At 63.0% G+C, this 46,542-nt stretch carries 37 protein-coding genes and 1 tRNA gene (1 of these 38 cut by a window edge); 10 read left to right on the top strand and 28 right to left on the bottom strand.

Annotation, left to right across the window (positions count from 1 at the left end; genetic code table 11):
• Window positions 1-13: 13 nt before the first annotated feature.
• From M3P27_11715 to M3P27_11690, 6 genes are all read right to left on the bottom strand, one after another.
• Entirely contained in the window at window positions 14-556 is a 543-nt protein-coding gene (locus tag M3P27_11715) for a porin family protein (protein MDP9268974.1), read from the bottom strand.
• 192 nt (window positions 557-748) lie between these two features.
• The gene (locus tag M3P27_11710) at window positions 749-3,889 is read right to left on the bottom strand and encodes an efflux RND transporter permease subunit (GenBank protein ID MDP9268973.1); all 3,141 of its coding nucleotides are present in this window, start codon (window positions 3,887-3,889) and stop codon (window positions 749-751) included.
• Entirely contained in the window at window positions 3,886-5,016 is a 1,131-nt protein-coding gene (locus M3P27_11705; protein MDP9268972.1) for an efflux RND transporter periplasmic adaptor subunit, read from the bottom strand. The genes M3P27_11710 and M3P27_11705 overlap by 4 nt, the downstream gene beginning before the upstream one ends.
• Before the next feature lies 1 nt (window position 5,017).
• Window positions 5,018-5,695, bottom strand: coding sequence for a TetR/AcrR family transcriptional regulator (locus M3P27_11700; GenBank protein MDP9268971.1), 678 nt, complete (start codon window positions 5,693-5,695; stop codon window positions 5,018-5,020).
• Between the two features lie 96 nt (window positions 5,696-5,791).
• Window positions 5,792-8,668, bottom strand: coding sequence for an aconitate hydratase (locus M3P27_11695; protein ID MDP9268970.1), 2,877 nt, complete (start codon window positions 8,666-8,668; stop codon window positions 5,792-5,794).
• 105 nt (window positions 8,669-8,773) lie between these two features.
• Window positions 8,774-9,439, bottom strand: coding sequence for a phosphoribosyltransferase (locus M3P27_11690; protein ID MDP9268969.1), 666 nt, complete (start codon window positions 9,437-9,439; stop codon window positions 8,774-8,776).
• Between the two features lie 152 nt (window positions 9,440-9,591).
• On the opposite strand from M3P27_11690, the gene M3P27_11685 reads away from it, so the two are divergent.
• Window positions 9,592-9,921: a carboxymuconolactone decarboxylase family protein gene (locus M3P27_11685; protein ID MDP9268968.1), complete on the top strand. Its 330-nt coding sequence runs from the start codon at window positions 9,592-9,594 to the stop codon at window positions 9,919-9,921.
• Between the two features lie 381 nt (window positions 9,922-10,302).
• On the opposite strand, the gene M3P27_11680 is transcribed toward M3P27_11685, so the two are convergent.
• From M3P27_11680 to M3P27_11630, 11 genes are all read right to left on the bottom strand, one after another.
• Complete coding sequence (locus M3P27_11680; protein ID MDP9268967.1) at window positions 10,303-12,489, bottom strand: VWA domain-containing protein; 2,187 nt, start codon at window positions 12,487-12,489, stop codon at window positions 10,303-10,305.
• The gene (locus M3P27_11675) at window positions 12,489-15,830 is read right to left on the bottom strand and encodes a TonB-dependent receptor (GenBank protein ID MDP9268966.1); all 3,342 of its coding nucleotides are present in this window, start codon (window positions 15,828-15,830) and stop codon (window positions 12,489-12,491) included. Before M3P27_11675 ends, M3P27_11680 begins: the two co-directional genes overlap by 1 nt.
• Window positions 15,831-16,418 carry a DUF5666 domain-containing protein gene (locus tag M3P27_11670; GenBank protein MDP9268965.1) on the bottom strand — a complete coding sequence of 196 codons (588 nt, stop codon included), beginning with the start codon at window positions 16,416-16,418 and terminating at the stop codon, window positions 15,831-15,833.
• 254 nt (window positions 16,419-16,672) lie between these two features.
• Window positions 16,673-16,825, bottom strand: coding sequence for a hypothetical protein (locus M3P27_11665; protein ID MDP9268964.1), 153 nt, complete (start codon window positions 16,823-16,825; stop codon window positions 16,673-16,675).
• 51 nt (window positions 16,826-16,876) lie between these two features.
• Window positions 16,877-18,340: a cytochrome b N-terminal domain-containing protein gene (locus M3P27_11660; GenBank protein MDP9268963.1), complete on the bottom strand. Its 1,464-nt coding sequence runs from the start codon at window positions 18,338-18,340 to the stop codon at window positions 16,877-16,879.
• A 17-nt stretch (window positions 18,341-18,357) separates the two neighbouring features.
• Window positions 18,358-18,915, bottom strand: coding sequence for a Rieske 2Fe-2S domain-containing protein (locus M3P27_11655; GenBank protein ID MDP9268962.1), 558 nt, complete (start codon window positions 18,913-18,915; stop codon window positions 18,358-18,360).
• Between the two features lie 75 nt (window positions 18,916-18,990).
• A complete protein-coding gene (locus M3P27_11650) occupies window positions 18,991-19,317 on the bottom strand; it encodes a cytochrome c (protein ID MDP9268961.1) in 327 nt (108 codons plus the stop codon).
• Window positions 19,318-19,327: 10 nt separating this feature from the next.
• Window positions 19,328-21,718 carry a hypothetical protein gene (locus M3P27_11645; protein ID MDP9268960.1) on the bottom strand — a complete coding sequence of 797 codons (2,391 nt, stop codon included), beginning with the start codon at window positions 21,716-21,718 and terminating at the stop codon, window positions 19,328-19,330.
• 45 nt (window positions 21,719-21,763) lie between these two features.
• A complete protein-coding gene (locus M3P27_11640) occupies window positions 21,764-22,720 on the bottom strand; it encodes a DmsE family decaheme c-type cytochrome (GenBank protein ID MDP9268959.1) in 957 nt (318 codons plus the stop codon).
• Between the two features lie 357 nt (window positions 22,721-23,077).
• Window positions 23,078-24,148, bottom strand: a complete 1,071-nt coding sequence (locus M3P27_11635) for a TIGR04053 family radical SAM/SPASM domain-containing protein (protein MDP9268958.1) — start codon at window positions 24,146-24,148, stop codon at window positions 23,078-23,080.
• Between the two features lie 140 nt (window positions 24,149-24,288).
• Window positions 24,289-25,005 (bottom strand): Crp/Fnr family transcriptional regulator, encoded by a 717-nt coding sequence (locus M3P27_11630; protein ID MDP9268957.1) that lies wholly within the window; start codon window positions 25,003-25,005, stop codon window positions 24,289-24,291.
• Between the two features lie 122 nt (window positions 25,006-25,127).
• Here M3P27_11630 and M3P27_11625 point away from each other — a divergent pair, with 122 nt between their 5' ends.
• Together M3P27_11625 and M3P27_11620 are read left to right on the top strand one after the other, a co-directional pair.
• The gene (locus M3P27_11625; protein ID MDP9268956.1) at window positions 25,128-25,571 is read left to right on the top strand and encodes a hypothetical protein; all 444 of its coding nucleotides are present in this window, start codon (window positions 25,128-25,130) and stop codon (window positions 25,569-25,571) included.
• Between the two features lie 35 nt (window positions 25,572-25,606).
• Window positions 25,607-25,981, top strand: coding sequence for a hypothetical protein (locus M3P27_11620; GenBank protein MDP9268955.1), 375 nt, complete (start codon window positions 25,607-25,609; stop codon window positions 25,979-25,981).
• 65 nt (window positions 25,982-26,046) lie between these two features.
• Here M3P27_11620 and M3P27_11615 read toward each other — a convergent pair whose 3' ends face one another.
• A complete protein-coding gene (locus tag M3P27_11615) occupies window positions 26,047-26,643 on the bottom strand; it encodes a methyltransferase domain-containing protein (protein MDP9268954.1) in 597 nt (198 codons plus the stop codon).
• Window positions 26,644-26,858: 215 nt separating this feature from the next.
• On the opposite strand from M3P27_11615, the gene M3P27_11610 reads away from it, so the two are divergent.
• Window positions 26,859-29,285, top strand: coding sequence for a sulfatase-like hydrolase/transferase (locus tag M3P27_11610; GenBank protein MDP9268953.1), 2,427 nt, complete (start codon window positions 26,859-26,861; stop codon window positions 29,283-29,285).
• 107 nt (window positions 29,286-29,392) lie between these two features.
• Here M3P27_11610 and M3P27_11605 read toward each other — a convergent pair.
• Both M3P27_11605 and ruvC read right to left on the bottom strand, forming a co-directional pair.
• A tRNA-Phe gene (locus M3P27_11605) sits at window positions 29,393-29,468 on the bottom strand.
• A gap of 194 nt (window positions 29,469-29,662) precedes the next feature.
• A complete protein-coding gene (ruvC, locus tag M3P27_11600; protein ID MDP9268952.1) occupies window positions 29,663-30,169 on the bottom strand; it encodes a crossover junction endodeoxyribonuclease RuvC in 507 nt (168 codons plus the stop codon).
• Window positions 30,170-30,368: 199 nt separating this feature from the next.
• On the opposite strand from ruvC, the gene M3P27_11595 reads away from it, so the two are divergent.
• Window positions 30,369-30,719: a hypothetical protein gene (locus M3P27_11595; GenBank protein ID MDP9268951.1), complete on the top strand. Its 351-nt coding sequence runs from the start codon at window positions 30,369-30,371 to the stop codon at window positions 30,717-30,719.
• A 101-nt stretch (window positions 30,720-30,820) separates the two neighbouring features.
• Here M3P27_11595 and M3P27_11590 read toward each other — a convergent pair whose 3' ends face one another.
• The 3 genes from M3P27_11590 to M3P27_11580 all read right to left on the bottom strand — a co-directional run bounded on the left by M3P27_11590 (window position 30,821) and on the right by M3P27_11580 (window position 33,348).
• Window positions 30,821-30,991 carry a DUF5989 family protein gene (locus M3P27_11590; protein MDP9268950.1) on the bottom strand — a complete coding sequence of 57 codons (171 nt, stop codon included), beginning with the start codon at window positions 30,989-30,991 and terminating at the stop codon, window positions 30,821-30,823.
• Window positions 30,992-31,064: 73 nt separating this feature from the next.
• The gene (locus M3P27_11585; protein ID MDP9268949.1) at window positions 31,065-32,840 is read right to left on the bottom strand and encodes a hypothetical protein; all 1,776 of its coding nucleotides are present in this window, start codon (window positions 32,838-32,840) and stop codon (window positions 31,065-31,067) included.
• A 226-nt stretch (window positions 32,841-33,066) separates the two neighbouring features.
• Complete coding sequence (locus tag M3P27_11580) at window positions 33,067-33,348, bottom strand: hypothetical protein (GenBank protein ID MDP9268948.1); 282 nt, start codon at window positions 33,346-33,348, stop codon at window positions 33,067-33,069.
• A gap of 351 nt (window positions 33,349-33,699) precedes the next feature.
• Here M3P27_11580 and M3P27_11575 point away from each other — a divergent pair, with 351 nt between their 5' ends.
• Both M3P27_11575 and M3P27_11570 read left to right on the top strand, forming a co-directional pair.
• The gene (locus M3P27_11575) at window positions 33,700-34,893 is read left to right on the top strand and encodes a hypothetical protein (GenBank protein MDP9268947.1); all 1,194 of its coding nucleotides are present in this window, start codon (window positions 33,700-33,702) and stop codon (window positions 34,891-34,893) included.
• 103 nt (window positions 34,894-34,996) lie between these two features.
• Window positions 34,997-36,178, top strand: coding sequence for an SGNH/GDSL hydrolase family protein (locus M3P27_11570; protein MDP9268946.1), 1,182 nt, complete (start codon window positions 34,997-34,999; stop codon window positions 36,176-36,178).
• Between the two features lie 46 nt (window positions 36,179-36,224).
• On the opposite strand, the gene M3P27_11565 is transcribed toward M3P27_11570, so the two are convergent.
• Window positions 36,225-37,010, bottom strand: a complete 786-nt coding sequence (locus tag M3P27_11565; protein ID MDP9268945.1) for a polysaccharide deacetylase family protein — start codon at window positions 37,008-37,010, stop codon at window positions 36,225-36,227.
• A 57-nt stretch (window positions 37,011-37,067) separates the two neighbouring features.
• Between M3P27_11565 and M3P27_11560 the strand changes: the two genes are divergently transcribed.
• Complete coding sequence (locus M3P27_11560) at window positions 37,068-39,188, top strand: Gfo/Idh/MocA family oxidoreductase (protein MDP9268944.1); 2,121 nt, start codon at window positions 37,068-37,070, stop codon at window positions 39,186-39,188.
• A 10-nt stretch (window positions 39,189-39,198) separates the two neighbouring features.
• Here the strand turns inward: M3P27_11560 and M3P27_11555 are convergent, their stop codons facing one another.
• From M3P27_11555 to M3P27_11545, 3 genes are all read right to left on the bottom strand, one after another.
• The gene (locus tag M3P27_11555; GenBank protein MDP9268943.1) at window positions 39,199-40,098 is read right to left on the bottom strand and encodes a class I SAM-dependent methyltransferase; all 900 of its coding nucleotides are present in this window, start codon (window positions 40,096-40,098) and stop codon (window positions 39,199-39,201) included.
• A gap of 46 nt (window positions 40,099-40,144) precedes the next feature.
• Window positions 40,145-40,696, bottom strand: coding sequence for a sugar transferase (locus tag M3P27_11550; GenBank protein MDP9268942.1), 552 nt, complete (start codon window positions 40,694-40,696; stop codon window positions 40,145-40,147).
• Between the two features lie 130 nt (window positions 40,697-40,826).
• Entirely contained in the window at window positions 40,827-42,353 is a 1,527-nt protein-coding gene (locus M3P27_11545; GenBank protein MDP9268941.1) for a hypothetical protein, read from the bottom strand.
• Window positions 42,354-42,418: 65 nt separating this feature from the next.
• On the opposite strand from M3P27_11545, the gene M3P27_11540 reads away from it, so the two are divergent.
• Window positions 42,419-43,411, top strand: a complete 993-nt coding sequence (locus M3P27_11540) for a glycosyltransferase family 2 protein (protein MDP9268940.1) — start codon at window positions 42,419-42,421, stop codon at window positions 43,409-43,411.
• A gap of 96 nt (window positions 43,412-43,507) precedes the next feature.
• Here M3P27_11540 and M3P27_11535 read toward each other — a convergent pair whose 3' ends face one another.
• Entirely contained in the window at window positions 43,508-44,575 is a 1,068-nt protein-coding gene (locus M3P27_11535) for a glycosyltransferase family 2 protein (protein ID MDP9268939.1), read from the bottom strand.
• A gap of 130 nt (window positions 44,576-44,705) precedes the next feature.
• Here M3P27_11535 and asnB point away from each other — a divergent pair, with 130 nt between their 5' ends.
• Window positions 44,706-46,542, top strand: partial view of an asparagine synthase (glutamine-hydrolyzing) gene (gene asnB / locus M3P27_11530; protein ID MDP9268938.1) — the 5' portion only. 149 nt of this gene lie beyond the right edge of the window; only the first 1,837 of its 1,986 coding nucleotides appear in the window; its start codon is at window positions 44,706-44,708; the stop codon falls past the right edge of the window.

Here is a 46,542-nt window from a genome sequence, read left to right as displayed (position 1 = left end):
GGGTGCTGCGCGCTTATTTGCTGCCGAAGCGGAACACGACGCCGGTCGAGAGCGCGAAGTGGTGTTGCCAGTCGTCGCCGGTGCCGAAGTCGAAGTGGGTGGGCAGGTAATCGAACTGCACCACGCGCCACGCCAGCTTGTCGTTGATGTTGTAATCGCCGCCACCGCCGATGCGCATCGCGAAAGCGTTATCCGATACGCCCCCACCACTGAGGTGCGCGCCACCGAACAGGGCATGCGCAAACAACCTGCCTTTCGCCATGCGATGACTCAACTCGGGACCGAAAGTGTAGGTATGCATGCTGCCGCTGACGCCCGAGCCCAGCAGGTCGCCTTGGTACGCGCCGCTGAAATCGGCCTTCAGCCCGAACCAGCGGTTGACGTTGCCGCTGAGCGCGGCTTCCCAACCGTTGGCGTTGATGCCGTCGATGCCGCCGCCTGGGTTGAAGCGCAGGTACTGGTATCCGCCGAAGACCTCGAACTTGGGTGTGTCTTGTGCCATCGCAAGGAATGAAAGTGCGAAGACGGCAATGATAGCGAGAAGAGCCTTACGCATTTATTAGTCTCCAATGAAATATGTATGAATGTTGGTTTGGAAATATGAATGCTGGTTGTGCCGGACACCGCGGACTATCTTCGTTCCGCGTATGCCAGCGGTAGTACGTCCTACAATCCAATATGAATGAGTGTTCAACAGGATTAGACGCACGAGCAGATGCTTCGTTGCGTCTTTGTGCGGCGCCGGAGTCTAATCGCCGGCCAGCCGGCGGGGACCGCTGCCGACCGTCTCTTCTTCCCGGATCAATCCTTCTTCTTCCGGTTTACGACGCGACCTGCGCAGCCATTGCTGGAACGATTCCATGTAGGTGTAGACCACCGGCGTCATGTAGAGCGTGAGCACCTGGGAGACGACCAGGCCGCCCACGACGGCCAGGCCCAGCGGGCGCCGCGACTCCGCGCCCGCGCCCCAGCCCAAGGCGATGGGCAATGTTCCCATCAACGCCGCCATGGTGGTCATCATGATGGGCCGGAAGCGCACCAGCGAGCCATCGTAGATCGCCGTGGCCGCGTCCTTCCCTTCCGTGCGCTGCTGTTCGAGCGCGAAGTCGATCATCATGATCGCGTTCTTCTTCACGATGCCAACGAGCATGATGATGCCGACGAAGGCATAGAGGTTCAATTCGCTGTGGAAGATCAGCAGCGTGAGCAGCGCACCAAAGCCCGCGGAAGGCAGTCCGGAAAGGATGGTGATGGGATGGATGAAGCTCTCATAAAGGATGCCGAGCACGATGTAGATGACCAGCACAGCCATCACCAGCAGCAGGCCCAGTCCCTTCAATGACGATTCGAACGCCTGGGCCGTTCCCTGGAAACTGGTGCTGATGGTCGAAGGCAGCGCCTGGCCTGCCTCCTTATAGACAGCTGCGACCGCGTCGCCGAGCGACACACCTTCCTTCACGTTGAACGAGATGGTGACCGCGGGCAACTGGCCAAGGTGATTCACGGAGAGCGGGCCGAGCGTGCGCGTCACGGTGACGAGCGAGTCGAGCGGCACCAACTGTCCGCTGCCCGAGCGCACATACAGCATCGACAACGACTTGGGATCCCCGTAGAACTCCGGCTCCAGCTCCACGATCACGCGATACTGGTTGTTGGGCGCGTAGATGGTGGAGACCTGCTGCGAGGCATAGCTCATCTGCAGGGCCGTCTCGATCTGGTCTGCTGTCACTCCCAACGTCGACGCGCGATCGCGATTGATGGTGATGTTGAGCTGCGGGCTCTTCATTTGCAGGTCGCTGTTCACGTCGGTGAGCATGCCCAGCTTGCGCATCTTCGCTTCCAGCTTGGGCGCGTACTCGTAGAGTTCCTGGGTGTCGGAATCCTGGAGCGTGAACTGATACGGGCTCTTGGTCAGCGTCCCGCCGATACGGATGGGTGGCAGCATCTGCGGATACGCCAGCACGCCGGGCACCGCGGCCAGCTTCGGCCGCAGCTCCGCGATCACCTCTTCCGCCGACGGACGCTGGCCGCGCGGCTTCATGCGGGCGAAGAAACGGCCCACGTTCGTCGCTCCGCCAAAGCGATTGTCCACGCTCGACATGAACGAGTCGATGTATGGGTCTGCCAGCATGACCTTCGCCAATTCCCGCTGGTGCTTGACCATGCTCTGGAACGACGTCCCTTGCGCGGACTCGGTGAAGATCAGGATCTGGCCGATGTCTTCGTTCGGCAAAAAGCCCTTGGGGATATACCAGAACAATCCCACCGTCGCCAGGGCCAACACGCCAGAGACGACCATGGTGGCCAACCGATGCCGCATCACGAAGCCGAGCGAGTGCGCGTAGTAACCCAACCCGGTCTCGAATACCTGCTCCGAACGCAGATAGAACTTGCCATGGTGCTGCTCCGCGTGAGGACGCAGGAAGCGCGAGCACAACATCGGCGTAAGCGTTAGGGACACCAGACCCGACACCAGGATGGCCGCGCTGATGGTCACCGCGAACTCGTGCAGCAGCCGCCCAAGGATGCCGCCCATGAACAGCACGGGGATGAACACGGCTGCCAAGGAAAGCGTCATCGAGATGATGGTGAACCCGATCTCGCGTGCGCCGCGCAGCGTAGCCTGGAACGGCTTCTCGCCCGCTTCCATGTGGCGCACGATGTTCTCGAGCATCACGATGGCGTCATCGACCACGAAGCCCACCGAAAGCGTGAGCGCCATGAGCGAGAGATTATCGATGGTGTAGCCGAGCAGGTACATCACCGCGAACGTTCCGATGATCGACATGGGCAGCGCCATGCTGGGGATGATGGTCGCCGACACGTTCCGCAGGAACAGGAAGATCACCAGGATGACCAGGAAGATGGTGAGCAGCAGCGTGAACTTCACGTCGTTCACCGACTCGCGGATGGACTGCGAGCGGTCGTAGACGATGCCCAGCGAGACCGACGCGGGAATCTGTTTCCGGATCGTCGGCAACAACTGCATGATCGAATCGACCACCGCGATGGTGTTCGTGCCTGGTTGTTTCTGGATGGCCAGCGTGATGGCGCGATCGGCGTTGAACCAACTCGCGATCTTGTCGTTCTCCACGCTGTCGATCACATGTCCTAATTCTTCCAGGCGCACCGGCGAACCGTTGCGGTAGGCGACGATCAAGGGGCGATAGGCGGCAGCATTGGTCAACTGGCCGGTCGCCTGCACCGTCACCGCTTCCTGCTTACCGTAGATGGTGCCGGTAGGCAGGTTGACGTTACCGGTTTGGATGGCGCTCACCACTTCGTTCACGCCCAGACCGCGCACCGCCAACTGGCGCGGATCGAGCTGCGCGCGCACCGCGTACTTCTGCGCGCCGAACACCTGCACCTGCGCCACGCCCGAGACCATCGAGATGCGCTGCGCCAGCAGGGTCTCCGCGTATTCATCCACCTGCGAGAGCGGGAGCACGGGGGAGGAGAGCGCCATGTAGAGCACGGGCTGGTCGGCCGGATTGACCTTCTGATAAGAAGGTGGCGCCGGCATATCCTGCGGCAGATCGCGCTGTGCTTTGGCGATCATCGCTTGCACGTCTTGCGCGGCCGCGTCGATGTTGCGGTCGAGCGCGAACTGCAGCGTGATCGAGCTGGAACCCAGCGAATTCGCCGAGGTCATCGAATCGAGGCCGGCGATGGTCGAGAACTGTTTCTCCAGCGGCGTGGCGACTGCGGACGCCATGGTCTCCGGGCTGGCGCCCGGCAGGTTCGCCGAGACCTGGATGGTCGGGAAGTCCACGTTCGGCAAGTCGCTCACCGGCAGCGCCCGGTAGGCCACGAGTCCGAAAATCAGGATCGCCGCCATCACCAGCGTAGTCATGACCGGACGGCGAACGAATAGTTCGGCTACGTTCATTGCCCGCTCCCGGTCGTACCGACTGCCGCCTTGATCTCTACGCGCGAGCCCGGCAGCAGTCGCAATTGTCCGTCTGTGACCACGCGCTCACCCGGCTGCACGCCCTGCTCGATGATGGTGTTGTCTTCCACCACGCCCCCGATCTTCACCGTCCGCGTCTCCGCCGTCATGTCGCTCTTGATCACATAAACGAATTGCCCCTGCTGTCCGGTTTGGATCGCCGGAGTCGGCACCAGGATCGCGTTCGGCTTTTCCGCCAACGTCATGATCACGTCCACGAACTGCCCAGGCCAGAGCCTGCGGTCTTCGTTCACGAACTCGCCCTTCAGTGCGATCGCTCCGGTCTCGCGATTGATGGCATTGTCCACAAAACTCACATAGCCGACAGAGAGTGGCGTGCTCGTCTTCGGGACCGTCGCCTCCACCTTGAGCTTGCCCTTCGCCATCGCCGCTTTCACCTGCGGCAGGAATGCCTCCGGCAAGGTGAAGCGCGCATAGATGGGGCGCACCTGGTTGATCACGATCAGGGACGCTTCGTCTGCCTTCACCATGTTGCCAGCGTGCACCTGCAGGCCGCCGGTGCGGCCATCGATGGGTGAGTAGATGGTGGCGTAGCTCAGCTGCACTTTGGCAGTCTCAACCGCCGCGCGGCTGGCCTGGACCGTGGCGCGGAGCGACTCCATGCTGGATTGCTCCTGCTCGTAACGCTCACGCGCCACCACGCCCTCCTGCATGAGCTTGGCGTAGCGCGCCGTGTTGGTCTGCGCCTGCGCTAGTTCGGCTTGAGCCTTGGCCAGGTTCCCCTGCGCTTGCGCCACCATCGCTTCGGTGGGGCGGCGGTCGAAGGTGAACAAGAGTTGCCCTTTGTGGACGTCTTGCCCTTCGCCGAAGTGGACACTCACCAGTTGGCCGGCCAGATGCGATTTAACCTCGACCGTGGAATACGCTTGCACCTCGCCGATAGCTCGTACGGTGAGCGGCACAGTCTTCTGTTCGACCGTCGCGACCGTCACCGGCACCGCGGCCGGCGCCGCGCTCTGTGCTTTTTCGGTGGAGCAGCCCGCCAGGCCGGCGAGGGCCAGGCCGAGCAGGAACGATGCAGGCGTTAGTGCGCGTAAACGAGCCAAGTTATCTCTTTCTCCCATCTCTCCCATTGCTATCCTTGCCACCGTTCTTAGACGTATACCCGTCGTTATTCGTTTTGGGCGGGACCAACACACCACGCAGCCAGATATCGGCGAGCTCCGCGCTGACCGTCTCCGGCTCGAAATCCTGGTACATCCCGCCGCCGAAGATCTCCTGCACCAGGTTGTGGTAGAAGATCATCCCCATGAAACCGCGCGCCGCCAGCAAGGGGTCAACCCGACGGAATGCTCCCTCGTCGATTCGGCGCTCGATATGCCGCGCGAGTATCCGGTAATACGAGGCCACATAGGTCTTGAAGAAGCGGCGTGCCAGCCGGTGATTTTCCAGGCCGCTGAACAGGAGCAGTCTGGTTCGATCCTTGTCTTCCCGATTCCGTCGCAGAATGTCTTCCGCGATCACGCGGAAGATCTCGTAGTCCGAAGCTTGCAAGTCGAGCGTGGCTTCGAGGCTCTGCAGCCGGCGCGCCCGCGTGCAGCGGTCTTCGATCACCGCCCAGTACAGGCCGTCCTTCGAAGGGAAATGGCGAAACAGGATGGCTTCGTTCACGCGCGCGCGGTCCGCGATCTCGCGCGTCGTGGTTCCCTGGAAGCCCTTGCGGGCGAAGAGAGCGGATGCGACGTCGATGATCTGCTGCTTGCGATCCTGGGCGGCAACGCGCATGTAAGTGGGTACTTACTATGATAACGGTCGTAACACCTCTGTCAAGACTCTCTCTCTGTTAAAAGAGTGTTACTGCCGGTACCAAGACAGTTCCGCTTACTTCGCCGCCACGATGATCTGCCGCAGCACGAACGGCAGGATGCCGCCGTGCTTATAGATATCGACTTCGACCGGGGTGTCGATGCGTACGCGCACCGGAACGTCTTGCGTGGTGCCGTCGTCGCGATGCACGACCAACGTTGCCAGCGCGCGCGGCTTGAGCTCGTCCACGCCAGTGACGTCGAAGGTCTCGTTCCCCTTCAGCCCGAGTGAGTGGGCGCTTGCCCCGTGCTCGAACTGCAGCGGCAGCACGCCCATGCCCACCAGGTTCGAGCGATGGATGCGCTCAAAGCTAGCCGCGATCACCGCCTTCACACCCAGCAGCGCCGTGCCCTTCGCCGCCCAGTCGCGTGAGCTTCCCATGCCATAGTCGTGTCCGGCAAGGATGACGAGCGGGATGTGCGCGCCCTGGTACTTCATCGCGGCGTCGTAGATGCTCATCTTCTCGCCGCTGGGATAGTGGATGGTGATGCCGCCTTCCGTGCCCGGCAACATCAGGTTTTTGATGCGGACGTTGGCAAACGTCCCGCGCACCATCACCTTGTCGTTTCCCCGTCGCGAACCGTAGCTGTTGAACTCCTCGATCGGCACACCGCGATCCTGCAGGTAGAGGCCCGCCGGCGAGGTCGGCTTGATCGAGCCTGCGGGCGAGATGTGGTCAGTGGTCACCGAGTCACCAAAGATGGCCAGCGGGCGCGCGCCCTTGATCGGACGCACCTCATGCGGCGTCATCCCGAACTTCTCGAAGTAGGGCGGATCCTGGATGTAGGTCGAATCGTGGTTCCACTTGTAGGTCTCCCCCGCCATAGTCTCCACCTTCTGCCACAGGTCGCTCACGCTATCGAGACTCGCATACATGGTGCGATAGGTGTCGGCATCGCGCGCGCTGCCCATCAGGGCCTCGATCTCCTCGGGCGTGGGCCAGATATCCTTCAGGAAAACGTCTTCGCCGTTCTTGCCTTGCCCGAGCGGCTCTCTCGTCAGGTCGATGTTCACGCACCCGGCGAGCGCAAAGGCCACCACCAGTGGCGGCGACATCAGGAAGTTCGCCTTCACCGCCTGATGCACACGCGCTTCGAAATTCCGGTTGCCGCTCAGCACGCTGGCCGCGATCACATCATTCTTCGCGATCATGTTTTCCAGCACCGGATCGAGCGGCCCGGAGTTCCCGATGCACGTGGTGCAGCCGTACCCGACGAGGCGGAAGCCGAGTTCGTTGAGATAACGGTCGAGCCCGGTCTTGCGGTAGTACTCCGTCACCACGCGCGAACCGGGAGCAAGCGACGCCTTCACCGTCTGCTTGATCTTCAACCCGCGCTCCACCGCCTTTTTCGCCAGCAGCCCGGCGGCCAGCATCACGCTCGGGTTCGACGTGTTGGTGCACGAGGTGATGGCCGCGATCACGACCTCGCCATGCCCGATCTCAACGCGCTGCTTGGGGAATTCCTCGGGCAGCATTTCCGGCGAGTGCACGGTGTCGGGCGTGGGACGGTTGTTCATCATCTCTTCTTCGGTCGCGACCGCCGTGTTGCGGATGCTCACCAACCCGGAGCCGTGCGGCAGCGTATCCGGCGCCTGCTCGCCGCCGCCCGCCACCGGACGCTGGGGATAGCGGACGCCGATCTCGGTGAAGAAACGCCGCGAGGCCTCCTGCGGCTCCTTGCCGTAGCCGTTCTCCTTCAACGGTGCTTGCAGCAGGTGCGCCCAGTTCTCTTTCAGCGCGTCGATCGTGATGCGGTCCTGCGGCCGTTTGGGGCCGGCCACGCTCGACTGCACCGTAGCCAGATCGAGGTCGAGGACCTTCGAGTAGTCGATCTGACCCTGGGTCGGCATGCCGAACAATCCTTGCGCCTGGTAGTAGGCGCGGACGAGCTCGCAATGCTCCGCACTGCGTCCCGTGAACTTGTAATAGGTGATGGTCTGCTCGTCGACCGGGAAGAAGCCCATGGTCGCGCCATACTCCGGGGCCATGTTCGCGATGGCCGCGCGATCGGTCACCGCCAATGACGCCGCGCCCTCGCCAAAATACTCCACGAATTTCCCCACGACTTTCTCTTTGCGCAGCAGCTCGGTCAGCGTCAATACAACGTCCGTCGCCGTGGTGCCCGGCTTCAGTTTGCCGGTAAGGTTCACGCCCACGACGTCGGGCGTGAGGAAGTGCAACGGCAACCCGAGCATCGCCGCCTCCGCCTCGATGCCACCCACGCCCCACGCGACCACGCCCATCGCATTGATCATCGTGGTGTGGGAGTCAGTGCCCACCAGGGTGTCCGGGTAGCAGACGCCGTCCTTCTCGATGACGCCCTTCGCCAGGTACTCCATGTTGACCTGATGGCAGATACCCACGCCCGGTGGCACGACCTTGAACGTCTTGAACGCCTGCATGCCCCATTTCAGGAATTCGTAGCGCGAGTTGTTGCGCCGGAATTCCATCTCCATGTTGAGGCGCAGCGCGTCTTGTACGTTGGCGTAGTCCACCTGGATGGAGTGGTCGACCACCAGGTCCACCGGCACCAGCGGCTCGATGATGCCCGGATCCTTGTCCATGCGGACAGCGGCCGCGCGCATGGCTGCCAGGTCCACCAGCAGCGGCACGCCGGTAAAATCCTGCAACAGCACGCGCGCCACGGTGAACGGGATCTCTTCGGTGCGCTCCTCGACCGGCTTCCAGTTCGCCAGCGCCTTCACGTCCTTCTCGTGGACGCTCTTCTCATCACAATTCCGCAGCACCGACTCCAACACGATGCGAAGACTTACCGGCAGCCGGGAAACCTTGCCTACGCCGGCCTTCTCCAGGTGCGGCAGTGAGTAGTACTTCGCCTTCTTGCCCTTGCCAGCTTCGAATTCCTTGAGCGAATCGAAACGTGAGTGCATCGCGAGCGTCTCCCGGGGCCGCGCTGCGCACGGCCAGAATCCTGAAGCAGCGTGAAACCTAACAATCTACACCGAGAAACAATCGGAAGCGAGTGGCAGGAACCGCTAGCCGGTGGGGGCATTCGGCATTCCATCGACGCGCAACAGCTCGCAGACCTCGTCGTCGCTCGTTTGCCCAAACTCTTTGTACCACTCGCCTACCGCCACGAATCGAGCCGGCGTCACCGCGCACACGACTTCGTCGACCTCGCCCCGCAGTTCGTCACATGCCGCTTGCGCCGCCACCGGCACGGCCACGACGATCTTCCCTGCCTTGCGCGCGCGCAGGGCCGCGGCCGCCGCACGCATCGTAGAGCCCGTCGCCAGGCCATCGTCGATCAGGATGACGGTCTTCCCCGCGACGTCGAGTGGCGGCCGGTCGCCGCGGTAGAGGCGCTCGCGGCGCTCCAACTCCGCCTGCTCCTGTCGTGTGACCGCATCGATGGTCTCGGTGGAGATCGCCAAGGCGTTGACCACATCGCGATTCAACACACGTACTCCACCCGAGGCCAACGCGCCCATCGCCAGCTCTTCCTGCCCCGGCACGCCGAGCTTCCGCACTACAAACACGTCGAGCGGCACCTGCAATACAGCGGCCACCTCATGCCCCACCGGCACTCCGCCTCGCGGCAGGGCCAGCACCAGATCGGCGTGCCCGCGAAAACGCTCGAGATGGCGAGCCAGGACGCGCCCGGCGTCGCTACGGTCGTTGAACAACGCGCCGAACAACATGCCTGTATTCTGCTCCCCCGGCAAGGTTGCGGAAAACTGGTGTCGGAAGTCGGCGTCATTTTCTATATTGTGAGTCCGCGCGAGCGAGCGCCGCGTCCAATAGTGCGCGCCGTCCACGGGCGGAGATTAACCAGTACGGGAGGCAGAGCAAGATGAGCGACCACTACCATGATCCAGCTGATTTGCGGCTCCTGAAAGAGATGGGCAAGCTTGCGCCCACCGAGTTCAATGCGTGGCTGAACCTCGACAAGATAGTCGGACGCGAGGATGGGGCCATCCCGCGGAAGTATCGCGAGCTGATCGCGCTGGCAGTTGCCTGCACCACGCAGTGTCCGTACTGCATCGAGGTGCACACCAAGGCGGCGAAGAGCGCGGGGGCGAGCCGCGAGGAGATCGTGGAGAGCGCCTTGCTCGCAGCCGCATTGCGCGCCGGCGGCGCCGCGACCCATGGCGCGATGGCGCTGAAGTTCTACGACAAGTAGGAGAAGTAACCCACCGGCGCGGGCGGAAATGGCATCTGAGCGGTGGCCTGGAGACATCTCGGGCTGCCGGGCCTGCGCCGTCTGGACTTCCCTACCCCCGCCCCTTGGTAAGCGTCCGTGAAGACGGTAGGATGGCTCTGCCACCGTCCGTCAAGACAGCGGCCGCCGGCCGGAGGAAATTCGGATGTCGAAGATCAATGGGGATAAAGCAAGGCAGAACCTGAAAGACAGGAAGGCGGCGAATCGCCGCGTCCGTGACCGGCGGATGCGAGACGCTGCACCGGCCAAGGCCACTGCTGCGCCGCGCAAGGCGTAAGCTCGCTCTTTGCTCTTCCTTTCGTCCAAGATCGCGCCAGCGCTGAGCGTTGTCAGCGGTCTGATTCAGCGGTCCTTAATAAGGATAGGAAAGCGGACAAAGCTGAAGGTTCCGGCGGAATCGTCTACCGTGGTCACCTGGCAGGTGTAGTAGCCCGCCGGCAGTTTCTCGAGCGGCACATCCATCTGGAACAGGGCGGCGCGGCGATCGGGATTTGTCTGCTGCACTTCCACCAACGGCGTCTCGAAAGCCTTCACGTCGTTGCGCAGGAACGCCACGCTGCTCAGCACCCGTACGGCATTCTTCGGCTGCTTGGCTTTGGCTTTATCCGTGCCCGCACCGGCAGCCGGGACGGGCTGCTGCGGGTCGTTCCTCTGGGGATCGGCCTTCTGCGGATCGTAGACCTCGTAATAAAGATACATATGCTGGCCGGAACCGAAGACATGCGTGATGTTGGGCACGATCTCGCTGCCGTCGCGGACTAACGGGCTCTCCCGATTCGCCTTCCCCATGGGCGCGAGCTGGTTGCTGATCACCACCGCGCTCATCTTTATCCCCCCTCCGGACTTCCCGGCGGACTTGCTCGGCGACTTGCGCAGGTCGGGGACGGCAAAGGTGGCTTCGAAGCTGCCGACCTTCCCCGTCTCGTTCTCGCGCACCACGAACTTCACCACGTAGTTACCGGGAGCGAGAATGAACCCGGTGTTGTACTGCACATTCTTGCGCGCCAGGTTACGGCTGGCGTCCACGGCGAGCTTCACCGTCTCGCGCACGTTCCCCACCGGGAACTTGGAGGCCGCGTCGCGGACCTGCCCCATCACGTCGAGCGTCGCCTTTTCCTGCGCGCTGGACGCGACGAAAGGGATCTCCGAGCCGGGCACGACCACCGACACGGGAACGAAGAAGCGGTTGTCGTCGAGCCGGAAGTACGCGGCGGCCACGTAGATCGAGATGTCGGTCGCCGGCATCTCGGCATCCAGCTCCGATTGCAACTGGTCCTCACGTTGCGTGCGGTTCGCGTGCGCGAAGTCAGTGGGCGCGTAGTAGCCGCGACGGAAGTCGAGTCGCACGCCCTTGCGCGTGGTGCGCACGGTGATGCGCCGGAAGCGGCCATCCTGAGTGCGGTCCGAGCTGTGGTAGCCGAGGATGTAGTAGCTCGAAGTGTCGTCTTGCACCTTGCGGAAGACGCCGGAGAAGTCGTTGGTGTCGAGGAAGGCTTTTCCGCCCGTGTCGGTAGCGAGCGTGCTCAGCGTCTCACTGGCAGCGAAGCTTGCGTCATTCTGGCTCAACGTCGCCTGGCCCGAGTACGCACTGGTGCCGCGCAGCGACGCGGTCTGCGCCCCGCCGCCCGGAGGCATCGCCTCGAGACCGACGGCGCTCACCGAGTAGATGGCCACATTGGCGCGCACCGCAGCATTGATGCTCGCGCGCAGCGTCGTCTGGTTCTCCACGCCATTGCGCGTCACGCCGCTGGAGAAGTAGATGACCGACTTCTTCTGCGGAACGCCTGCCAGGGCATCGCACAGCGACTCGAGCGCCTGGAGTTTGCGGTCGGTATTGAAGGTATTGAAATCGCTGTCGTCGGGAGTGAATGCGTTGTTATCTCCCGGCGTGCCTTCCGTCGTACCGGTCGATCCCGCGTCGTAGCCCGCACCTGCGTTCGCGCTGTAGCGAGCAAGTGCGCGCTGCAATAATGTTTTGTCGGTGGTGAAGTCCTGGTCGACTTTCAGCGCGGTGTTGAACGATGCCACCGCGACGATGTCCTCCGGCGTCATCTGTCCGGCCACGAACTTCTGCGCCGCGCTCACCGAGCGCTCGACCTCCTCCGGCTGCATGCCGGTGAAGTCGAAGAAGATCACGACCAGGCGCTTGTTGCGCGCGTCCGCCGGCGTGATGGGAACCGGCTTCAAGCCGGACGGCACTGCGGGTGTCGCTGGCGGCGCGGATGCCACCACCGCCGCCACCGCCGAGGGCAATGCAGTAGCGACCTGGGGCGCTGCGGTCACGTCTTCCACATCGAAACTGACGAGCTTCTGTTCTTTCCCGTTCTCCAGCACGGTGAAGTCCTCCGGCTTGAGTCCCCGCACGGGATCGCCTTTGGCGTCGCGCACGCTCACGTTCACCAGCACCAGGTCGGTGTTCGAGCGGAAGGTGTAGCCGGATGCAGGGTCCGCGTGCTGGGCGGCGAAGGGCTGGGCCAGCACGGCCAGCGCCAGCCCCCATGCGCCCGCGGATAAGAAGTGGCGGCGCATCAGAAGTTGAACCTCGCCTGGAGTTGGGCCTTGCGCATGCTGCCGATGCCGATCACCTGTCCGAAGGTGGGCGAGTTCACGATGGTGTCGATGGTGGTGTCGTTGGGATGATTGAAGACGTTGTTCGCCGTGATGCGGAAGTCGAACGTCTTCCCTTCCTTCATCGCGAACGTCTTTCCCAGCGACATGTCGAAGGCGATGGTGCCTGGGCCGGTCAGCATATTGCGTGTCGAATCGCCGAATGTTCCCGGCGCCGGCACCGCGAAAGCTGCGGTGTTGAACCATTCGAGGACGGTGGGATCGTTCACGCCGAGCGGCCCGCCGAGATAGTCGGCGCGCAGCGTGCCATTGGTGCCGCGGGCGACGTCGCCGAAGTTCCCCAGGACGCGCACCGTCCACGGCAGGCCGCTGCCGACGGTTGCCCCGCCGCTGAGCGTCCAGTCACCGAGTAGCGTGGCTGCCACTCCGCCGTTCCGAAGCCACGTCTTGTCCGTCCCAAAGGGCAGCTCCCAGATGTAACTCGCGGTGAAGCGGTGGCGCTGGTCGAAGCTGGAAAGCCCCCGCTCGGCGGCGATGTCTAGCGGGTCTTGCGCCACCACCGGCGTGCCCACGCCGCCGATGGAGGAAGCGTCGTCGATGGCTTTGGAATATGTGTAGTTGAGTCCGAAGCTCACGCCGTTGCGCAGACGCCGGCGCAACCGCACCGTGCCCGCGTGCACGATCGAGTTCGCCGCCGAGGTCTCGAACAGGAACGCCTGCACGCCGGGGATCAGCAACCCCGCCGGACCGCGGTTCGGCGCCGTCAACAGATCAAGGTGCGTGCCCTTGGTGCCGGTGTAGTCCACGTCGAGCTGCAGGCCGCCCGGCAGCTCGCGCTGCACGTTCGCATTCCATATCTGCACGTAGCCAAGACGATAGTTCTTGTCCACGGCGTAATTGTTGGTGACGGTGGCGGTGGGCGGCGGAAATCCGTCGGTTAGCGTGAGCGACCCGGGCGTGGGCGCGATGTTCGTCTGGGTGAAGCTGAAGGGTGGCTGGAAGGCGAGCTGCTGCACCATCTGCGCGTACTGCGCGTTGTTGTACTGGACACTGTATCCGGAGCGAATGACCGTGCTCTTCCCGATCTTCCACGCCACGCCGATGCGCGGCGCGAAGTTGTTGCGGTCGGGCTCGACCAAGGTTTGCGGAAAGATGCCGGTGAAGGGGCCGGCCTGGCCGGGCTCGACCGGGGCCACAGCGGTGAAGCCGGGTGCGACGTCAAGGTTCACGATGCGACCGCTACTCTCGCTCAACGGCGAAGTGTACTCATAACGCAGTCCGAGATTCAGCGTGAGGTTCGGACGCACGCGCCAGTCGTCCTGCACGAACAGGTTGTACGAGTTGCCGGCAAACGCGTAGCTGTTCACGCTGTACTGGATCGAGGTCTGCTGCGCGTCGCCGAGCAGGAAGTCGGCCAAGTCGTAGCCCGTGCCGGGCGCGGGCGTGCCGCCGAAGGTGTTTGCGGTGGCGAGGCCGGTGAAGATGAACGCGCCGCGCGGGTTGGTGTTCGCACGCAGCTCGGTGAGGATGCGCGAATAACCGCCGCCCCAGCGCAGGTTGTGCTTGCCGCGCAGGTAGCTGAAACTCGCGCTGCCGGTGTAGGTGCTGTCGTCGCGCTGGCTCGGAACCACGTCGCTCAGCGACGAATAATTTGTCAGCGCGAGCGTGGGTGCTCCCCAATCGAAGGGATCGGTGGAAACGCCGGCCATCCCCAGCTCACCCTCCACGTCCCGCGTGCCCTGATAAAGATTGTGCCTGTTGATGTGGCTGCGATTCAGGTTGAAGTTGAAGCGCGAGATCAGCTTGCCGAAGGAGCGCGAATATCCAGCGTTGAAGTTGAGGCCGCTTGAATCGGTCGAGCCTCCGATGAAAGGCGAGAAGTTGGCGCTATCGCTGGTCGCCCGGCGGTAGTTTAGGCCGATGGTGAGCATGTTCCCGCCGCCGCGGCCGAACATCCCCGGCCCGCGCGTCTGCGCCCCGCCCGCACCGAAGTTATGGATGAGGCGGAAGTTCACATTGTTCGCGATGGTATCGGTGGAGGTCACCTGGTGATAGTTGGGGAAGAAACCGTCGGGCAGATTGGGCTGAGGAATAAACGCCAGCAATCCGGCCGCGATGGGATCGATCGCCGGCAGCGTGTTGTTGGTGAACTGCATATGGGTGACGGGATCGAAGATCTGCACGTTCTGCCCGGCAAAGGGGCCGCTGCGGAAGACGGTTGCGGAGAAATCTCCATTGCGTTCCGCCAGTGTGGGCACGTTGGCGAAGACGTCGAACGGATTGGACGCATTCTGCCCCGCGTAGTTCAGGAAGAACATCGTCTTGGTGCCGCCGTCATAAAGCTTGGGGATCTTCAGCGGACCACCGAGAGAGAACCCGAAGCGCGACTGCGCGTAGTCGGGCTTATCTCTTGCAGCTCCGAGCAGCGCGTAGGGAGCGGCGTCCAGGCCGGAGCTGCCGTAGTTGTAGAAGAGTTGGCCGTGGATCTTATTGATGTCGAAGCGGCCGCGCCGTCTTCCACCTCCGCCACCACCGCCCATGATCATGATGGGACCGCCGCCGCCGAAGCCACCCGCGCCACCAAAGCCGCCGCCTCCGCCAGGGCCTCCACCCAGCTGTCCGCTCGCGCGCGCTTCCGCGATACGCGATTCCAACTCGTCGGGATTGAAGCTGAAACCTTCGGTGCGGCCGGCTGCACCGCTGATGGAGTAGCTTTCCGTGGCCGCCGATCCGGCTTGTGTTCCGAGCGGCATCGCGCCGGCTGCAGCATCGCCCTGGCCGCTGTCGGAGAGGGTCGCGCGGGCTTCGTTCGCCGCCAAGTCAAGGCTCTGGAACCCACCGGAAGCGATCGCGCTGGCCACGCTGTCGGCTGTATCCTGCTTGCGCGAGGCGAGCACGAGCTCGAAATCCGCGCGCTGCGTGCTGCCAAGCGTCTCGGGAGTGAAGACAAATTCCTTCGTCTCGGCGGCAAAAGCGGGGAGTTCGGCGCGCACGACCCAGCGGCCGCGTGCCGGGATCAGGATGCGAAAAGAGCCGTCGCTGCGCGTGGTGGTAAAGACCTTCTTGCCGGTCAGTGTGTTGGCGGCTACCAGCGCAACGCCGGGCAACGGCGTGCCGCCGGACTTCACGCTGCCGACAATGGTGGCAACCGGCGTTGCCGCCGGCGGAGGCGTGGTCGCGGACGGCATCTTCGTCACCGGCGCGGTAGTCACGGGCGCCGCGGTTGCGGGATCCTGGCCGGCAGCCAGCTGGCATGCAAACAGCTGGCCCGCGAGAAAGAAGATAGTGAGCCAGCGCGTCACTTATTTAGGCGGCGGCGGCGTAGTCGGCCGTTCGCTCGTGCCCTGCTGGTCCCGTGGCCGCCGCATTCCCATTTGACCCATCACGCGCAGCTCCTTGGGGATGAAGACGCCATTCTTCACCTCGCCCTGACCGTAGACGCGGTCGCCGGGCTTTACGTCGGCGAGGGTGATGCTCTCATCCCGCCCGCGCCGCAGCGACGTTCCCTCATCCAACTCGATCACCTGGGTCTGCCCGTCGGTACGTGCGATGGTGAGCTTGGTGTCGTCGATCGCCTTTACCTCGCCGGCGATGACCGTCTTGCCGAGATTCGCCTGGAAGTCCTGGATGCGCTTCACTCCGGCTTCATCCATCTGGGCGACGAAGCGTGGCAGCAAGACGCCATCGGACGGCCGCCCACCGCCTGCCATCACGTAGTCGCCGACCTTCAGGTCCTTGAGCGCGATCATGCTGCGGTCTCTGCCGACGAAGCGCGTCTCCGCCGACGTCCTGAGTGTGAGCTCGGAGCCGGAGAGCGTCTTGACGGTGATGGTGTCGCCGTTGACGCGCGTGATCTGACCGGCGTTGCTGCCGCCGCCCATCATCATCATGCCGCCGCCACCGCCGCCGCGCTCACCACGCGGACCACCGCGCTCTCCCCGCGGCCCAGCTTGCGTGCCGGGACCCTGCGGGCCGGGATCTTGCGCATACGAAATGGTTGAAAACGAAAGCAGACAGGCTGCCATCGCGAACAATGACAGAGTGGGGCGGAGACACAACGGCTGTTTGGATCGCATAGCTCATTAGACCGCAGAAACGCGGGAATGTTGCGTGCTTCCCATCGATTTCGGCCGCAAGACGCCCCTCAACCCTGCTTCGGCGCCACACTTTCCTGCTCGCGAAATGACACCAGCGCGTGCAGATCTACCACAACGCCGAGAAACAACAGCCCGCCGCCGAGCACCACGAAGAGGAAGAACGAGAGTGGATGCCGCCAGAACAGGATCGCCAGCTTCAACGCGGTGTAAACGCGCCCGAACTCACAAACGACGCCAAGGTGGGCGCAACGTCACTTCAAGCTAAGCATGTAGGCAGTGAGTTTTTGCAACTCATCTTCCTTCACTTCGACCTTGGTCATGCCGCCGCTCTCCATAGCAGGGGTGGGATGCTTCAGCAGTGCTGATAGCCGCTGCGCATCATACTTGGCGCCGATTCCCACGAGTTTAGGTCCCACGGTGGTCCCGGTCCCGTTGTCACCATGGCAGGAGTTGCAGGCTTGCTGCTCGAATATCGCCTTTCCCGCCGCCGCCTCGGGATTCACCAGCGCCACGTTTGTGGCCGCGAGAGTCGCGCCCGCGGTCTCGGGCTCAAAAGGCGTGCGCATGAATTGCTCCACCTCCTGATGTTGCCGGCGTATCTGAGCCGCGATTCCCGGGTCGCGGAGGTCTTGGTGACTCGACATATAACCCAGCACCCCGAGCGCCAGAAATACAGCGCTGAACATGCCGATGCTGACCGGCCGCTTCCACGGTCGGCGCTCCAGATCGCGATCGAAGAATGGCAAGCCGACCAGGAGCACCGCTAGCAGCGCAGGAACGACCAGGATCCCGACCACAGCGCTGGAGCCGTGCCAGTACTTCAGGTACTGGAACACCGGAAGGTAATACCATTCTGGTCGCGGCACATACTGGGTATCAGAGGCGTCCGCCTTCGGCCCGAGTTCGACCGGCACATAATGCGCAAGCAATCCCATCACAACCAGGATGAGCAAGGCGAATCCCATATCCATGATCAGTTGCTTGGGGTAGAACGACTCGGTCGGCTGCTTCGGAGAGATTGGGTCCTCGTCAACGGGGCCGGCAGCTCCCGCCTTGCGGAACAGGTAGATGTGCAAAGCAAGAAAAGCGAAGATCGCCGCGGGCACCAGAAAAACATGAAGGACGAAAAAACGCGACAACGTCAGAGTACCCATCTCCGTGCCGCCGCGCAGCAGGCGCTTGATCGCATTTCCAATGAGCGGCACTTCGCTCAGGATGTTGGTCCCCACCGTGGTGGCAAAATAGGCCTTCTGATCCCACGGCAACAGATAACCCGTGAAGGCCATTCCCACCATCAGTGCTAGCAGCACGCATCCGGCCACCCACAACAGCTCGCGCCGTCCTTTATACGAACCAAAGAAGAAGGTTTGAATGAGGTGCAACATCAAGACAACAATGATGGCACTTGAGCCGTAGGCGTGGACGCTGCGCAAGAATGCGCCGGCGTTCACTTCCTTGACCATGTACGCAACTGTGGTATGCGCATGGTCGGCTGAGGGCACGTAGTACATCGCGAGGAACACGCCGGTGACGATCTGCGAAATGAACAGGAATATCAGGCCGGAGCCGAATACATAGGCCAGCTTTGCGCCGCCGGGGATCGGTTCGTCCAGCGCATGGTGCAGCAGGTCGTGTAATCCCGTGCGCGCGTTGATCCAGCGGATCAAGCCGCTCGCTTTGCCCGCTGCGGCGTGGTTTTCCTGATGGTCTGCCAATCTACCCCCCCTCGCTTCTAGGCCATGACCTCTTTATTCGGAGTCAACTGCCGGAAGAACTGGTACTTGACCTTCAGCCTTCCGTCTTCAACTTTGCTCTCCAGTAGATCCATGTTGCGCGGTGGCGGGCCGGCGAGCAGCTTCCCGCTGGGCGCAAACACTCCGACGTGGCACGGACATATGAACTTGTTCTCCTTCTCGATCCATGGAACGCTGCAGCCGAGGTGGGTACACACGGCGGAAAGCACGATGAGGTTGCCGCCTTCACCTTTGCTGATGTACACAGGTTTTTCTGTCATCGTCCGCCGCCAGCCGTCACGCTGCTCGATGGCGACGAGCTTCTTTACCGGCGCCGCGATGTTCTGGAGGTCATCGACGGTCCCGAGATCCGACCACGATTTATCCGTCGTGCGGGCCAGCAGCGGGTGAAGCGCGAAGCGAACCAGGGGGACCGATAGCACCGCGCCGACCAGCGCGGCCCCTGCCGCCAACAGGCCGCCAAGAAACGACCGCCGTGTTGACGCTCGGCCGACTCCGCTCTTCGGTCCAGTGTCGCGAGCCTGTGTTCCGTCCATCAGGACTCCTCGTATTTCGCTCTCGCCGCGCTGAATAGGAGCAGGAGGGCGGTAGGCGTAGGCATCGCGGTTCTACTAGTGCTTACACAACTCGCGAACGTAAGCGATCAAGCCCTTGATCTGCTCCGGCGTTAGCTTCCCCGCATAAGCTGGCATCTTGTTCTTTCCCTTGTTGATGATGCCGGTCAATTCGGCGTCGGTCAGCTTCATGATCTCCGGCGCATGGAAGTCACGGGCGCCAAGCTTTTTGCCTGCCGCAGTGTCGCCCTTGCCGTTCGGCCCGTGGCACATCTGGCACTTGGACTTGTACAGGTCGGCGGTAGCGTCGGTCGCCTGCGCCGCAGGCACTGAGACGAAGAGCAGAAACCCGACCCCGACCGCGATCGAAACGAGACGTCTCATAACATCCTCCTCAGAAGGCGTATCTCAAACCAGTAGTGATCACATTGCCGTGGAAATTGCGCGGCAGCGTGGGCCCCGCGGCGCTGTCTTCGCCGTAGCCGTAGTAGTTCCAGCCTCCGCTCACACTCCAGCGCGGCGCCAACTCCACGCGCACACCCGCTGTGGGCATGTGGTAGGTATAGGTCAATGGTCCCAACGGGGCGTTGGGATTCAGGATGAGCGTGCTGCCATCCGCAAAGTCACCAGCGTAGCCGAGCGTGGCAGTGACCCGCTTGACCGGTCTCCACATCACATTCGCGGAAAAGAAGTGGGTGGTCTGCTGGTACAGGGACAGGCCTTCCAGGAACGGCGTACCGCAGGTCACGCTCCCTGGCGGTGGCGGCGTTGCCACGAAGCAGATGTTCGTCTGCGAGAACACGTCGTTGTAGTTGTAGTTCAGATCGATGTTGAACGTTTCCCGTGGCGTGAACACGGCCGCGGCACTGTACGAGCGGTTGTGTTGCAGGTTGCCGACGTCGGGAATGTTGTTCCGGTTCTCGCGGATATTGATCGCCGCACTCAGATTCGCCCAGTCCACCGGCTTGTAGAGCAGCCGCAAGCGGTACTGCTGCAGGTTGCGCGGAGAGATGCGGGTGAACGAGTTGTCCGCCGACATCAACTCCATGTCATAGGTCGCGCGGAACTTGTCGCCCAGCCGCCACCAAAATCCGAACAGGAGCGCGTGCTCGTTGATCGGCGTGTGATCGCTGTCGGCGGTCAGTCCATCGAACGTTGGCACGATGTTCGCGGCAGTGATGCCGTTGAAAGTGAGCACGGTGCACGACCCATCCGGATTCAGCGGGATCAAAACGCTCGCGCACGCCCCGCGATGTGCGAGGGCTGCGGTGGGTCCCGGGAAGTAAGTCAGCGCGTAGGTGTCGAACTGGGCGGCATCGATGTCGCGATGCCGGAAGCGGTAGCCCAGTGTCGCGCGGAACCCGGAGGTGAACGAGTACGCCAGCTCCACCGTGTTCAATTTGGTGTTCTGCGCGAAGTAGCGGTTGAAGTTCGCCGTGGTCAGGTCCGCGCCCGAACTGGTGTTGTGCTGCGGACAGGTCGCCGCGGTGAACGGCGGCGGGCAAGTCGCCGGAGTGAACACGTTCGGATTCGAGAGTAGCGTGGCGCCGAACAGCGCCGACTGGTCTTCGTCCCAACGCGTCGGGATACGGAAGTCGTTCCAGCGGAAACTGTCCACGAAGTCCAGCTTGTCGGTAACGTGCCAGGTCAGCGTCAGGTCGGCGTTCACCGTGATGCGTCGCGCGTTCGCCGGCCCAGTGGTCAGCAGGTTCCGATTGCGCGAGCGGGTGGTGAGTCCATCGAAGGACTCCACCGAGACAGGCATGTCACTTTCCGCGCCGGTGTAGGAGAAGCGCCCGGAGATGTCGATGGGCTTCCAGTAGTTCGTCTGGAAACTGAACTGCTCCGTGGGATAAAGATTGCGCGTGGGAGCGAACCGCGAATATGCGAAGTAGCCATTGCACGCCGGGTTCGCAAATCCGGAGCCGAGGATGGGAGTGGCGCACGGCTGGCCGGCGCCGGCGGGACCACTATTGAACGGCAGGCCCAGATCCACCGGGATATTCCCCGCCAGGGCATAGGGCAGGCTGTTCAGCTGCTGGAACGTATCGCCCTTGAAGACGCTGATGAACTGGTCGTAGCTGAACACCGTCCGAGGAATCAGGCGCAGATCTACTCCCACACGGTACGTGTCCAAGCCGTTGCGCCACATCTGTGCCGTCAGTCCTTCGGTGCCCTGGTGGATGGAGCTGAACGATGGCCCTTCACTCACGTTGCGCGCGTAGCCCAGCCGCACGCGGACCGGCGATTGCGGCGCGAGCGTGAGGTTGATGTCCGTCATGCGTCGCACCACTTCGAAGCGATGGGGAGAGGTCAGCACCGGCACGTTCGGCACCGACGTGGGCGGATTCAGCGGGTTCGCCAGCAGATCGTAGCCCCAATAATTACGGTCGCGGCGGAAGCTGGCGGAGAAAGTGTAGATCCGCGCCTTGCTCACCATGAACCGCGTGACGTTGTTGGGATCGCCGCCATAGCCGAAGCTGGATTCGTGCAGCTCGTCGAAGAGCAGTCCGTTGTGGTCGATGGAGCGCATGTCGAGCGATTGATTGAGCAGCCGTGGGCCGCTTGACTGGTTCACGAAGGTATCCCACATCGAACCATTGCCGGAGAAATCGACGACGTGTCCGCCGAACTCGATGGACTGATGCACCTCGTAGCCGTCCATCACCTCACCCTTTTCGGCGTCAGGCGCCGTCGTCTGCGAGGGTGTCGGTGCCGGCGTCTGCGCGCACAGCGACGACGCGCACACGAGCAATCCCAGCAATATCACCCCAGCCAGGAGCATCCGACGATGAATGGATGGATATGAAAACATCGGTCCGCCCCTTTCTTATTTAAAGAACTTGTCGTCCATATTCGAACCGTGGATCTGTGTGTGACACATGGTGCAGGCCTGGTACTTCGCCGCTTGGTTGTGGAACGAGGGTATCGCCGGCGCCACCGAATCCACCGTGAACGTGTGGCACTCCAGGCAAAGCAGGTTGATGTTGGCGCGCTTCAGCAGACGCGGGTTCGAGGACCCATGCGGCGTGTGACACGCCACGCATCCCTCGGTCTTCACCGGGGCGTGCTCGAAGACGAACGGGCCGGCTTTCTCGGCGTGACATCCGAAGCAGACCTGGTCTTGCGCTGCCGTGGAACGGAGTTGCTTGTTGAGGAAGCCACCGTGCGGGTTGTGGCAGTCGCTGCACTTCACCAGGCCTTCGTTCACCCGATGATGGAACGGCTTGGAGAAGTCCGGCTTGGTCTCGAGGTGGCAGCTGTAGCACAGCGTGGGTTGCGACACTTTTAAGAGGGTCTGCTCCACCTTCGGTTTGTGGACGCTGTGGCAGCTCACGCAGCCCACGCCATTGCGCAGATGCTCCGAGCGGGCGAAGTTGGTGTGCTCCTCGCCCGTCTCGTGGCAGTCGAGACACTGCTGGCTCGCCGCCTCCGGGCTCATTTTCTTGAACGAGAGGATCTTGGTGACGTCGCCGCCGCCCTCCACGTGGTCTTTGCCATGTCCGTGGCAGGCCTCGCAGCCTTGCCACTGGACGCCTTGCTTGGTGTTCTTCTCCGTGCGCCAGTGCGGCCCACTGTCGTAGCTCTTGAACTCTTCTTCGTGGCAGGTCTTGCACGTCTCCGTGCCCACGTACAACGAGGCGTCGGCGTTCCGGGAGGGATGGACTTCGGTGGAAGAGGGTTTCGTCTTCGTCGCGGGCTTGTCTTTCTGCCCGGCGAAGGAGAGCGGTAAGCAAACAAAGATGAGTGCGATGAGTCCGGTTCGCAATCCTCGGAGGCCTGTCACGCGCCACCTCCCTGCCGCTCGTAGTTCTGTGCGGCCAATGGCATCAGTGTCGGATAAGAGCTACCTTGGCCGGTGTGACCGTTGTCACATGCTGTGGTACGCCCATCACTGAAGGAGCGGTGCGTCAGAAGGCGGCATCGCGCGCCATCCTACGCCTGTGGCCGTAACGCACCAAAAGTATCTTCAGCGGTGCGAGGTAGGGCTGTTTAGTATTGCTCACTCGGGCTGTCCGGGATCCAGGCGGAGCTAGACGGGTGGCGTTAACCAAGTCGCCAGTGAACCTGCTTCGCTTTCTAGGATTGCCCGCATATCGCACCTCCAAATATGTTCCAAACACCTGCCTACGTGACTCGTCGGTTAATTCACGGCCGCCTGCGGCACGTATGCACAACACGGGTCCGAGCTGAGCGGATCACCGGTGAAGGCGTACGCGCGGGCGCGCGAGCCGCCGCAGATCTCGCGGAACTCGCACACGCCGCATTTTCCCTTCAACTGGCCGGGATCGCGCAGCGCCCGGAACAACGACGACTTGCGATAGATGGCCGCCAGCGGCTCCCACAGCACATTGCCTGCGGGCAGCGGCAGGAAGCCGCTGGGGAATACCTGCCCGATGTGGCTTACGAACATGAAGCCCTTGCCATCGCCGAAGCCGCTCTGCGCTTTGGCCAGCATCTCGGGGAGCGAGCCCTCGCCCGCGGCTTCGGCTTTCTTCTGCAGCACGAAGCGCCGGTAGTGCGGCGCTTCCGTCGTCTTGATGCGGAAGGGCATGCGCTGCGCCAGCGCGTACATGCGTTCAAAGACTTCTTCGTGCTGTTCCGGCGTGAGCAGGTCGGCGGCCTGGCCGCGTCCCACCGGCACCAGGAAGAACAAACTCCACTGCACCACTCTCTCCGCCGCCAGCAGCTCGGCCATCGCTTCCAAGTCATGCACGTTCCGTCGCGAGACGGTGGTATTGATCTGCAGCGGCAGATGCGCTTCGCGCGCCCACTGCGCGCACTCGATGGTTTTGGCCCATGAGCCGGCCACGCCTCGGGTGCCGTCGTGCAGTTCCGGCGAAGAACCGTCGAGGCTCAGTGCCAGCCGTGCCAGTCCGCTCTCTTTCAGCTTGAGGACCGCTTCGCGCGTGAGCAGCGGCGTGGCGCTCGGCGTCAGGCACGGTTTCAATCCCTTGCTCACCGCGTAACGGATCTGCGCGAACAAGTCGGGACGTTTCAGCGGATCGCCGCCGGTAAGCACAAAGATGGGCACGCCCATTTCCGCCACCTGGTCGACCAGGTGGTAGCCCTCAGCCACGGAGAGCTCGAGCGCTGCGCGGCTCGGTTGCGCGTTGGCGCGGCAGTGCGCGCATTTCAGGTCACACGCCTGCGTCATCTCCCAGATCACCACCAACGGACGGTCGTTGAACTCTTGCTTCAGCTCGCGTCTCATGAACGCCTCCACCGGGCATGCCGGCTGGCATGTCAGTCTGAAGAGATCATCGCTGTATGGGATCAAGACGTCCGTGACCCGGCGTACGCCTACTTGTGACAGGTGTCACACGCCGCTGACTTGTAAGGGTGAGAGGAGACTTACGAGCTGACCATAGCGGCGAGCGCGTCATGGTCTTTCAGGCTGATGGATGAGCCTTTCACTGCGATCAGCTTGCGCCGTTTCAGGTCGGCGAAGATGCGCGTGACCGTCTCGCGCGAGCTGCCAATGAGCTGCGCGATCTCTTCATGCGTCAGCGCTACGGTGATCTTCCCGTGCGACGACCCTTTGCCGCCGCGGTCTTCCCACTCCAGCAGCAGCTTGACCAGCTTCTCTGTCGCCGAGCGAGAAAGCCCGAGCGAGCGTATCTCTTCGTACGCCGAGTGGTAGTTCTTGCTCAGCTCTTGCGCCACGCGCAGCGCAGCGTCACCATGCTTTTGCATGAAGTCGAGAAAGTCCTGCCGGCGGATGAAGTTCGCCTGCGTAGGCTCGAGCAGCTCGGCGGTGACTTCGTAGGGTTTGCCCGAGACCGCCGCGCTCAATCCCAGCACCTCGCCCGCTTCCGCGATACGGATGATGATGCTCTTGCCTTCCTTCGACGTGGTGGTCAGCTTCGCGCGTCCGCTACACACCACGAAGATGCCGCGCGGCAGCTGCCCTTCCACGAACAGCAGCGCGCCTTTCGGATACGACGCCGTCGTCTTGATCGCTTCCAGCGTCTTCAGGCTCGCCGGCGCCAGGTTGCAGAACAGGTAGTCCTGCCGCATGGTGCAGCTCAGGCAGCTCTCGATGATGTCGAGGCCGTAAGGGGATTTCATGGGTTGATATTGCCAACTATACGCCGATTCTCGCGCCGTCCGGAGTCACGCTGACTTGTGACGTTGCTCACATCCGCCGTTCGAGCCCGGGTACACAATGCTTCCAGCAAGTGGAGGTGAGTATGCGAGCACCAAAACAGGTTGATTCCTTCGGACGGACGCCGCTCGAGGTGCTCCAGTTCGAGCTCGATTTCGTGCAGCAGGGTGGCTACGGACACTCCGTCCGCCGCCCACGTGATCCGCACGTCCCGTTCATGGATTCGCCTAGCTGCCTCAATTTCATGGAGGCTGACCGTCCGCACGCATGCAACGGCTGCGCCCTGATGGACTTCGTCCCGGAAGCGGCACAGGACACCGCGGTTCCCTGCCATCACATCCCGCTCGATCCGCAGGGACATACGATCGCTGACCTCTACGACCCCGACAATGAGAGCCGCGTGCTCGATGCGGTCACGCACTGGCTGCGCTTCATCGTGGGCGAGCTGCGGTCGGAACAGCGCGTCCCAGGAAGCGAGTCCAAGCACGACTGCGCCGGTTGCGAGTCGCCGGCGACACCCCGCTCGTAGGAGCGGAAAGTAATGGTAGTGAAGGAGGAGTTGCCATGGCATTCGACGATCGCGATCTGCTGACGGTTCTCCGCACTGAGCTCGCTTTCCTGGAATCCGGTGGCTATGAACGCGACGTGCCCCGATGGCGCGCGGGTCTGATGTTCGAGGATTCCCCCACCTGCCTGAACCACGCTAATCCGGAGTGCCGGCACTCCTGCGATGATTGCCTGCTCTCGCGGCTGGCGCCGCGGGAGGGACGTTTCACCCGCGTACCGTGCCGCCACATCTCGCTCGATCCGAACGGCGTGACCGTAGACGACCTGTACCGTACCGCGAGCTACGCCGAAACCAAGCAGGCGGTGTGGAACTGGCTGCGGAACACCATCGCGCAGCTGGAAATGAGCCAGCCTGCGACCACTAAGCACTGAGCTTCGCGGGAAGAAAGAATGGTGGTCGGCGTCGCACGATTCTGGGATTGGGAATCGCTAAGGTCCTAGTTTCGGGGGCTGCCGTGGGATCGCGATGCGGGTTCGCGGTCACGGCTACAGCGGAAGATCCGTGCGGGGAGGATGTTGCGCAGCTCGAAGTGTTGCCGGACCGGGCCGAACAAGCGGCGCAGGTGCGGTAGCACCGCACCGCTGAACTGGTAGGCGATGAAGCGTCCGCCGGGGCGGAGCGCGCCGCGCGACTCGGCGAGGATGCGCTCGCGCGTCTGCGCCGGCATGGTCGAGTACGGGATGCCGGAAATGATGCAGTCGGCAGCCGGCAGGTCGAGGTCGCGCAGGATAGCGGCGATGTCGGCGGCGGAGCCCTCGATCACGCGTAGGCGCGGGTCGCGGTATTGTTCGCGCAAGTAGGCAACAAACTCGGGGCTACTTTCGATGGCGACGAGGACGCTGTCGGGCCGCATGCGCCGCAGGACCGCGGCGGTCAGCGTGCCGACGCCGGGGCCGTACTCGATGATGACCCGCGCGCTCCAGTCGACCTGCTCCATGATCTGGCGGGCGAGGAAGCGCGAGCTGGGAACCAGCGACCCAAGCGTCCGTGGACGCTTCAGGAAAGTCCGCGCGAACAACAGCCGCTCTCTCATCGTCCCTCTCCCGTCCCGCTGCCACCCGACCCGCCAGTATAGTAGCTCGGCTCGGTGGCGTGGCTCAGCTTGCCTGGCAGTCTGTCGATGGCAAGTCGCGGCGCCCGGAGGCGGCGCTTGTCAACCGCTGGAGCGCATGGGAGAATACCGCGCACATGCCCCGGTTGAAGTTCCTTCCTGAGTGGCTCACTAGGACATATTTCCTACTTACGGTGGTGGCGGGTTCGCTCTACCTCCTGCTGGTCAACGTCGCGTTCGCGGACCAGTGGCTGGTGCGCTCCCCGATCTTCAACTGGATCCCGACGGTGGTGCATGCGTTCCTGCCCGCGTATGCCGTGGGCGTCGGCCTGGTGGCGTGGCGGTTGTACCCGTCAGGGAGGGGGAAGCCGACGCCGCTGCTAGCTTTCTTGCTGGCACAGCTGGCATTCGTAACGGCGCTCGGATGGGCCAAAGTGATCACCGCACCCGTGCCGGGCACGGCCTCGCTGGCGTGGAGCTTCGGGTTCCTGGCATTCGGGATCTGGGCCGCGGTGCTGGATACGAACTGGTCGCCAGCGACGTGCGTTGAAGCGACAGAACCGCTGGGCTTCTCGTTGCGCGCAGCTTGGCTCGCGAGCCTCTTCGTCAGCGCCTGCTACTTCATGATCGGTCCGGGGCGGCGGTTGCTGGTGGCGGACCCGGAAGAGCTCTGGGGCATGTTGTTGCTCTTCCTGCTCGGCACCATCGGCTACCTGACCGTGTTCCTGATCTTTCTCGGACTGCTGGCGGGATCGTCGGATCTGGCGCGGCGCTTCGCCGGCTCGCGCGCCCGGCTGGTGGCTTTCCACCTCGGGCTAGCCTGCCTGTTCGCCATCCTCCTGCGGCAGATAGTGCTGCCGACGCTCCTATTCACCGGCTGGGTCGCGGCGCTCTACGCGGTCGCGCTGGCCTTTACGGTCTCGTTCTCACTGGCCGCGACGCGGACTCGCCTGGCGAGCGCGCGCACGCTGCGCCCGGCAAAACGCACGCCGTTCATGGTCTTCGCGCTCTGCGGCATGGCGATCGCAGCGGTCGCGTATCTGTGCACGCGCGCGGTGCCCGTCTTCGATTGGAATTTCCTCCTCCAGCGCACCAGCGCGTTCGTTGTGTGGGGGGCCGTTTTCTACCTGTGCAACCGGGTGCTAGCGCCGGATCGGCTCTCGGCGCGCACCGCCGTGGCCCTGGTCGCCGTCGGGGTGCTTGGCCTACAGGCGTTCGCGAGCGTGACGCGCTCCTGGCCCTCGCGCAGCATCGCCGTAACGGCTTATCTGAACCAGGCGGTCGAACGCTACCTGAAGGAAGACGTGTCGTTCCACGCGCTGCGTGACTTCGCGCGCGGCTCGCGCTTCAACGTATCGAACGCCGACTTCTATCGCTTCCTGGCGCAGAACACCAACGTGCCGCGCACGATCGCGATCCGGCCGCCGGAGACGCTGCTGGTGGATGAGCTGCGCCCAACGGCCGCACCGCGCCCCTACATCTTTCTCTTCGTCATCGACAGCCTCCGGCCCGACTACCTGTCGCCGTACAACCCGCAGGTGCACTTCACGCCGGCAATCGACTCCTTCGCGCGCGAGAGCATCGTCTTCCAGCGGGCCTTCACGCGTTATGCCGGCACGGCGCTTTCGGAGCCCTCGATCTGGACGGGGACGATGCAGTTCCACCAGGAGTTCATCCGCACGTTCGCTCCCATCAACGCACTGGAGAAGCTGCTCACGGTGGATGGCTACGAGAGCTGGGTGGCCGTCGATCTGGTGATGTCGGTAGTCAAGGACCCGCAGTTCAAGGTGAAGGACCTGAACAAGGCCGGGGAGGATTGGGACGGTCTCGACCTCTGCACGTCACTGTCGCGGGTGCGGGCTGGGCTGGAAGAGCGGCCCGTCGGCGCTGCCCCGGTGTTCGTCTACGTGCAGGCACAGAACACGCACCAGGTCTCGATCGAGCGACGTCAGATCGTGCCGAAGCATGACTATCCCGGGTTTGAGAGCCGAGCCGCCTCGGAGGTAGAGAAGATCGACGGCTGTTTCGGCAGCTTCATCCAGTACCTGAAGGCGCGGGGGTTGTACGACAGCAGCATCGTGATGTTTACCTCCGATCACGGCGACGAGTTCTGGGAGCATGGCAACTTCGGTCATGTCGCCTCGCTGTTCCCCGAGGTGGTGCGCGTGCCACTGGTTGTGCACCTTCCGCCGCCGATGCAGCGGCAGGTGGTGAGCGAGCCGGCGTCGGCGGCATTCCTCACCGACATCACACCGAGCCTTTATTACCTGCTGGGACATCGGTCGCTGAAGAAGAATCCGTTATTCGGCCGGTCGCTGTTCGCGACGGCGGCGGAGGAACTGCACCGCTCTGAGTGGCCCTACTACATGATTGCCTCCAGTTACTCGCCGATCTACGGAGTCGTGGATCGTGATGGCAAGATGCTGTTCGTAGCCGACGGCCTGAACTATGAGAACCAGCTCTTCGACCTGGAACACGATCCCGGCGCCCGCGAGAACATCATCACTTTCAACGCCGAGCGCACCTACCAGGAATTCTTGCGGCAGCAAATCCGCGAGATCGCAAGCTTTTATGGGTACAGTGGCCCGCCGATGCCTGCGCAAACGGGCAGCGCCCGCAAGTAGTCCGGCAGCTCCCCGGATTCGTTGGTGGGCTTTTCGAGATGCTGCGGGCTTTTCTTCGCAGACCTGAGCGCGCCCGCGATGGTTTGGGTGCAGGAAAAAAGAAGAAATGGTGGCCAGGGACGGAGTCGAACCGCCGACGCCAGCCTTTTCAGGGCTGCGCTCTACCAACTGAGCTACCTGGCCACATATTCGCGCCGCGCGGGCGGCCGATCCGGTTCACGCTGCTGGGAAGACTGCTTGGGCGGGAGCCGTTGCAGGATGCGTGCGGAGACTGGATTATAACAATCTTCGCTTTCTCCCTCAATCTCCGCTCACCGCCGGTTTCGCTTCAGTCGCGCGCTTCCACCCGCGTGCGGCGCGGCTTGACGGGTCACGACTCAGGGCGCGCCGGCATGCTGGCGCAGCAGCGTGGCGCTGGTGTGCAGATGGCAGATGGCGATGGCGAGAGCGTCGGCAACGTCGGGCGGTTCGGGACGTTTTTCCAGCTTGAGCAAGCGCATCACCATCTCCTGCACCTGCACCTTCTCCGCCATGCCATAACCGACCACGGCCGACTTGACGGTCAAGGGCGCATACTCCGCGACCTCGATGCCGCAGCTCGCGGCAGCCAGCATGGCGACCCCGCGAACGTGTCCTAGTCTCAGTGCCGACTTGGCGTTGGCGGCGTAGAAGACTTCTTCGATGGCGACCGCGTCGGGATGGTGGCGCTCGATCACCGCACGAAGTTCATCGAAGACACGCGCCAACCGGGCGGGCAGTCGCTCGCTTCCGGTGAGCCGGATCGCGCCGGCGGCTACACAGCGCAGGTCGCCATCTTTTCCTGCCGGCTCGACCACGCCGTAGCCCGTCACCTCGCTGCCGCAATCGATGCCAAGCACTCGCATGCCCGCAGTGTAGCCCAACTCCGCAAGCGCATACCTTGGCGTTTTCGGTTCGCGGGCATGAGGGGGACTTAGCACGCTCGACAACCCAAGAGCCGCCACATGACGAGGCGTGAGGTTTCTTGTTGACCTCCGGGCAAGGAAAAGCTAGCCTCGTCTGCAAAGATCCTCCAGCCACGCGACAAATCGCTCTGGAGGCCGCATGCCTAACGAACAGGCGCCACGCCAATCGGCTATCGCAGTCGTCGCTCACTGCTGCGTGGGAGACGCAACGATATGGCTCCCCACTCCCTCCCTTGCAGCCTTCCTTCAGCGGACACTGGAACTGGAGCCCGGCTTTCTCGATCTGTTCGGATGTTTCGAGGAAAGTGGCGGGAACCTTGTCTGCGTGACGGTCTGGGAGACGGAAGCCGACGCCCAGCGCTATGAGTCGCGACACCACTCGCCGATGGAGGAGTTGCGCTGGGTCCTCGAAACGAGTCCTGGCTGGGCGGCAGCGGAGGTTTCTAACGCTCCGCCGCATCGCGCGACTGGCGGCACGCTCGGGACATAAGAGACCGCTGACGAGTTGCACAGCAATGGGGGAAGCCCTAGGAAGAGTTCCGCCACAAACGGCTGGACGAACAAAAGAGTGGTGTGTTCGGTAGGAGCCCCTCAGAAACCGGGATAGATGAAGCGCCCGACGCCGGCGGTCTGCGCCAGAAACAGCAGCAGAGTCGTAAGCAGCAGCAAGACTACCACAGGAATGAGCCACCACAGTTTGCGCTTCCAAAGAGCGTGCAGCAGCTCGTTGACAGTATGAAAGCGGTTTACCAGGCGGCCCAAACTTGGAACCTCACTCTCCGCCAAGGATAGCATGCGCTTTCGTTTGGAAGCGGTCACCGTCGGACCAAGCCGGTCACTTCTCCACAAGGAAACGCTCGAGCACCAGCACGTCGATGCCGCTCCTCGCGAAAGTGTTCCAGGCGTCGGCGGGGCTGGCAACGATTGGTTCGCCGCGGAGGTTGAAGCTGGTGTTCATCAATACCGGCGTGCCGGTAGCCTGGCCGAACCGTTCGATCAACGCGTGATAGCGCGGGTTCCACGCCGCGCGTGATGTCTGGAGCCGGCCGGTACCATGATGATTCACCGCCGGGACGCGCTCCCCCTCAAGCTCCCGCCAAGGCAGCACGAGCTGCATGTAACGCGCCGGATATTGCCGCACCTCTTCCGGAGCAGCGTCGAAATAGCGCATCGCCTCTTCTTCCGGCAACACGGGCGCAAATGGCCGGAAGGGCTCACGGAACTTGATCTTCTCGTTGACGATATCTTTCATCTCCGCCCGGCGTGGATCCGCGAGGATGCTGCGATTGCCGAGCGCCCGCGGCCCCCACTCGAATCTTCCCTGGAACCAGCCGATGACTTTGCCTTCCACCATCCGCGCCACTACGCGGTCCAGCAGCTCGTCGTCGTCGTCGAAAGCTTCGTAGGCGATGCCAGCCGACCGCAGGAAGGCCGAGGTCTCGGCTGCGGAATACTCTTTGCCCAAGTATGCGTCTTCGAGGACGAAGCGCCGCGGCTTGCCCAGCAGCACGTGGTAGGCATACAGTGCGGCGCCCACCGCTCCTCCGGAATCTCCCGCCGCCGGCTGAATGAATACCTGCTCGAACCCCGACTCGCGCACGATGCGTCCGTTCGCCAGGCTGTTCAGTGCAACGCCGCCCGCCATGCACAGAGCCGGCAGTCCCGTCTGGCGGCGCACATGTCGCGCCATCTTCAGCAGCACGTCTTCGGTGAACGCCTGGATGCTCGCTGCAACGTCAGCGTAGTACTGGTTCTTCTCGAGGGTCGCTGGATCGGCGCCGCCTTTGCCATCCGCCGACACGCGAAACTCCATGCGTGGATCGCGCGGCTCGCCAAACAGGTCGGTGAAGCGGCGGCTGTACGTCTGCCGGAACGAGCACGGGAACCTGAAGTACGCGAGGTTCAAGCGCACACTTCCGTCGGCGGCGACATCAGCCAGCCGCGCGACCTTGTCTAGGTATCGCGGCCGGCCATAGGGCGCCATGCCCATGACTTTGTACTCGCCCTCATTCACCTCGAAGCCAAGGAATGCGGTGAACGCCGAGTACAAAAGGCCCAGCGAATGCGGAAACCGCAGCTGCTGTTCGAGCTTGATGCGGTTGCGTCCCGAGCCGTCCCAGTCGGCGGTCGCTCGCCCTGTCGCCGCGGTGGTCCACTCGCCGACGCCATCAATGGTGAGGATGGCGGCTTCGCGGAACGGCGAGCAGAAGAACGCGCTCGCCGCATGCGACATGTGATGGTCCACGAAAAGCACCCGGTCGGCAGGAAGCCCGAGACTCGACATCAGGTGGTCCTTCACCCAGAGCTTCTCGTTCATCCAACCGATCATGGCTTCGCGGAAGAGTTCCCAGGAACGCGGGAAGCTCGCGATCGTGGTGTGCAGGATGCGCTCGAACTTGAGGAAAGGCTTCTCGTAGAAAACCACGTAGTCAAGCGCCTTCGCCTCGATGCCGCCCATCTCCAGGCAGAACTTCACGGCATGTTCGGGAAACGAAGGATCGTGCTTCTTGCGGCTGAAGCGCTCCTCTTCAGCGGCAGCCACCAGCACGCCGTCCTGCAGTAGCGCGGCCGCAGAGTCGTGGTAGTAGCAGGATATGCCCAGGATGTTCATCAGGACTGGCGCCTCGCCTCTTCCACTGCTTCCGGCAAGGGCGGATAGGGGAGCCAGTGCGACTGGGTCGCCGCCGGTTTCCGGGGCGATGTGACCCAGAGGAAGAACGCGACCGGTGCGAGCAGCAGGAAATAGAAGAGGGTGAGAAACATCCGGCCCTGGTAGTCGGCTACGGCCCGTCCATGCCGTGTGAGCCCCGATCTTGCGCGCTGAAGGAGAGAGGCGCTCATTGTGTCAGCAAATTCCCGCGGTCACGCACCGCCTGCAGGCCCTGAGCGATCGCCGAGACGATCACGCAGCTCAGCAGCCAGATCACAAGCATCGGCCAATTGCGCCAGAAACGCAGGTGCAGCACGATTCCCGCAGTAATCATCCCCAACAGCAGCAGCACATCCCACAATCCGGGCGCAGGCCCGATCTCGCCGGACTCCTTGCGCGCCATGTGGACGAGCGCGGCGCCCGCCGAAAACCCGAACAGCGTGAGCGAGACCAGGATGAGTATGTTCATCAGTGGTTCAGCTCTCCTCTGCGCCGTGTCTCGTCGCGAACGTGGTCTGGTCCCTAGAATAGTCGAGGCAGGACGTGGAAACTGTTAATATCACAGTACCGCAGATGCTCGCTGGCCAGTTCAAGGACTTGATCCGGTGCGGAAGCGCGCTGCTCCTCATCTTCGTTGCGGGTCGGCAGTGGCTTGCAATCCTTTGACGCGATCGCGTTTAGCCGCGAAAACGCGCGTGCACGGTTTGCTACTTGGCTCTTCTCCATCCTATCTCTTAGGCCTGTGCTATATCGGATCCCCCTCCACACTTAACCCTAGGTGCACGCCTGAATTGGATCTTTTACGCCCATGATAAGTCGCATGCTGCGTTCCCGATTGCGCACGGTCTGCGCCTTGGTGGGTTACGCTTCTCTCTGGCTTGTTACGCTCCTGCTGGTCGCACTAGCGGTCTCTGCGGCCGCTGCCGGTGTTTACCGCAGCTTCAGGACAACAGGGCTGGCAGGAAACTGCCGCGGGTTATCCGGCGGGCACTGCGGGAGCGATCCGTCTCTGGATGTTGCCAGTGCCAGCTCGGCATATGAAGGCTACCCCTGGGCGGACGAATTCTGGCGGGAAGCACGCCAACGGCATCAGTCCGCGCGGGAGCTCTATGAGCCTTATCGCATGTGGAAGCCGGAGCCGTGGGCGGGCAAGTGGTTCAATATCGAGCACACCGCAACGGGAAACTGGAGACCTGCTTCCACGGCGGGCGCCGATTGTGGTGGCCAGCGGGTGACGGTCTGGGTGTTCGGTGGATCCTCCGGACTCGGTGTCCCTGATTCCGACACTGTCACTGCCTACCTAGCCCAGGAGATTGCGCGCCGGCGCGGCCAATGCGTGATAGCGCACGACTTCGGCGTGGAGGGATTCATGTCCACCCAGGAAGTGCTGAACCTAGTGGAGCAGTTGAGAAGGAACGCACCGCCGGATCTGGTGGTCTTCCTTGACGGCTACAACGATGCTTACTGCGGCAGCCGTTTCTACCAAACTGGGCCGGCGGCTCACTGCGAACTTCCCACCATCCGCCAGAGGATCCAAGGACCGCTCGAGAGTCCCTGGATGTTATGGCTGCGACAGAGTTCGCTGCTCCGCGCTCTGCAGGGACTGAGCGGTGGCTCACGTTCGCCGCGGCATCCACCAACGAGCTACGCCGAGGAGGTTGTGGGATCTTATGCGGCTAATCTGGCAATGGTGAAGAAGCTGGCGCAGGCCGAGCGGTTTGAGGCCTATTTTTTCTGGCAGCCGACGCTGCTCTACGGAGGCAAGCGGACGGATCATTTCGAGCAGTTCGCGGTTCAGACGTTGCAGCTGCCGTCGCGAGAGCTAATAGCTCCAGTCTATGACGCAGCGAAACAGCGCGCGCAGGGTGCCGACTTCATTTTTCTGGGTGACCTCTTCCGCGATGAGTCGCAACCCTTGTTCTTGGATCTGGTGAATCTGGGTCCGCGTGGAAACCATGCGCTCGCGAAAGCGATGGCCGATCACATCGGAGTCCAGAAGTATGTCCGGAACTAGACAGAAGGGCGGGTCGTATCGTCCCGGAACAGCGGCGCAGCTGGTCCCCTGGGAGAGGCTGTGCGTCTTTCTGGGGGTGTGCGTTCTGTGCGGCACGTTGCTCATGATCCTGGCCGCCCTCGGTGGACGAGTCGCGAGGCGGATGTATGTGGATCATCTGTATCGGCAGGCCGGCATCGCAGGACGATGTCGCGGCGCCCCGAACGGCCGATGCTCGGCCGACATCTGGCATGAAGTGGCCAGCGCGAGCCCGGCTTTTGATTCCTATCCCTGGGCCGACGAGTTCTGGCGGGAGATGCGCTCCCACGCCCAGAGGCAGTTTCCCTACGAGCCTTTCCTGGTGTGGGGTGACTCCGAATTTCGCGGCCGGTACTTGAACGTGGAGCGGACTGCAACCGGGAACTGGCGCAAGACGCCAAGCCTCCCCACGGTTGCGTGCTCCAAGCACCTGGAAGTCTGGATGTTTGGCGGATCCACAGTATTCGGCTACGGCATGCCTGACGCAGAGACTCTCCCTTCCAATGTGCAACGCGAACTGTCGCGGCGCACCGGCGCGTGCGTCACAGTAAGCAACTTCGGCATTGAAGGGTTTACATCGAGCCAGAGCCTCACTGCCCTGCTGCTGCAGCTGCGGGCAGGAGGGCACCCCGACTTGGTGATCGACTACGAAGGAGTAAACGACGCCACCGCCGGAGGATACTCGCCGGGAGTAGCCGGGGGGCACCTGGACATGGTGGAAATCAAGACCAAGTTCGAGCAGAAGCTTGACGACGACGTTCGCGTCTGGGCTTCCGGCAATGACCTGGCCCGGGGGGTGCTGCTGTTCGGCCGCAAGCTGTGGGGCGACACGCAGCGACTTGTGCTGTCCATTTCCGCTGACGACAGGATCGAGGCGGTTCAATTGACAGAGGGCGAAATCCAGCGGCGCGCTGCCGCAACCGTGGAAAACTACGGCCGCAACGTGGCGCTGCTGCAGATGCTCTCGCGGGCCTACGGGTTCAAGGCGTATAGCTTTTGGCACCCCGTTCTCTACTATGGCCGCCGACCCGGTTCGCCGTTCGAAAAAGCGGTGCTCGAAGTCCTGTTGCACAACGCCGACCACGCCACTGTAGTTGCGGAAACCTATAAGATTGCCGATCGACGCGCCGCGGAGTTGGGGTTTGTTTCGCTGGCGCATGCGGTGGACGAGCTGCCCGGCACCGTATACCTGGACACCATGCACCTCGGCCCGGAGGGCAACCGGTTAGTCGCTACGCGGATCGCAGAGAAAGCCGCCGGGGATTAAGCGCCTGGCTGACGGCGCATTCGTGCCGGCGTATGCGAGCAGAGAATCATTTTTCATCAGCAACGCCGCGCCCCAGGACCCGGTTACGCAGAGCTGCGGCCAGGGAGAGCACGCCCGTAAACGGAGCCCAGCCACGTGCTGCCCGGAAGCGGATATCCAGGGTGGAGTCCAGCGGCCAGACCCGGGAGCGGCAAAGCTGCAGCGGATCCGTGTTGCGCTCATTCATCCCCGCTCGCGTGGTGAAGCCGAGCGGGAAAGCTTCCGCGACCGCAGTCCGCACCTCAGCGTTCTGAAAACCGAAAGGATAGGCGAAGGCGCAGGGTTCCCTCCCCACGAGCTTCTCCAAGTCGGCGCGGCTGCCGGCGATCTCCTGGCGGAGATCCTGGCCATGCAGCTTGCGGAGGTCGGGGTGGGTACGGCTGTGGGCCCCGAACTCGATCCCCTGACCGGCCCAGCGGCGGACCTCGTCGGCGCGCAGCAGCGTCATTCGCATCGGCCCCTCCGCATCCTCCCAAGCGTCGGCCTTTCCGATGAGCCCGGTCACGATGAAAACGGTTGCGGAGAAGCCGTGCTCTCTGAGTACCGGTAACGCGTGCTCGGCGATCGCCGCGTAGCCGTCGTCGAATGTCAGCAGGACCGGCTTCGGAGGCAGCTCGCCCTGGCCGCGCAGGTGATCGAGCCATTGCCGGGCGGTGATCCCCGTATATCCATTCCGCGCCAGAGTCTCTACGTGGCGGCGGAAGGTTGCGGAAGAGACGGTTAGCCAGCGGTTGGTGCCAGGGAGACGCGGACCGACGTTATGGTAGAGCAGTACCGCGAGCCGCTGATCCATGGTGATGCGCGCTCCGCTAAACGGTTCTTTCCTCTGATATAAGGTGGTTTCATCATTATGGGGCAGCCGCAGCGTACGGAGCAAACTACGCGTTCGCCGATCCGCACCGGCATCGTCGGCGCCGGCAACGTCTGCGAGCATCACGTCGCCGCGTTGCGCGCATTGCCGGGCGTAGAGCTCGCCGCGATCTGTGACCTGGATCTGGCGCGCGCCAAGGGGGCCGCGGAGGGGTTCGGCATTCCCGGCGCGTATGGCTCCCTCCAGGAGATGGCCACTGCGGTTCGCACGGCCGGCTCGCCTCTCGATGTGGTGCATGTGCTCACGCCGCCCGACACCCACGCCGCCGTGACTCTGGAGGCGCTCGAACTGGGATTACATGTCTTGGTCGAAAAACCGCTCGCGACGAGCGTTGAGGACTGCGACCGGATCGCGGAAGCGGCACGCCGGGCGGGCAAGACCGTAGGCGTAAACCATTCGCTGTTGACCGATCCCTCCATCGCACGAGCACTCGCCATCGCGCGCAGTGGAGCACTGGGTGACGTCCTCAGCGTCGAATACTTCCGCAGCTCCGCCTACGCGCCGTGGCACGATGGTCCCGTCCCCCCGCAGTACCGCGAAGGCGGATATCCGTTCCGTGATCACGGGGTGCATATCCTGTATGTCATCGCTGCATTCCTTGGCGAAATCCGCGATGTTGACGCCTGGTTCTACAGCAAAGGCACTACCGACCCGAATCTGCTCTTCGACGAATGGCGTGCAGTCGTGCACTGCAGCCAAGGCATTGGGCAATTTCAGCTCTCCTGGAACACGAGGCCGCTAGAGAACAGCCTGGTCGTTCACGGGACGGGCGGCGTGCTCCGCGTCGACATGTTCTCCTGGACCCTCACGACGCGACGTCCCACACACCTGCCGAAGGCGATCGAGCGCGCGTGGCACCCCGTCAGCGAGGCGCTAACCACGATGGTCCAGGTGCCCCGCAGCGCGGTGCGTGTGCTGCGTAAGAAGGTCCAGCCTTACCAGGGCCTGCGCAACATGGTCGCCGCCTACTATGAGGCGCTGTCCGCTGGCAGGCCCGCCCCGGTCACGGTTGCGGATGCGCGCCCGATCGTGGGTTGGACGGAGAAGATCGCGCGAGCGGCAGATGAGCGTAAGCGGCTCCTTCTCGCCTCATTTCCGCAGAGGTTAACGGCTAAGACGCTTGTGACTGGAGCGTCGGGTTTGCTTGGCAAGAGGCTGCTCGCTCGCCTGCTGGAGCGTTTACCCGCGAGCGAGCGTGTGCGCATCATGGTCCGTCGCGATCCGCCAGCGCATTTCAAGAATGACCCGCGCATCGAGATCGTTTTCGGGGACTTGGGCGACGTGGAGGCGGTCGACCGCGCCGTCGCAGGCACCTCGCTGATCTATCACGTCGGAGGAGCAATGCGAGGTTCGGCGGAGGACTTTCATCGTGGCACTGTCGTTGCCACACGTAACGTCTTGGCAAGCGTGGCGAGACATCGCAACCAAGAGGGAGGCCCCAAGCTCGTCTACATCAGCTCCTTGAGTGTGCTCCACTGGTCGGCAGGAACGCGTAAGGTCGTTGCGCGCGAGGATTTCCCGCTCGAGCCCCACCCTGAACGCCGCGGAGCTTATACCGAGGGAAAGGTGGAAGCGGAGCGACTCGTGACCGAGGCAGTGCGCACGCAGCAAATACCAGCGATCATCCTCCGTCCCGGGATGATTTTCGGCCCGGGCGCGCCCTTGATCACCGGCGCGGTAGCGAGGCGTGTGGGCAGTCGGTTGGTGATCCTTGGGAATGGCAAGCAAGTCCTGCCGTTGGTGTACGTCGACGATGTGGTCGACGCCATACTGTTGGCCGCCGAGCGCAACATCTGGACCGGCGAGATCTTCCACCTGGTGGATGCAGCGGCGGTCACACAGGAACAGCTCGCGCGCCGCTCGGACCCGAGTCGCTCGATCATCAAGATTCCTCGCTTACTCGTGAGCTTGATGGCGGTCGGCGTCCAGATGCTGGGCGCGCTGCTCAACCGTCCGGTCCCGCTTTCGCGCTATCGCATTCGCTCAGCGGCGGCGCCGATCCGTTTCGACTGTGCGGCGACACGTCAGGAGCTGGGCTGGACCCCATCCGTCGGCGTCGAGCAGGGTCTGCGGGATCTATCTGCCGGGGGGAGTCACTGATGGTTGCCGGTCACTTTTTCCTGAGAACCACATTGATGAGGTTGACGGCTAACCGTTCCAGCGGCTGTCCCCGAAAAGGCTCGGCAAGATCGAGCTTCTCCAGTGCCGTCCGCCAGTAATGCTCAGGCGGGCTCTCCTCCTCCACTTCCACCACCTCGAGTCCGGCCGCAGCGAAGGCGCTGTAGAAGTCGTCCGCCCGCAACCTGCCCTGTGCCATTAAGCAGGACTGGAACCAGGACCATTGCCGCTTGGAGAAACGGAGATAGTTATACTTGCTGATGGAACGATCGAAATTCGAGAAGATGTCCTGCGTCTCGATCACGCAACTGATAACGCCACCTGGCGCGAGCAGTCTCTGGCACTCGTCGAAGACGCTGACGACCTTATCCTCCGGAATGTGTTCCACCGTCCAAGTGCTGTGGATGAACGAAAAGGAATCTGCTGCGAACGGGACCTGGTAGGCCTCGGCCAGCACATACCGGATGCCTCGATCGGCGAGTGCAGTATGCGGCTCCTCACCGCTGCTGGGTGGTCGCCGCAGTGGCCAGCCGAACCGTTGCTCCAAGTCCTTTGAGGTTTCCCGCAACATGGTGAGGTTGTGCCCCACGAGTTCGAAGCGAAGCAGGCGCCGGCGGTCGACCACGACTTGGCTGGTCACGCCTGCAGCCGCAAGGATCAAGGGTATCTCCAAGTCCCATCCTGCGCCGAACTCGAAGAATCGGGCCTCTTCGAGCGGGACCTGCGAATACCGGCGGAACGCGTTGAGGTGCCGGAACGCGTTCTCGGCGCGTTGGAGGAACGTCTCGCGAGAGACCGGCAGGCTGTGGGTCACGTGCCTCTGGAGCCAGTAGTTGACGTCATCGCGCCAGGGCAATGATCCCACTGCTTTATGGAGGAGGGCTTTCGCCACCCAGCGCATCAGCAGACCCCATCCGAGGAGGACGCGCGACCCTGCATCAGTGGTGGACTCCCTCGCCGCGTCCGACCTTCGCGAAAGTAAGCAGCAGGATCTTCATGTCGAACCAGAACCCCCGGCGGTGCAAGTACTCGGTGTCGTACTGCACCTTCACCGGGATGGACAGATCGTCGCGGCCGTTGATCTGAGCCCAGCCCGTGATACCAGGGACCAGGGTGTGGACGCCTGCCCGCGTTCGTAACTCCACCAGGTCATCCTGGTTGAAGAGGGCGGGCCGCGGCCCCACCAGCGCCAAGTCTCCGTTGAGGACACTCCACAGCTGCGGCAGCTCATCCAGACTGCTGGCGCGAAGCAGGCGACCGACCGCGGTCACGTAGGACTGCGAATCCTTGAGTAAATGCGTGGGAAGCTGCGGAGTATCGACACGCATGGTGCGAAACTTTGGCATACGGAAGATGTGGTTGTACCTTCCGATGCGCTCGGACCAGTGCAGCACCGGCCCTCGGGAATCCAGCTTGATCGCCACCGCGATGATTGCGCTGAGCAGTAAAGCAAAGGGAGCCGCGCAGAGCACGAGCAAGATGTCAAACACTCGCTTCCCTGCCGATGGCTTGGCTATGACGGGCGGGGCTGCGGTTCCCCCATCGGGGGGCGCGGCATCTCCGATTGTATTCATCGACCGATCTGTCAAAGGTTCTGATTTCCTTTGTAGTGTATCGCCATCATTCGTGTCCGACGAGGAGGACACGAAACCGTACGCGCCATGGTGACCACCGGAACCCCGTCGCCATCACGACAAAAGTGGCGGCAAACAACACCCAAGCCACCAACGACGAAAGCGCCATCGCGGCAAACGTCGGTGGCAGGAAGCGTTTGCTGATCACCAGCCAGCCGCCGCTGAGCAGGAGCGGCGGGAGGAGCGGCACGATGGCATGGCGCAACCAATACCAGCCACTCATCCTGGTGACGCGCATTACCCGATAGACGAGTCCCACGGTGCCGAGTAACTGTACTCCCACCAGGGTCGCGGCCAGCCCAAACAGCTCCGCGCGGCGCGTCGCCAACGTACCGATCACAATGACAGCAAAGAGCATGGCCAGGACCACGCCGGTACTCAATTTGAGATCCGCTGCGCCGTACGCCATCGTCAATGCGCCATCGTAGACCGCGCGCAAGATCCCGCACACCAGCAACCATCGGAGGATGGGGACGGCAGGTATCGCCTCGGGGCCGATCCAAGTACGCAACAAGACCTCCGCCCACACCCAGAGCACCACAACCAGCGGCAAGAACAACGCCAGGATATTCCGGCCGGAGATTGCCACAAACTTGCGCGTGTTCTGCCCTTCTCCCCGGACGTGCGCGGCAACCAGTCGCGGGTAGGCCACTTGCAACGCGTACGAAGGGAGGTTCGAAAATGCGTTGGGCAGACGCCGGGCAAGCGACAGAGTCGCCACGTCGACCACCGGCAACGCGCGCGCGGCAATGAACATATCAGTCTGAAGGTATAGGCGCCGGGCGCCGTCTTCGACGAACGCAAGCAGGCTGAACGTCCGCATCCGGCGCAGCAGTCTGAAGTCGCACATCGCCGGGCGTGGAACAAATGGGATGGATGCCGAACGCATGACTGCAAGATAACTCCCCAAGCGCACCAGTGCGACTGCCGGCCATACTGCGGCGACCTGCGTGAGCGAGCCTCCGCGATAGGCTACGACCAATGTGGCCCCCAAGGTCAGCAGCAGGTAACCACTCTCCACCGCAGCGGCCAGCCGGAAGTCCTCAAACGCGATCAGGTAGGCACGCAGCCCCGCCGATCCGAACTGGAACACCGTCGCGGCGCTCATGATCATGATGGCGGGCATAGCCATCGCCGCCATCGCGGGCGTAGCCAGGTGCGGCACGACCCAACGAGCGCAAACGAGGAAGAGGCCGGTAAGAACGGCACCCACAATGAGCATGAACCAGAACATGGTGCTCGCGAGCCGAGGGGCCGCTTGCAGCTGCTGATGCGCGCGATGCTCGCTCAGATAGCGAAGCAGAGTCTCAGACAGGGCCGAGTCCAAGGCCTCGAGCGCAGCGGCAGTGGCGGCAGCGAGCGCGTAGGCGGCGTATCTCTCGGCGCCAAGATGCTGGAAGAGGACGCGGGTGAGGACGATGACGGAAACACCGGCGATCGCGCCAACGGTGTAATTGGAAAGAAGATTCCGCAGCAGCTTGGCTGAACTCAACGACTCCATCGACGTCGTCATACTCCTGCTGATTCAGCTGCGTTGGGGAGAGCGCTGCGAGGCATTATAATTCACGCATCGCTCCCATGAGCAACGCCCCAGGCTCTCCTCCGACCAGCGCACGGGACAGCAATGCAACGCAACTCGGACCTCCGGAGCTCGGCCTCTCGGTCGTCATCGTGACGTTGGGGCGGAGACTCGATTCCCTGGAACGCACTCTCGCCTCCGTAGCGGCGCAGTCCTATCCAGACCTCGAGATCCTGGTGGTGCTGAACGGTGCCGAGGACGCCGCTGTGGCGGCGCTGGCTGCGCGCCATGGGGCGCGGCTCTTCCTGGAGCCACGACGCGGCCAGTGTTTCGGTCGTAATTGCGGCCTCCGCGAAGCTCGGGGCGGAATCGTCGCTTTCACCGATGACGACGTCATCGTGGCGCCCGGGTGGGCCGAGGAGATCGTGAAGGGCTTTACCGATCCTCGCGTCTGGTGCGTCACCGGCGCCGTAGCGCTGGACGGTCCCGGTTACATTCCGGACGAGTGGTGTAACAGCGAGCGCATGCGATCCGCCTGGACGCTCGATCGTACTGGCGAAGACTGGTTCCTGAAGGGACTGCTGATTGACACCGGCTTTGGCTGCAACATGGCTTACCGGCGCGAAGCTTTCCCGCGCTTCGGCTTGTTTCCTACCGATCTGGGAACGGGCACAGTGATCAGTGGAGGCGACGAGTACTACATGTTCCTGCAGGTGTTGAAGCACGGCGGCGTGCTTGCTCATCGGCCCGCCGCGCTGGTACGGCTTGCCTTCTGCGAGCCACCGGAGGAGCAACGCCGCCGCCTCAAGGAGATGCATGCCGGCGCCGTAGCCTTCTTTCTCAAGCTCCTTCACCGGGAGCGCGGCCACCGCTGGGACCTGCTACGTCGGCTCTTCCGCGCCGTCGGCAAGCTGGCCCGCACACCGCCCAGCGCGCTTCCGGAGAGAGGCGTGCGACTTTCGCGCTGGGAGAAGCTGCTTGCGTTTAGCGGAGGGGTACGGGTGTATCTGCGCTCTGAGCGCAATCGCAGAGCGCTGGGCGAGGGACCGTAGAGACCCACTCGTCTTGGATCGCGCTCGCCGAAGCAGCATGAGGACCTGGCGCCGCCGGTGATCAGAACGCGCACGGTTGTCTCCCTCTTGGCTTGGTCATTGCAGCGGCTCCAGGCGCACGGGCGGGTGCACACTGCGCCGGCGCGAAAACAACATCGAGATTAAACCGACCAACTCCATGATCCCATACGGCAGCTGGTGAGCCGCGAACACCACCGGCGCCACGAACAGATATCGCGCGCCATGCCGAAAGGCCAGTTGAACGCCCACCGCGAGCAACGTCAACGCGTATGCTCCGGGGATCGCTGCGGCGGCCCACCATGCCGGCCGCCAGAAGAACCCGGTCGCAAGCGTCGCCAGCAGCGAAAGCACGAAGAACATGGGCATTGCATGGCGCCAGGTAAAGCAACCTTCATACATCACCCAGGAGCGCGCGTTCCACAACCCATTGAGCGCAGCTTGCCGGAAGAAACTCGCCAGCGTGGGCCGTGCGAAATACACGCTTCGGGTCTTGCGCGAGAGATATACCCGTCCGCCGGACATCCGTATCCTCGCATTCAGTTCGAAATCCTGGTGCCGCACCAGGTCTTCGCGATACAGGCCGACGCGCTCGAACACGCTTCGCCGGAACGCTCCGAACGGCACGGTGTCCACGTCGCGGTCCCCCCAGCCCAACCGGAAAGCGGATGGCCCGACGCCGAGCGGGTGCTGTCCGAAGAATGCGGTCGCCTGCGCCACAGTTGTCTGGCCGCTCGGGCGCGCGTCCGCGGGAAAACCCACGTTGTCCGCTCCCGTCCGCTCCAATTCCTCTACGCATGTTCGGGCGTAGGCAGGCGGGAACTCAGCATGCGCATCCATGCGAATGATGTACTGGCCCCGCGCGCGCCGAATGCCACGATTCATCGCGGTCGAAGGTATACGCTCGGGATTCGCCAGCGCCAGCACGTTGGCATGACGCGCGGCAAACTCCTCCGCGATCTCCCGAGAACCGTCCGTCGAGCCGCCATCCATCACCAACACCTCGTAACTGTTTGCGGGAAGATCGCTTTGCAGGATGCCCTCAAGGCAGGCGGCGAGGTAGGGTTTCTCGTTCCAGACAGGAATCACGATTGAGATCGAGACGGCTGGCGCACCGGCCGCTTGTGGGTCTTGGGAGATGGCCACTGCGGCGATTATAGCAATCGTTCCCGGCTAAGCTGCCCGATGTCGCAGCGGCAGTGGGATCTTCACGTCGCCCCGCGCGGCGATTTGGCAATACAATCAGGAGGGTCACGGAATCGAAGCGAGGTAGGACATGTGCGGCATCGCGGGCTTTCTCGAGCTGTCGACGCGACGCGCCCACCCGGAACTGGCGCACCTTGCGCGCACCATGGCAGACCGACTGCGCCACCGCGGCCCGGATGATTCAGCGGAATGGGCCGACCCAGCCACCGGGATGGCGTTCGGCCATCGCCGTCTCTCGATCCTTGATCTCTCGGCCGAAGGCCGGCAGCCGATGCTCTCCGCGGACGGCCGGTTCGTGATCTGCTACAACGGCGAGATCTACAACGTCGGCGACCTGCGACGGGAACTCGAGGCCAGTGGGTCTTCGCCGCAGTGGCGCGGCCACTCCGACACCGAGGTCCTGCTGGCGGCGATCTCTCAGTGGGGTGTCAAGGCAGCGATCCAGCGCGCGGTTGGGATGTTCGCGCTCGGCGTGTGGGATCGGCAGGAACGCACGCTGTGGCTGGTGCGCGACCGTATCGGAGAAAAGCCGCTGTACTACGGCTGGATCGGTTCGACGTTCCTGTTCGCATCAGAGCTGAAGGCACTGCAGGCTCATCCCGCGTGGCGGGCGGAGGTCGACCGCGGGGCCCTGGCTCTGTTCATGCGGCACGGCTACGTGCCGGCGCCGTACTCGATCTATGAGGGGATCTACAAGCTGCCGCCCGCGTCGCTGCTTTCGGTCCGCGCGGACGCCGGCCGTCAGGCGGCGAGTCCGGAGAAGTACTGGGACTTGCTCGAAGTAGCCACCGCCGGTTGCGAGCATCCGTATCCGGGCAGTCAGGCGGAGGCAGCCCAGCACCTGGAGCAACTTCTGCGGCGCGCGGTTCGCGGGCAAATGGTGGCCGACGTCCCACTGGGCGCGTTCCTTTCTGGCGGGATCGATTCCTCGACCATTGTGGCTCTCATGCAGGCTGAAAGCCGGCAGCCGGTTCGAACCTTTTCCGTGGGATTCCACGAATCCGGTTTCGACGAAGCCGCACGCGCCCGCGCCATCGCTGCTCACCTGGGCACGAACCACACCGAGCTCTACGTCACTCCCAAGGAGTGCCGGGAAGTGATCCCGCATCTGGCGGAGTTCTACGACGAGCCCTTCGCCGACTCGTCGCAGGTGCCAACGTTCCTGATCGCGAAGCTTGCGCGGCAGTCCGTAACCGTGGGCTTATCGGGCGACGGTGGCGACGAAGTCTTCGGTGGCTACAACCGCTACCTGTGGGCACGTCGCATCTGGCAGATCAGCCGCGGACTGCCATTGAGCGCGCGACGTGCCACTCGCAAGGCACTCGAACGCATCCCGCCCAGCGCGTGGGACTCGGTGATCGGCACCGTTGGTGGTCTGCTGGGCAAGCGCGTCCAGCACCCAGCGGATAAGGTGCAAAAACTGGCTCGCATCATCGAACAGCCTGACCCGGACGCGATGTACCGCGAGTTGGTGTCCCATTGGGACGATCCCAACCTGGTGCTGGATGCCACCCCACACCCGACGACGCTGTCCGATCCCGCTGCACTCGTTTCCATCGCTGATTCTACTCAGCGCATGATGTGTCGAGACGCGCTTACCTACTTGCCGGACGACGTCTTGGTCAAGGTCGACCGTGCCGCCATGGCAGTGTCGCTGGAAACACGCATCCCGTATCTAGACCACCGGGTCGTCGAGTTTGCTTGGACGCTTCCGCTAGGAATGAAGATTGCCGGCAACACTGGGAAGATCCTGCTGCGGCAAGTTTTGTACCGCTACGTTCCCGAGGAGTTGCTGGATCAGCCGAAGATGGGCTTTGGAGTCCCCATCGGCGCCTGGTTGCGCGGCCCGCTACGCGCGTGGGCGGAAGGTCTCCTGGACGAGCGGCGACTGGCGGAGGAAGGATTTT

The organism is Acidobacteriota bacterium, assembly GCA_030774055.1.
In the GTDB taxonomy this organism is placed as follows: Bacteria; Acidobacteriota; Terriglobia; order Terriglobales; family Acidobacteriaceae; genus JACPNR01.
The sequence above is the reverse complement of the archived record's forward strand: the minus strand, read 5'-3'. Positions and strand labels throughout refer to the sequence as shown.

Excerpts from the sequence above, each read along its gene's own strand:
- M3P27_11655 (MDP9268962.1), bottom strand. The coding sequence starts at position 18,915 with ATGGACGGAACACAGGCTCGCGACACTGGACCGAAGAGCGGAGTCGGC.
- M3P27_11670 (MDP9268965.1), bottom strand. The coding sequence starts at position 16,418 with ATGATGATGATGGGCGGCGGCAGCAACGCCGGTCAGATCACGCGCGTC.
- M3P27_11685 (MDP9268968.1), top strand. The coding sequence starts at position 9,592 with ATGAGCGACCACTACCATGATCCAGCTGATTTGCGGCTCCTGAAAGAG.
- M3P27_11690 (MDP9268969.1), bottom strand. The coding sequence starts at position 9,439 with ATGTTGTTCGGCGCGTTGTTCAACGACCGTAGCGACGCCGGGCGCGTC.
- M3P27_11570 (MDP9268946.1), top strand. The coding sequence starts at position 34,997 with ATGATCCTGGCCGCCCTCGGTGGACGAGTCGCGAGGCGGATGTATGTG.
- M3P27_11540 (MDP9268940.1), top strand. The coding sequence starts at position 42,419 with ATGAGCAACGCCCCAGGCTCTCCTCCGACCAGCGCACGGGACAGCAAT.
- M3P27_11545 (MDP9268941.1), bottom strand. The coding sequence starts at position 42,353 with ATGACGACGTCGATGGAGTCGTTGAGTTCAGCCAAGCTGCTGCGGAAT.
- M3P27_11625 (MDP9268956.1), top strand. The coding sequence starts at position 25,128 with ATGCGAGCACCAAAACAGGTTGATTCCTTCGGACGGACGCCGCTCGAG.
- M3P27_11630 (MDP9268957.1), bottom strand. The coding sequence starts at position 25,005 with ATGAAATCCCCTTACGGCCTCGACATCATCGAGAGCTGCCTGAGCTGC.
- M3P27_11560 (MDP9268944.1), top strand. The coding sequence starts at position 37,068 with ATGGGGCAGCCGCAGCGTACGGAGCAAACTACGCGTTCGCCGATCCGC.
- M3P27_11695 (MDP9268970.1), bottom strand. The coding sequence starts at position 8,668 with ATGCACTCACGTTTCGATTCGCTCAAGGAATTCGAAGCTGGCAAGGGC.
- M3P27_11710 (MDP9268973.1), bottom strand. The coding sequence starts at position 3,889 with ATGAACGTAGCCGAACTATTCGTTCGCCGTCCGGTCATGACTACGCTG.
- M3P27_11565 (MDP9268945.1), bottom strand. The coding sequence starts at position 37,010 with ATGGATCAGCGGCTCGCGGTACTGCTCTACCATAACGTCGGTCCGCGT.
- M3P27_11715 (MDP9268974.1), bottom strand. The coding sequence starts at position 556 with ATGCGTAAGGCTCTTCTCGCTATCATTGCCGTCTTCGCACTTTCATTC.
- M3P27_11650 (MDP9268961.1), bottom strand. The coding sequence starts at position 19,317 with ATGAGACGTCTCGTTTCGATCGCGGTCGGGGTCGGGTTTCTGCTCTTC.
- M3P27_11585 (MDP9268949.1), bottom strand. The coding sequence starts at position 32,840 with ATGAACATCCTGGGCATATCCTGCTACTACCACGACTCTGCGGCCGCG.
- M3P27_11615 (MDP9268954.1), bottom strand. The coding sequence starts at position 26,643 with ATGAGAGAGCGGCTGTTGTTCGCGCGGACTTTCCTGAAGCGTCCACGG.
- M3P27_11620 (MDP9268955.1), top strand. The coding sequence starts at position 25,607 with ATGGCATTCGACGATCGCGATCTGCTGACGGTTCTCCGCACTGAGCTC.
- M3P27_11680 (MDP9268967.1), bottom strand. The coding sequence starts at position 12,489 with ATGCGCCGCCACTTCTTATCCGCGGGCGCATGGGGGCTGGCGCTGGCC.
- M3P27_11595 (MDP9268951.1), top strand. The coding sequence starts at position 30,369 with ATGCCTAACGAACAGGCGCCACGCCAATCGGCTATCGCAGTCGTCGCT.
- M3P27_11645 (MDP9268960.1), bottom strand. The coding sequence starts at position 21,718 with ATGCTCCTGGCTGGGGTGATATTGCTGGGATTGCTCGTGTGCGCGTCG.
- M3P27_11635 (MDP9268958.1), bottom strand. The coding sequence starts at position 24,148 with ATGAGACGCGAGCTGAAGCAAGAGTTCAACGACCGTCCGTTGGTGGTG.
- M3P27_11700 (MDP9268971.1), bottom strand. The coding sequence starts at position 5,695 with ATGCGCGTTGCCGCCCAGGATCGCAAGCAGCAGATCATCGACGTCGCA.
- M3P27_11580 (MDP9268948.1), bottom strand. The coding sequence starts at position 33,348 with ATGAACATACTCATCCTGGTCTCGCTCACGCTGTTCGGGTTTTCGGCG.
- M3P27_11575 (MDP9268947.1), top strand. The coding sequence starts at position 33,700 with ATGCTGCGTTCCCGATTGCGCACGGTCTGCGCCTTGGTGGGTTACGCT.
- ruvC (MDP9268952.1), bottom strand. The coding sequence starts at position 30,169 with ATGCGAGTGCTTGGCATCGATTGCGGCAGCGAGGTGACGGGCTACGGC.